The following is a 57,671-nucleotide window of genomic DNA, read 5'->3' as shown; positions in this document are numbered from 1 at the left end:
GATTTCATCTTGAGATAATAAATCACTCACCGTCTTCTACCTTACAAAGCCAATGCATTACTGCATGACAAAACCAGTAAACAATACGCGCTCAACAACATCGCTGCCCGTAATGTCTTTTAATGCTTTTTGTACTTCACTCGCTGCTTGTTCACGAAGCTCAATTTTTCCAGCTTCCGTGACCAAATCGTCAGCGTTTGAATTACTAAAAGCCTGTAGTAGTGTACCTTCAATTAGCGGTATATGCGTCTTAGCCAGCTCTTCGTTGTCAGAGCCACGCACTAGCAATTGCACTTTTATTTGTACTAAACGGTCACGTCCAGCTCCCGGCACATTAAATACAAACGGTCTTGGCATTGCTACATAAAGTGCTGTCCCCATTTCAGCCTTTCCAGCAGAACTCGCTGGCGCAGCAGATGCCGCTGCGGCATCGTTTTCTGCTAACTGTTCAGCAGCAGATTCATCTCCCCCAGCAAAAAGCAAAAAGTAGGCTGCTGCACCGCCCCCAACGAGGACTACGGCGATTATGATGATTAACATCAATTTGCCTTTTTTCTTGCCGCCTTCTTCTACTTGTAATTCTTCATCAGCCATGTGTAACTCATCAGTCGTTCTTGGAAAACCGTATTATCAAGGTTCCATCGAAAATCGCAATGCCATTGTGACAGCCAGTTGCTTATTGATGTACAAATTTCAAGCTGAATGTTCACCAAATTCCAACTGCTCCGAGTCTAAGCATAGAAATCAATACCACCTTTAGCGGCTCGCGTTACTGGCTGCTCTATAACGCGCGTCCCATCCATGTCGTCAAGGCCGTCATTGTTACCACGATTTCCGTCACCTTGCCCTTGACGATTGTTACCTGCAAGTTGCTGGCCATTCTCGCCAGACGAATTATCTTTTCTTACTTGTGCATCACCCAGCTCAATGCCTTGCTCAGAAAGCATGTCTCGTAGTTTGGGCATTGCATCTGCAAGTGCATCTTTTGCTTGCTGAGATTGAACCACAAAACTTACGCTTGCGGCATCACCCGCTACATTTACACGAACCTGCATGCTGCCAAGCTCGGGGGGATCTAGCCGAATTTCGGCCATGGTGTTGCGCGCATTAACCATCCAACGAATTTTTTCATTTAGTTGTTGTTGCCCCTCGGGTTTATGAATATTGACGGCTTTGTCGAACCCTTCAAACTGCTGCTGAGATTTTGACGCCTCAGTGCGAAGTTGATTGTTTTCCTGCATTACTGTTTCGACTTGGTTGCTTAAACTGGCAACTGCGTGTTGAGTACTTGCTTGGGTTTGCGTCATTAAATTCAAGAATTGACTGGCTTGATTGTCCACTCGTGACGTCATTGAGGCTACGACCTCTGAACTTACCGCCGCTTCTTTTGCGGCATCTGCCACAATGGCTGATAAGTCAATGCCTGGCTCTCTGCCTTGCTGAACTTGCTGCTGAAATTCATTGATACCAGCGATAATGTTGGCCTTCACAGTCTGTTGTTGCTGACCACTAGGCATAGCTGAAACCATTCGTTCAGCGAACGCCTCAGTCGCTTTTTGTGCGCTTTGAGGTAATAACTCACTTATCACACTTAGTAAGTCATCTGGTACCTTAGACTGTGCAAACTCGGTTTGAGAAAGTGCGCTCTCTCCTCCCCCAGCAGTAGGCGAAGAAGTGTTAGCTCCGCCGACTGAAGCATTAGTCTCTTTATTGCTTGTTGCTACGCGTGTCACATCACTTGAAATTTCAGACAACGCATCTTGTGCTTGTGCGACTATGTCAGTTAATGACGAAGATTGTGAATTATTCAGCTCATCAGTAATAAGGCTGAGCACAAGTGATTCTTCTGGGGTCATTTCTGTACCTGAATCCACATCGCTGCTCTTTAATGAACCATTGGATTGCTCTGCGTTTTCCTTGCCCTGTGTATTTAGAAGCTGCGCAATCAAGTCTTTCAATGAACTTTCGTTTTGTAGCGCTTCGGTTGCTGAAGCATCGTTACCTGAAAAGCCCCCCGAAAAATCCGCGCTTTTATTCGTCTCGTTATATTCACTTTCTGCGTTTTCGCCAAACAGTAGCGCCGTGAGCGCACTTAGAGTCTGTTGTGCCTCATCTGACAGTGACTCCAGCGATACACTTTCAGCATCGCTTTCGCTATTAAGCTGCGAAAGAAAGTGAGTCAACACAGATGGCGCATCGCTAGCATCGACATGATCAGGTAGTTTCCACAACTTTCCAGCCTCTTTAACTGAAATAACCTCTGCGGCTTCACCGGCAATTATCTCATTAAAACCATTGTTTGATGTTTCGCCTGTATTAGCGTGTCGAGGGCTTGCAACCGTTGAAGCGTCGCTACTTAGGCGGTTTGTAACTGTCTCTACAAACGCAATCCAATCTGGCTCTGAACTATCACCCTTGTCAGGCTTCGCATCAGGGCTTCCCGGCACGGTAATAATATCTGTTTCGGGAGCCTTTTTAGTTCCTTCGCCAACTACGAAGCCTTTTTCCGTCATCCCCCGCTGTTCACTTTTTGCGTGACCTTCATCAACTTCGGCCGCTGCGAGGTCTTCATCGCCGTTTATTTCATGACGTTCATTGTTTTGGGAATTGGCTGTGTTAGACGTGTCGTCAGGGACATCAGACGATTCACCATTGCCAGGAAGATGTGAATGACCGGGTTCAGGGTCCTTTTCTGCGGCGGCGTAATTACTAGAAGACGCAACAGATTTCCCAGATTCTTGATTTTTAGTGGGCGTGTGAGTATCGCGGCTGTCGCTGTCACCTAAGACAAAGTCTGATTTTGAAGACTTCGCTTCTTGATATAGTCGATTAAATGCTTGGTTGTTCTCGCTATTCGCGCTTTGCTGAGCACCAATACCCGTTTCTACTGCCTTAGCAGTGCTAGAAGCAGAAAAAGGTAATGCGGCAATGTCTGTTTTTTGTGCGGCAACTTGTTGCATAAGGTCCTACCGTCCTACATTTAAATCGTCTTCGTTTACGAAGTCGTTAATTCGAAACAAACGCTGCGTAGCTTTAAACATCACTAGCGCCTGAGGCATTTGTTACACCACCAACAATTCAATTCATTACAATAACTTATCATCATGTATCGGCATTTATTGTAATAATATACCTGCTCGTATTTTCCTAAGCGCTCTCTTAACTTTGCGCGTTAATCATCAGTGCTACTCTGATTGCAAGCAACACGTGTCTTTAGGTAAAAAGCAAATGTTGGTACATTATGATTTGAGTTTGCAAAGGTTGGGCCAAACTCTTACTTTAAAGAGCGAAATGGCAAAAATTTTAAAACGGCGAGTTTTTAGCTCTAAAAAAACGTTGTGTTGCAAACTCATCCATCATGGCCTGCTCTGCTTTCGCTTCTTTTTTCTGCTCTGCGGCTTTTTTCTTATCCAGTAACAGATTTACCGCTTTTACCTTTTGCTGTTGCTTCAGCCACATTTGCTTACGTTGGTCAGCCGCCATCTGAGCACGCGCAATAACTTGCATTTGCTGCTCACAGGCTTTATCGAGTTTTCCAACGAATGATAGGTGTTGCTGATAATAGGTAGCGGTCACACCAGCTTGCCCCGATTGCTGAATGCCCTTTATATAATCAATTCGGTATTGCTCAAGGCTTGTTAATTTCTGCTTTTGCTGGGTAACGTTTTGTAGCGCTTGCTTGTAATAGCGGGCTTCTCGCTGCTCTTTTTCCTCTTCAAATTCAGCTAAACGTATAAGCTGCTTAGACATAGCGTTTTACCTCATCACGTGCCGATAAGATGCCAAACCCTACAATGCTGTCGCTCAGTGCCATATCAGCCATACGCTATTGCCCTTGCCCCAAACCTTTCGCCAGCGCGGCCATACCTTCGAGACTCTCGTCGTAAGGCAGAACTTGCTTCATGCCTTGCTGCAAGAATGCATTGATTGCGGGTTCAGCGCGAATAGCTAAATCAATGCGCGGGTCAGAGCCTTTGGCATATGCACCAATTGAAATAAGATCTTGGTTTTGCTTGTAGTTTGAGTAGACCTGTCGAATACGGCGCGCCATGAGCTGATGCTCATCACTGACCACCATTGGCATAACACGGCTAATTGATGCCTCTATATCTATTGCTGGGTAATGACCGCTATCGGCCAAAGCGCGCGATAAAACAACATGCCCATCTAAAATGGCGCGAGCAGCATCTGCGATAGGGTCTTGCAAGTCGTCGCCTTCGGTGAGTACCGTATAAAACGCAGTAATTGACCCCTGCCGTTCGCTACCATTACCGGCACGCTCTACAAGTGCGGGAAGCCTAGCAAATACGGAAGGTGGATAGCCCTTTGTGGCTGGGGGCTCACCTACAGCCAGCGCAATTTCACGCTGCGCCATGGCGTAACGAGTGAGTGAATCGATAAGTAACAGCACTTTCATGCCTTTGTCGCGAAAATACTCGGCGATGGTTACCGCTGTCTCGCACCCTTTAAGTCGCATTAACGGCGAAGTGTCAGCGGGAGCTGCAACCACTACGGCGCGCTGGCGCTCTTCTTCTGTGAGTATTTCGTGAATAAATTCTTTCACTTCTCGGCCACGCTCACCCACAAGACCGACCACCACTACGTCAGCTTCACAGCCTCGTGTCATCATGCCAAGCAACACACTCTTACCCACACCACTGCCTGCAAATAGCCCCATTCGCTGCCCCACGCCTACAGTATTTAACGCGTTGATAGCGCGTACGCCAACATCCATTGGCGTACTGATAGGACGACGAATAAGTGGGTTCATAGGCGGGCGTGTTGTAGGCACTCTGGCTTCAGCGTTAATCTCTCCGAGTCCATCGAGTGGCTGACCGTTACCATCGACAACTCGTCCTAGTAAATCCATGCCCACGGGTAAACCGCTTTGACGATTTAACGGCATAACGCGACTGCCCGGTACAATACCGCGCACAGTCTCGGTTGGCATCAAGTAGGTAATATCGTCACCAAAGCCCACCACTTCCGCTTCAATTTCACCTTCAACTGTTTGCACTAAACACTGACTTCCAACGGGCAATTGACAACCTACAGCCTCAAGGGTTAAGCCGATACCTCTCACTAACTTGCCGGCGGCAACGACAGGCACAGACGTCACTTGCTTGGTCAGCGATTCGAAATGGTTCTGCCATGGACTAGTCATCTGACAGGCCCTGATTCAATAAAAATTTATCGATAACATCGCGACAACGACGATTAACTGACACGTCAACGGCATTTTGAGCTGTTGTGATGTCACATCCACCGCGCTCCATCGCGGGGGCTTCAACAAAATTCCAGCCTTTTTTCTCTATTTCATCACTGCCATAGTGAGTATTAACAACGTCAATGTCGTCAGGATGCATGTGAATTTGGTAGTCAGTTTGATTAATAGGAAGTGCTTTAATACCCTCGCTAAGCGCTTGAAGGATAACTTTCTCATTGGTGCTAACTTCGGTCTTAATGACGGCTTTAGCTAATGCCACAGCAAGTTTGACTAGCTGATCCCGGGTTTCGTCATTCGCTTGAGATAACGGATCGTGGAGCTTATCTGCAAGCATCTGCCAAACTTCGGCCTGTGTTGCCATTTGCTGCCTACCCTCATCTAAGCCTTTCTCTAGACCTTCAGTATGGCCCTGCTGCAGTCCTTCTGCTAGGCCCGTTTCTAGACCTTCGGCCTTCCCTTCTTCGAAGCCTTTTTCTTTGCCTTCTTGATACCCTTCTTCATAGGCAGCTTGACGAATTGCCTCAATTTCTTGAGCTGTAGGAGGTTTAATTTCCTCCTCTACTTCTGGTGGCTCATACTTCCAATCTGAGCGTTTATTCAATGCGTTTGTCGGCTCATCACCCCTAGGTGCAGTAGAGTCGTCGACAAACGGTAAGTCCCACTTCTTAGCTTCATTTACTTCATTTTCACTGAAACTTTTTTTTGCAGTCATATCTTTACCTAGGCCAAATGAGTGACGGTATTAAAGCGCCTACAGGAACTCTTCACCACCGCCACCACCAAGCATAATTTCACCAGAATCAGAAAGTCGACGCGCTACAGAAAGAATTTCTTTCTGCGCCGTTTCTACTTCGCTGATACGAACAGGACCAAGCGCTTCCAAGTCATCGTTAAGCATTTCAGCAGCGCGTTTAGACATGTTGCGCATAATTTTATCTTTAAGCTCTTCGTCAGCGCCTTTAATTGCTTTAAGCAGCGCATCTTGTTGCACTTCGCGTAAAATTGCTTGTATACCCTTGTCATCTACATCGACCAAGTTGTCGAATACAAACATAAGGTCCTGAATCTGCTGACTCATTTCTTCGTCTTGCTCGCGAATAGCGTCCATTAGCTGGCCTTCTATCGCAGTATCCAGGTAGTTCATAATGTTTGCCGCCGACTTCAGGCCGCCCATCTTGGCCGCTTGTGTCCCCGCTTGACCGGCAAACTGTTTCTCCATGATTTCGTTAAGCTCTTGTAGCGCTGCTGGCTGAACTTCTTCAAGGTTTGCAATTCGCATTAACAAATCGAGACGAACCTTCTCTGGGAACTGCGCCAGAATTTCAGCGCTTTGCTCAGGCTCTAGATATGACAATACAATGGTTTGAATCTGAGGGTGTTCATTGCGAATAATGCTAGCAACCTGCTTGGAATCCATCCACTTCAATGAATCAAGACCCTTAGCACCGCTTCCCATAAGGATTTGGTCGATTAAATTAGCCGCCTTGTCTTCACCTAGTGCCGCAGTTAATGCGCGTTTAACGAAGTCTTGGCTTTGGAAACCAATGGTACTGTAGTTCTGAATTTCTTCGATAAAGTGCTTATGGACCGCAGTAATTTTTGTTTGCGTCATATCGTCCACTTTCGCCATTTCAGTACCCAATTTTTGGACTTGTTTTGGCTCCAAGTGTTTCAATATTTGCGCAGCATCTTCTTCCGACAAGCTCAGCAGCAAGATGGCCGCTTTTTCTACGCCTTCTAATTTACTGACGTCATATGACGGCTCGTCAACATTGGCAAGTTCTTCAGCCATAATCTTATCTCACTACTCGTCTTGCATTAGCCAGCCCTTCACTACTTGGGCTGATAATTCAGGTTCATTGGCCACTAGCGCACGAACGGCCTTCAATACATCTTCATCTTTGTGAAGGTCTGGCAACATAAGCGAGCCATCTGGTGCAAAGCCTACCTGACCTTCGTCGAAGTCAGAAGATAACATGCTAATGGTATCATCGCCCAAATCTAAGCCTTCGTCTGCATCAAACTCATCAGCATCGTTCGACTCATCAGGGTTGATAAGGCGGCGTAGCATCGGTCGAATTACAAAGATAATAAGTACTATTATAACCAAGCCACCAACAAGAAGCTTCAGAATTGGTAAAAAGCCTGGTTTCTCCCAAATAGGCGCATCTTCAATTTCACCGGCATCCATGCGCGTAAACGGTACGCTAACGACTTCAAGGGAGTCACCACGAGTTACATCAAAACCAATACCGCCTTGCAGAAGACGACGAATATTTAGAATTTCTTCCTGCTTACGCGGTGTGGGCGTCATGGCGCCATCTTCACCTGCAACCTGAGTATAATCGACGGCGACCGACACGCTCAGCCTACGAATAACACCCGTTTGTTTTTTGGTATGGCTAATAGTGGTATCAAGCTCGTAGTTACGGGTAGACTCTTTTGCTGTTCTTCCAGGCAAGGTTTGTTGACTGCCACCGCCCGCAACTTCAGGAATGTTTGAGTCTAAGGGAGGCTGATTTGATAACGCGCCAGGAATACCACCTACGCCACCACCTACGCTATTCTCTTCCATGATCATTTCACTGCGCACAGCGGGAAGATCGGGGTTGTAGCTACGCTGAGTTTGTTCCATGGCGGTGAAATCCATAGAAACGTCAGCTTGTGCGGTATAGTTACCTATGCCCAAAACGGGGATCAAAATAGCATCGATTTTTTCTAGATACTCTTGCTCACGCTGGCGCTCTATTTCGTACTCTTTTCTAGCACGTGCACTCATAGAGTCTTGAGAACCCGAATTCAGTAATCGACCGTTACTATCGGTAACGGTTACTTTAGACGGTTCCATGTTTTGTACCGCAGACGCAACAATATCAACAACCGCATCAACTTCTTCACCCGCGATAACCGCACCGCGCTTAGCGGTTAACACAACCGTAGCCGACGCTTTCTTCTCTCTTCTTGCGAACACGTTTTCTTTAGGCATCGCAAGTAATACACGTGCTTTTTGAATGCTTGCTATATCTTCAATGGTCGATGCAATTTGCTGCTCGCGAGCATGTTTAAGACGTTCCATTTCAACGCGCTGGCTTACACCAAAGCCCATGTCCTGCATGATGATGTCTGTGCCAGAGTCAGAGGCTTTGGTTAACCCTTGGCGTGTCATACCTAAACGAATATTTTGAAATTCATCACTTCTGACATAAACGGTATTACCTTCAAGCTTGTACTCGATCTGATTCGCATCCATGTAATCTAGCGTTTCGATAAGCTCTTGGGTTTCCATTTTTGCCAGCGGCCTGTAATCAGGCTCCTGCGACCAGATAAGTATAAAGATGGCAATAGCAACACAGATCACTAGCACGACAACAAGTGCCATTTGGCGCATCATATCAGCACTGCCCAAGGTGTCCATGAAGCCTGATTTATTCTCTGGCTCGTTATCTACTGCTTGGTTTTGATCAGGAACCGTTAAGTTTGTACCTGTTGCTTCAGCCATAAGCTACTCCACCTATACCGGCATGTTCATTATTGTTTTATAGGCTTCAAGCACTTTATTTCGTACTTGCACGGTGGCTTCAAATGCAATGCCTGACTTTTCTTTCGTAAGCATGACTTGAGCAAGACTTAAACTGGGATCACCCATTTCAAAACGCTGTTGCGCGTCCTTCGATTCAAGCTGCATGTTATTTACACCATCAACGGCGTGTTTAAGCATGGTCGCAAAGTCACCCGCAGAGCTATTGATCTCACCTAGCGGCTGCTGTTGAGTTTCATTAACTTGAAGACGAGTTTGTCCAATCATGTTTTGCATTTCTTGATACAAACTATTGGCTTTAACGTCCATACCCACTCCCAGTGTTCTTTAAAAACCGCCTAAACGTCGGCGAATAACTAATCTATAGAAGTGAATTAGCAAGGGGCTTGCCAACTTTAAAAGCGCATAAAAATCATGCACATACATTTAATTTAGGGAAGGTAGCCAAATAAATGACGTTAAATTAAGAAGAGACAACAAAAAACCGCCGCCTTTCTAAAAGAGTAGAGGCGACGGGTAAATTGGAAAAAAATGGAAAGAATAAACGCTCGTTATGCTGGCACTTCAATGCCATCTTCGCGCATGCGCGCCAATTTATAGCGTAGTGTTCGAGGACTGATGCCTAGCTTTTCTGCCACATCTTTACGTTTACCATTACACGACACTAACGTGTCTAGAATAATCTGGTGCTCTTGGTAACGCAGTTCAGATCCGAGCTTGTTCTCCTCAACGTGCTCCTGCACCGTGTCAACTGGCACTGACATATCTTCATCAATCATCAAATCGCTGGCGTCTATTTCGTTGTTTTCACACAAAATGAGCGCGCGCTGAACCACGTTCTCCAATTCCCTAACATTGCCAGGCCAGCTATATTGAGACAATTTGTTACGCGCCGCCGCGCTTAATCTAATTGCGCCTAGCCCTTGTGAACTCGCATGGCGTTGCACAAGGTGTTCCGCAAGTGGGACGATATCTCCAGGACGGTCTGATAACGGTCGCCATTCAATAGGAAACACGTTTAAGCGGTAATACAAATCTTCTCTGAACTCGCCCGCATCAACTGCTTTTCTTAAATCTCGGTTACTGGTAGCAATAACACGCACATTCAGCTTGACGGTTTTGCGACCGCCTAGACGCTCTACTTCACGCTCTTGAAGTACACGTAGAAGCTTGGCCTGAAGTGCTAAATCCATCTCAGTAATTTCATCAAGTAAGAGCGTGCCGTCTTGGGCTTGTTCAAATTTTCCTGGGCAGGCTTGAATAGCGCCCGTAAAAGCCCCTTTTTCGTAACCGAACAACGTAGCTTCCAGCATGTTTTCAGGTATAGCTGCACAGTTTATCGCCACAAACGGCGCATCGCTTCGCCCCGACTGGTCGTGAATGTAGCGAGATAACACTTCCTTACCAGAGCCACTTGGCCCCATTACCATAACAGTTGCGTCTGATTTTGCGACTTTGCGCGATAGCTCAAGCAACTTCAAGCTTGAAGGGTCAGCTACAATAGGCGTGCGTGATTCAATTTTTTGAGCGGGTGCGTAGCGCCCTACCAAGTTAAGCAGAACTTCCGGTGCAAACGGTTTGGACAAATAATCGGTCGCGCCATCTCGCATTGCTTGAACTGCATCATCAATAGTGGCATATGCTGTCATTAACAATACCGGCATGTTTGGGTATTTAGCTTTGATACTTTTGAGTAGCGTTAAGCCGCTCATCTCACCCATCTGAATATCACTTACTACCAAATCTACCGCATGTGTTGACAGCATCATAAGCGCTTGCTCTGCGCAATCGGCAGCTACTACATTGTAATCACCTAATAGAAGAGTGTCTTGAAGGGCTTCGCGTAAGCCTGCATCATCTTCGACAATTAAAATAGTAGTTTTAGACATAATCCTCTCCTATAACCTACGCCACATGGGTCAACGTTTGTGAAGACTGTGCATTCACGTTGCATGGCAAAACCATGCTAAAGCAAGCGCCGCCCTCTGGTATATCTGACACGAAAAGCGTGCCGTTATGTGCATTTACAACTGACTTGACGACGGCAAGACCAAGGCCTGTACCATGAGTTTTGGTAGTAAAAAATGGCTCAAATATTTTGCTTTTAAGGGCATCTGGAACCCCGTGCCCCTTATCAATAATTGCAATTCTAAGACGCTGTTTCTCTACCGATGCTTCAACGTGAACCACCTCTCCTTTCCCAGACACTTGACTGGCATTGTGGATAAGATTTAACAATGCCCCTTGCAATGCAGTTAAGTTGCCCGTAATCGACACATCTTGGTCGAAACCCGAAAAGGTCAAGGTTTGTTGTGCTTGTGCTGTTATCGTCTGTGCACTGCCCTCTACTGAGGCCAAAAGTTCATTCAAACTAATCTGGCTAACCACCTGCTCTTCGCCTGACTTTGCAAAAAGCAGCATGTCATTCACCTGACTTTCAAGCTCTTTTAATCTGTCAGATAATTTATTTGCAAATTGACTTTGCGCTTCTTGGGCTAACCCTTTGCGCGTTAAATTTGACGCATACAACATGGCCGCAGAAAGCGGTGTGCGAATTTGGTGAGCAAGTGATGCAACCATTTTTCCAAGTGAAGATAACCGCTGCATATGACTAACACGTGCTTGAAGCTGTCGCGTTTCGGTAAGGTCTGTAATGACAATAAGCTGGCCTGGCTCTTTCTCTAAAGGGGTAATCGAAAGCTTTACTCTTCGGCCATCAACCAAAGAAACTTCATGACCATCATCGGCTCTAGGCTTAAAAGAACGGGTTATAATGCTTCGCCACACCTCTTCTTCTAAAGGCTCTCCTAGCAACGCTTTTGCTTGCTCGTTCGCTTGGCGAACAATACCTTTACCGTCAATAACGATGACACCTGCTGGCATCACCTGAAGTAAATGTTCTAATCGGCTTGCCTGCAATCGCAAAGATGCTACGTCGTCGGTACACGAAGTCGGATAATCACTGCAAGACATAGCATTGTCGATGCTATCTAAAGCATAGCCTGATGCAGAGTACTCAGTAGAATGTGAAGTGCTGTCAAAAGCCATATTACCCTCGTCAAATTGCAGACGCTGTTAAACTATGGCTTAGATAAAGCAGAAGGTGTGCCAATTCATCATTGGCTTATTTTTCAGTGAGATAAAGTAAGAATTAGGTTAAAAACGCAACGTCAATTACCTGACGTTACGCTTCCTCGGTGCGTTGAATATCATACTTTCGCATTTTTTCAACTAGCGTAGTTCTTCGCATTCCTAGTTTGTCAGCGGCACGGGCCACAACCCAATCTTGGTTGTCTAACGCTTGGCGAATCAGGTTTACTTCTAGCTCGGAGAGATACTCTTTTAGATTAACCCCTTCTTCCGGCAGTGAAGAAGAAACCATGCTGTTGAGATCTTCGTTGCTTTGACTACTTGCGTTATCCTCTGGCTCTTGCGCAGCCGCTTCTGCGAATAACGCATTGAAAGCTTCACGTTCAAGCATTTCCTCTGGGTAGTCTGGCTCGTAGGCTTGTACATCGCCATATTGATATTTTTCGGGTAAATCTGATATATCAACAATTTGGCCAGGATAGAGAATCGTTAGTCGTTCAACTAGATTAGACAGCTCACGGACATTGCCCGCCCATTCATGCTCCATCAGTGAGGCAATAGCTTGTTCAGTAAAGCGAACCCCTTCAACGCCGTCGCCCTGAATGCGACTATTTAGTTCCTGAAGCAGTAAAGGAATATCGTCTTTTCGCTGACGTAAAGCAGGGCTGTCAATTGGAAACACGTTGAGTCGGTAGTACAAGTCTTCTCGAAACTTGTCTTCACTGATCATGGTTTCTAAGTTTCGGTGCGTCGCAGCGATAATGCGTACATTACACTGGAGAGGTTTATTTCCCCCTACTCGCTCATAGGTTCGCTCTTGAAGAACACGCAATAACTTCACCTGCATTTGCAGTGGCATATCACCAATTTCATCAAGGAAAAGCGTTCCACCTTCAGCTAGCTCAAAGCGCCCTTTTCGCGCACTGATTGCCCCAGTAAATGCACCTTTTTCGTGGCCAAAAAGTTCACTCTCGAGTAACTCACCTGGAATCGCACCACAGTTTACAGGGATAAAAGGGCCATCTTTGCGATCAGACAGGAAATGAACATTTCGAGCGACCACTTCTTTACCTGTTCCAGATTCGCCTAATATGAGTACAGTGGCATCGGTTGGCGCAACTTGCTCGACTAAACGTCGAACGATTTGAATTTGCTCGCTCTTGCCAATTAGGCTTCTGAACAATCGAGTTTTAGTGCCTGGTGCCCGAGATAAACTGGGTTTGCGTCTTGAGTATTCTTGACAGCGATGAATGGCCTGAGTCAACACTGGATATGTTAAGGGCGTTGCTATAACACTAACTAGGTTGCAGCTAGCTGTTGCCTGGCTATTATTTTCAACCAATGCTACAAAAGGTATGTGAGGAAACTTTTCCACCATACCATTAACTATTGCAGACGATAAATGCTCTATAAGAACAGCGTCAGCTCCACTTTCTTGCAAATACCGTTCGCATTCACTGAAGCCTCGCGATTGACACGACTCTCCCATGAAAGTAACGATAGTTTCCAAGTTTTGAATAAGTTCCTGGTTGTCACTAACCAGCAAAATGTTCTTCATCAATTCCCCGAGAACGCTTTGTTATTATTTACAGTTTAGCGCATTTATGAATTGTAACGACAAAAGATCACAGCGCAACCGCTGATTTTGGAAATGTACCAATAAAAAAAGCAGGTTGCCCTGCTTCTTTTGGTTAATTTTCACAATTTAACGCGATATTCGGTTAACTTAATAAGGTTAACACCTGATTTTGCTGCTGGTTAGCTTGTGCTTGCACAGTGAGCGCTGCTTGCCCCAGAACATCGTTAGAAGCTCTTTGTGACGCGGCTTGGGCAAAATCTAAGTCTTGAATACGGCTTCGTGCTTCTGCAGTATTAACGTTAGCTTGCGTTAACGAGCGTGCCGCACTTTCAAAGCGATTTTGCGTTGCCCCTAAATCTCCGCGAGCACCGCCAACCGTTTCAATCGCAGCATCAGCAGCACTGAGCGCATCTTCAACGCTGGTTCCCGACGTAATATCGATGGCTAGTACGTCATTGAGTTGCGCTGCAACATCTTGCGTATTAATGCTAATCGACTGACCTGGGCTCGAGCCAGCCTGAAATTCCAAAGAGCCATTATCAGACAACAAAGGCTTGCCAGCAAAATTGGTCTGCTCGATGGTTTGGGTAATATTTTCTTGGAGCTGCGTGATCTCTGATTGGATTGCTCGGCGATCGCCGTCGCTCAAAACACCGCTGCCCGATTGCAAAGTCAACTCTCTGATACGATTTACATCATCATTAATGCTGCCTAAGCCGCCTTCTGCTACCTGTGCAACTGAAATACCATCGTACACATTATTGATAGCCTGGCGGCTTCCTTCAACTTCAGAGGTTAAACGATCGATAATCTGTTGTGCCGCTGCACCATCAGTCGCATCGTTAATTTTCTTACCACTGGCAAGTTTCTCCATCAAAGACTCTTGCTTCTCTTGCACTTGGCTAAGAATTGAGGATGTTGAACTATTAACTTGCATGTTGCTTTCCTAAAATAAGTAACTCGGTAAGTTTAGCAGAGAACTGAATAAAATGTAGCCAGCCACTTGTATGAGAATCAATAACTTTAGTCTGACATATATACGTTCATGTATTTAAGTGCCTTGTCGATAAACTTAATGTGTATAATTTTTTAATATCAAAGTATTTCGCATTGAGTTTGGTACTGGCTAAGCAACCATCAATTTCACGAACAATAAATAAGTCACAGTAAGTAGGGCAATGCGAAGCCTAATGCTGCTGAGGTGAAAACATAATTACGTCGTTTCCCACTTTTCGAAGGGATTCAACACGCCCTTGAAACGGTCGGTATTTTATCTGAAATTCTCTTTATGACGACGCAGAGTCCTATACTCAATGAAAAATAGCGACCTATAAATATTGGAACAATAATGAACGTAGCAATAATCCCTGCTCGAGGGGGAAGCAAACGCATTCCCAAAAAGAATATCAAACCATTTTGTGGCAAGCCCATGGTTGCTCACGCAATTGAGAATGCGTTAGCAAGCCCGTACATTGATAGTGTTGTGGTATCCACTGACGATGAAGCTATCGCAGAGGTATCAGTTAAACATGGTGCCGACGTTCCATTCATGAGACCTGCTGAACTTGCAGATGACTTTACAGGCACAAGCCCTGTAGTACGCCATGCATTACAAACCCTTTTAGACAAAGGTTGGAACATTGACTATTGCGCCTGTGTATATGCTACATCTCCCTTACTCTCGACTTCGCTGATTAACTCCTGTTTTGAAACGCTTAAGGAAAGTTCTGAAATCGATTATGTCTTCACTGCAGCAAGGTTCTCTTTCCCTATTCAGCGAGCCATCTTGCAAACAGAGAGTGGTGGTGTAAAGCCATTCGACGAATTTGGCATTACTCAACGTTCGCAAGACTTACCCCCAGCCTTTCATGACGCTGGGCAGTTGTACTGGGGGCATTACAAAACTTGGCTTAACACCAGCAAACGTATTTTTGGCGAAGACTCTAAGATGGTAGTGATGCCAGATCACTTGGTACAAGACATAGATACACCAGAAGACTGGTTGCGCGCTGAGTTACTTTACAAGCTAATTCAAAGCGAGAATTTGAAGTGAAAATAGTTTTTAGGGTAGATGGTTCTGCGCAGATTGGGTTAGGCCACGTTATGCGCTGCTTAACGCTGGCATCACAATTTATGCCCTCAAACACTATAACTTTTGTATCACGCCCACTACCCACAACGTTGCAGAAACACATTGAAAGTGTTGGCATCGAATTAATAACGCTCCCTCCGTCAGACTGTTATGAACACGCAACGTCTGCATCACCTGTGTTAGATAACTCGGCGCAATTCAATCATGCACTCCAATGCATTGAAACGCTGGGTTTAGCGGACAACACATTGATCGACATTTTATTTATCGATCACTACCAGCTATCAGCGCCTTTTAGCGAGATGATGCGACGCTATTGCAAGAATATTGTTGTTATTGATGATTTAGCTAATCGCAGACACAACTGTGATGTACTGTTAGACCAAAATCTTTATGTCGACTTTGAAAGTCGTTATGACCAACTGGTTCCAGAACATTGTCGAAAACTTCTTGGGCCTAAGTTTGCTATTTTACGGGAAGAGTTTTACGAGAATAAATTTCCGCATCGCAGAAAAAATCATATTCTAATTTGTTTTGGAGGTAGCGACCCGTCAAATCTGACTGAGCGCGTTGCTGATGTACTACTTGCGTTAAAGTCTCCGCATATTTCGGCCGATATTGTAGTAGGCGCCGCTTACTCTAATGTAGAGAGGCTAAAAGAAAAAGTTGATGCGTTAGAAAACGTTAAGCTTCATGTCGCTTGTTCCTACATGGCTACGTTAATGAAGACAGCCACCGTTATGATTGGCGCCGGCGGGTCAATGCACTGGGAACGCGCCATTTGTGGCATTGCGGGTATTGTAATTACGCTGGCTGACAATCAAATAGAGACCACGCGCTGTTTGCACGAGAAACATTGTTGTGTATGGCTGGGGAAAGATGGCGAAGTGAGTAACGAAGAACTTCGCGAAGCGATTGAATTTGCGATAGTTTCGCCGCAGAAAATGCGTAAAATTGCAGATAACGCAGCTGCGCTTTTAAGCGGTACCGAAAATCCATCTTTCGTGATGGACACTATATTGAACATTGTTAAGAGGTAGTCATGAAACCAATCACAATCGGTGATATTCAAATCGGGCCTGGGCTCGCCCCCTTTATCATCGCGGAAATGTCTGGAAATCATGGGCAATCTCTAGAGAAAGCATATCGCCTAATTGATGCCGCCGCAGATGCGGGGGCACATGCAATTAAATTGCAAACCTATACCCCAGACACGATCACGCTAGATTGTCACGAGGGTGAGTTTTTTATCGAAGATCCCAATAGCCTTTGGAAAGGTAATTCTTTGTACAACTTGTATAAAGAAGCGATGACGCCTTGGGAATGGCACAAAGAATTATTCGACTATGCTAAGAAAAAGGGCCTTTTGGCTTTCAGTACGCCTTTCGACTTAACAGCCGTCGACTTTTTAGAAACGCTAGATCCTCCTTGCTACAAAGTCGCCTCATTCGAGAATACCGACCACGCTATTTTAGCTGCTGTAGCCAGAACGGGGAAGCCAGTCATTGTATCAACTGGGATGGCAAGCCAATCGGAAATTGCGGAATCTGTTGAAGTACTTCGCGAAAACGGCTGTAGCGACATCATATTACTCAAGTGCACGAGCAACTACCCAGCAAATCCGGTAGACGCTAATCTAAGAACCATTCCTCATTTGAGTGAGCTGTTTGACTGTCATGTGGGACTCTCTGATCACACACCAGGTGTAGGTGTTGCAGTTGCAGCAGTAGCCTTAGGTGCGACAGTTATTGAAAAACATTTTGTGTTAGACCGCACTGGCGGCGAAGTAGACGCCGAGTTTTCTCTAGAGCCTCACGAAATAAAACTGTTAGTTGAGGAGACGGCAAGAGCTGCTGTGGCCATAGGTCGGGTAAGTTACGGCGCTACAGAACGAGAAAAGGCATCGCTTGTGCACAGACGCTCCCTTTATATTGCAAAAGACATGAAGGCTGGTGATACGTTAACTGAAGAGAATTTACGTTCTGTACGCCCTGGTCTTGGTTTGCCACCGAAGTACCTTCCACTTTTACTTGGAAAGCAAGTTAAGTGTGATGCAGCCAAAGGCACGCCGATGAGTTGGGAGCTGCTATAAGATGAAGGCGATTCTGTTCGGTGCCAGCAAAGGGGGCGAAAATTATGTATTGAATCACCCCCAAGTAGACGTTGTGGCGTTTGCAGACAATGATGCATCTAAACATGGCTCGACGTTTTTAGGCCGCCCTGTTATCGCACCAACAGAAATCACCACTCATGATGTTGAACGCATTGTGATAACAAGCCAGTGGGTAGACCAAATTTTTGCACAGCTCACCCAAACAATTGGTATTTCAGAGTCCAAAGTTATAGTGCCAAGCAAGCAGTCGGTAAAAGCGGCGCTTCCTTTTGAAGACTCCACCACTCTCAATTTTGCTCAATCTGTAATAAAAGTACTAAATCAGTTTTGTCAGTCGCATGATATTTCAGTTTGTTTAGATTCAGGAACATTGCTTGGTGCAATCCGGCATAACGGACTCATTCCATGGGACGATGATATAGACTTCGCCACCGATAATGAAAATTACGAAAAATTACAGACAACGCTGCCAGCGCTGAATGCGCTTTTAAGCACCCAATTTAATGTCAATTGGCGCATTGTCATTATCACGGTTAACAACATCGACTCGTGTATTAATTTAGAGTTTACCAACACGCCAGATAGCAATTACATTCCTTTTGATATAAGCATTCAGCGACGTGAATCTATAAACGGACTGTCTGAACTTTTATCATCTGGAGGCCTGTTTTTTGCTCCAGCGAAACATTTCGACAGCTATGAGTCGATGTCCTTTTTAGGTGAAAATTTTTTGGTGCCTTATGATGCAAAAGGTTTCTTAACTTTCATGTATGGCGATTGGGAAACACCAAGAAAAAATACACAGATAACAGAATATGAAAATCGCAGAGCTTCCATGACAACATCTCGAAGCGGTATTACCGTGAAAAAGCGTACCTTTTCGGTTTAAGGTTTGAAGTTATCGTGAACGTTTTACTTTCAAGTGCCAGCAACAAAGTAACGCTACTACGCGCGCTTCAACAGGCTGTTAAACGTCTTGACGAAAAGGGCATTGTTACGGCAGGAGACAGTTGTAGTAACGTGCTCACGCGGCACTTTTGCGATGCCTTTTGGCAAATGCCCCCAACCAACAAGGCCAATGTTGACGAGATAGTGTCCGAACTTAAAAAGCGGAAAATAACGCATATCTTGCCAAGCCGTGATGGCGAGTTGATGTTCTGGTCGAAATTAAAAGATGACCTAAAACAAGCACAAATTCATGTCATCGTTTCTGATGAAAAAGCGATTGAGCTGTGTTTAGATAAACTGGCTTTCGGACAAAGTGATCTTCCACACATTATTCCTGCATTTTGCACTCTAGATGGCGATCGCGCTATATGCCATTCCGCATCCCCAACATTGCGTTATGTAGTTAAAGAACGCTTTGGTGCTGGCAGTCATTCAATTGGTGTGAATCTTGATGAACGCGAAGCAAAAGAGCATGCTAAGAAGCTTTCTGCTCCTATCTTTCAACCTTTCATTGACGGCCAAGAAATAAGCGTAGACGCTTGGTTGACAAAAGAGTGTAAGGTAAAAGCGGCGGTGTGCCGTGTTCGTGACCTCGTTATAAACGGCGAATCGCAAGTCACCTATACCTTACCGAATAGCCCTATTTCGGCGAAAGTTACGGAAACACTTTCTTCTATTGGTCTTTCTGGACCTGTTGTCCTTCAAGGCATTATAAACGATGGGCAATTCCATATAATCGAATGTAACTCGCGATTTGGGGGAGCCTCAACACTAGGCATTAAAGCGGGTGTTGATAGTCTTTATTGGAGCTTGTACGAGGGCATGGGTAAAGATATTGACGCCCTACCCGTGGATTTGACTAAACACAAAATAACGCAAGTTCGAGCTGCAACCGACTATTACCTATGATTTATATTTTTGACTTGGATGACACGCTTTACGACGAACGACAATACGTAGAATCTGGCCTGAGGGCAGTAGCAGCGTATGTAGAAAAAAAATGGGGCGTTGAAAGGCAAAGTGGTTTTAAAGAATTAATCACGCTGTTAGATAAAAATGGCCGAGGTCGTATTTTTAACGATTATTTGGCTAATCATGGCATAGCAGTGAATAAAAATAATGTTCGCGCGTGTGTATCAGCCTATCGCTTACACCAACCCACGTTAACAATGCCAAGCGACCATCTAGCGTTGCTAGAAAATCTGCCAAAACCGCTTTACCTTGTGACCGACGGCAACAAAGTAGTGCAAGGTAAAAAAGTAGACGCACTGAATATTGCACATTACTTTAAGCGCGTGTTTATTACTCACCGGTTTGGTGTTAAACATGCAAAACCGTCAACGTACTGCTTTGAAAAAATCAAACAAGCTGAACAGTGCCAATGGCACGACATGGTGTATATTGGCGATAACCCTGCAAAAGATTTTGTGAATTTAAATAAACTAGGCATGCCTACCGTGCGAGTGTTAACTGGTGTTCATAGTGAAGTAAATGCCAAGCCAAACTTCGATGCCAAGTATACCATTCAAAGTCTTGACCAGCTTCCTGAGCTAGCGCTTTAAGTTGAGTCCTAAAAATACATCTTTAGGATTAATAATACTCACCTAAACGCATTGATTCTAAAGCTTTATGGCAAAAACGCCGACACATGATATATTGTGTTTATAACCATAAAAACAGCGGGCAAGCTATGTTCGATGGAAAATCGATTCTCATAACAGGTGGTACAGGCTCATTTGGTCACAAGTACACAGAAACCCTGTTAGCGAGATACAAACCTAAGCGCTTAATCATTTACTCACGCGACGAGCTCAAACAGTTTGAAATGCAGCAGAAGTTTCATGCACCGTGCATGAGGTACTTTATTGGTGATGTCCGTGATAAAGAGCGTCTTCATCGCGCGATGCAAGGCGTTGACTTTGTTATACATGCAGCGGCCATGAAACAAGTCCCTGCCGCTGAGTATAACCCTACCGAATGTATTCGAACCAATATTGATGGTGCCGAAAACGTTATTAATGCAGCTATTGATAACAATGTAGAAAAAGTGATTGCGCTCTCGACAGACAAAGCCGCGAACCCAGTTAATTTGTACGGTGCAACCAAATTAGCCTCGGATAAATTATTCGTTGCAGCGAACAATATTGTGGGAGCAGGCGCATCTCGATTCTCTGTAGTGCGATACGGCAATGTAGTTGGCTCACGTGGTTCTGTAGTGCCATTTTTCAGTAAATTGATTTCAGAAAATAGCGATCACATCCCCGTAACTCACAAAGACATGACCCGTTTCTGGATCACGCTTCAACAGGGGGTCGACTTTGTACTTAAAAACTTTGAACGGATGTTAGGGGGCGAGATTTTCGTTCCTAAAATTCCATCTATTCGAATTACCGACCTTGCAACTGCAATGGCACCCAAAACGCCGATTAAATATGTAGGCATTCGACCCGGCGAAAAGCTTCATGAGATGATGTGCCCTGGTGACATGGCTTTGCACACATTCGAGTTTGACGATCACTATGTGATTGCCCCTGCTATTAAGTTTTTCCATCGCAGCAATAACTTTACAAGTAACGCGCTCAATGAACACGGTAAACCAGTAGAATCAGGGTTCGAGTACGTATCAGACACTAACGAATATTTTCTTAGCATTGAGGAAATACAGCAGTTTAATGAGGAAGCCCAAAAGTGATCCCGTACGGGCGACAGCACCTTGATGAAAACGACATCAACGCGGTTTTAGATACATTGAAGTCGGATTGGTTAACGCAAGGCCCAGCTATCCCTAATTTCGAAAACGCACTTGCTGACTACTGTAGCGCACGTTATGGGGTTGCGGTTAATAGCGCGACATCCGCACTTCACATTGCATGCCTTGCGCTTGGTGTTGGCGAAGGTGATAGGGTGTGGACATCGCCAAACTCGTTTGTTGCTTCTTCAAATTGCGCGCTGTATTGTGGAGCTAAAGTTGATTTCGTAGATATCGACTTAAATACTGGCAACATGTGCGTTAGCGCATTACAAGACAAACTTGCCCTTGCTGAAGCATCTAATACCCTACCCAAAGTGATTATTCCCGTTCATTTTGCAGGTCAGCCCTGCGATATGGAACAAATACGCGCGCTTTCAAAACAATATGGCTTCTTTGTTATTGAAGATGCATCACACGCCGTAGGCGCAAAGTACCAAAACAAATTTGTGGGCAGCTGCGAATATTCGGACATTTGTGTATTCAGTTTCCACCCTGTAAAAATCATTACCACCATGGAAGGCGGCATGGCGCTTACCAACAACGGTAAGTGGGCTGAGAAGATGCGGATGCTGCGCAGCCACGGTATAACCAATGATCCAGCAAAAATGACTGAAGGCAGTCACGGCCCATGGTACTACCAGCAACTTAGCTTGGGCTTTAACTACCGTATGACTGATGTTGAAGCGGCGCTTGGGCTAAGCCAGCTTAAAAAATTGCCGAGTTTTTTAGAAAAACGAAATGCTTTGGCTGCCCATTATGACGGGCTTCTTAGCAACTATACCAATGTTACTCCATTGAAACAGAATATGGACGTGTACAGCAGTTATCATTTGTATGTTGTTAGAATTGAATCGCTTGGTGACGAAGACCATGCAGCCTTAGTCACGTCGCTAAGAGATGAAGAAATTTTTGCCCATGTGCATTATATCCCAATTCATTTACAGCCTTATTATCGGAACTTAGGTTTCAAGGCTGGCGACTACCCGAACGCCGAACACTATTATAAACAGGCTGTTACGCTCCCCTTGTATCCTGAATTAACGTTTAAAAATGTCGAGAACATCGTTCAGAGCTTGATTAGGCTTGCAGCTAAACTTCGAAGCTAAGCTAAAACCAAAAAGTCACTTCCTTCATTGAGGCCATTTTTTTCCAGTTCTAACGCAATCTCATTTCTTACAGGTTGAGCAGCCAAGATAAGTAGCTTAGGTTCATTCGCGGCAATGTATTGCTCGAGAGAAATCACTTTTTTTTCTTCAGCTTTATCCGAAACAGTTTTTACGTTTGGACTCCGTTCGACAAACGAAGCAACTTTAATTTTTTTCTCTTTAAGACAAAGCAAACAAGTTTGTGCCAAATTTCCAGTACCATAAATATACACCTCCTTATTTCGGTGCTGATATTCAAAATCAGGCCACTTTTCACTAATAATGCCTGACAATCCTTTTTCTAATTGTGATGGGCCAAGAGTCATGGTTGTTGAATTGTCACTTACCCTCATATTAACCAAACATTCATTTACACAGCCTATTTTAAAGCCAGCATTTTTGAGTCTTAGGAAAAGAATGTAGTCTTCAAATATACGTACATGGGGGTAACGAGCATTTTTAATTGCGAAAGTACGCGCGAAATAAGTTGTGTGTAAAACACACATCCATCGACTCAGGTTCTCTGCGATTTGCTCAGGTTCCGTAATTTTATTTAGCAACGGCTGCTTTTCCGATTTAAAATGTTTAAATCGCGCGCTGGCCTTAACGTTCTCGTTGTCCGGAAAGTAAGAGATTAAACACTTAACAACAGCCAAGCTATTTTCTTCTAAAAAAGTAAGTTGTTTTTCAAATCTCTGAGGCTCACTAATATCATCTGCATCGACTTTTGCTATGTAAGGTGTACTAATAAGATCGAGGGCTTCGTCTAAACGCGTTCCTACTCCCTTGTTATCTTTATGCTCAACTAAACGAATACGGCGGTCAGAAAAGCTTTTTATTTGTTCCACTGTATTATCGCTTGATCCATCGTCGATTATCAGAAACTCGAAGTCTGAAATCGTCTGTCTTAAAATTGATGCGATCGTTTCATTCACCCACTTTTCAGCGTTAAACGTTGTCATTAGTGCTGTGATTCGAGGTCCCAAGTGATCACCTATTTCGTTGCTCATACTTATACTAACTCACTGTAGAATTCACATTTACCTTAGTAAGTATTTTTTGTACGTGTACTTACACAAGTACTAACTATTGTTTCTTCATTATAGCGCACGCAAAAAAGCAGTGTTCCCTTATTTTTTAGAGACTTATATAGCCTAAAACATGAATTCTTATTACCCCTAAAGTGCTAATTGTGCTATTTTGATTTTATAGCTGAGCTGTATGAGCTTAGATCCAATAAATTGTTAGCATGATTCCTTTTCGTTATATTTCATCGTGCTCCCTTAGTCTAGATGATATAAACAAAGCTTTAAGAGGTTCGAACTCATCGTGAATGACAGCAATAGGGAAAATCAAAAATCGAAACCAAGGGTGTCAGTATTGATGCCTGCATATAACGCTGACAAATATATAGTTGCAGCAATCTCTTCAATACTTTCCCAAGAATACGCAAATTTTCAGTTAATTATACTAAATGATGGTTCTGTTGATGGCACTGAAGAAATAATTAACAAGTTCAGAGCAATAGATAGTCGTATCAGACTACATAAGAATCAGCAAAAATCTGGAATTTTAGCAGCGAGAGACAAGTTACTATCTTTAGTTGATACAGAGTTCTTTGCTTGGATGGATGCTGACGATATTTCCAGCCCAGATAGATTGCGAAAACAAGTTGGCTTTTTAGATTCTAACCCGAACATTGACGTAGTTGGAGGGGCATGGTCAATACTAGGGACCGACAACGTTACGGTTCCATACAGTGACCCCAAGGAAATCAAAGCAGCAATGCTTGTAAGTAACCCCTTTCACAACCCAGTCATGATGGTTCGAACTTCAGCTGCAAATTCCATCGATTTTAACTATGTTGACAGCGGAGTAAAAAGCGCCTCTGACTATGCCTTTGTGACTCGATTAAACAGATCTGGCACGTTTTCTACAATTCCCGATTTACTGTATTTTTACAGAGTTCACCCAAGCCAAGAAAGCACTGCTAATAGTATTGTTCAGAGAGATTCACTGAAATCTTTAATGTGTCGACAATTTGATTACCACGGGATTTCCATACCTGAATCGATCAAAGATGTAATACGCACATTCCCTGATGAAAAGGCGACTATTAAACAAATCGAGACGGTGGCATCTGTCTATCAAGAGCTTTTAAAAGCAAACAAAGTTAGCAAGTGGTATGACCAACGTCTGTTAACAAAACATTTAGGTATCAGCTTAAAACGAATGTGCGCCCCGCATGGTTTAAAAGGTATCCAATTATTTATTTACCACTTCGGTATACTTGAATTGCTAAAAGGAAAAAAGCTAGGCACGGCCTTTATAAAAGACTGCTTAAGTAAAACCATGATTAAAAGGTGAACTTAAAGCCATCTAGTTTACAATCTTTTGAATATGCGCCGGAATTGTCCTTTTCCAGTGATATGTAGTCAATGCAAACCGCTCACCTACCTCTATAGGCTTCCCCCTATGAATAGCTCGTGTGTTGACAAAAACAAGCGTTCCAGCCTTAGCCATCAATTCGACGAAACGCGTTTTTGGAAGTAAGCACTTAGGGTCGACCGTAATACGATTTGCTGTACTTGATATGCCATAACGCTTCTCACATGCTTGCATACTTCTCGTGCTTGCCGTTCTGAGATAATACTGAAATGGGCCTGCGCTAGAATCTACGTCACTTAAAAAGGTAATCGACTTGAATTGATCATTATTCACTGAATCACGATGCCAACCTTGACCACTACCTAGGTTACCCTCCACGTACTTCAAATGGCCTGACATAGTGAACCCTGCTTGAGGCTGCTCACCGTACAATAAAGAGATAACTTTGTTGATGATTGCATGATCGCGCATTTCTAAATGAGAGGCTAGTTGACCAATTCCCATAACCCTTTTATCCGCGCATAATGGATCTTGCCAAGTCTTCACACTTGTTAAGCGCTCTAACCTCTTTACATCTTCTATTGCTGATTGACAAAACGATTCAGAAAAAAAACTAGGGAGAACACATATTCCGAAATATTGCACATTTTCTACTATGCGGCGGCATAAATCTTCTTGATGATATTCTTCCCAATTATGTAATGTGAAACTGGACGAGTTAGATATCATCTTTATCAAACCTTACAAATACCATTTCTATTGAATAAAAGCTGTTAGCTGAACGCGGCAAACGCCACTCGCTATAACCCAAAGATTTGAAACGAGCTCTTAGACAATCCACCTCATTAAAGAACCTCAATAACTCGGTGACTGACTTAGTTCCTTTTTTTCTCTCAAACTCCACAACCACCTGGGTTGGGTGGATATTATTATCCAATGCATGAGAAAGAATCACACGTTCTGCCCCTTCAACATCTAACTTAAGAATGTCTATCTTTTCATGTGATAGCGACTTCATTACTGTAGGTAACGTCTCGCATTTGGCTACAAATTTTCGCCCAGGATGCTCAAAAACCATTGAAGGCGAACCGCCATAAACGGGTGTTGAAAATGTGAATTCAGTTTCCTCGTTCCAGATACCGATTTGCTGAAACACAAACCTTGGGTTATTCAGCTTTTTAATATGTCTTGTCGCTATTATCGATGGATCGAACAGGTGAACGTTACAACCGTACTTTCTTGAAATCGCCTCATCAAAGCTTGTCTCATTTAACACGCCTAAGGAGTAAATAACGCTTTCCTCATTTATTGGTACTGCCTTACTGATAGCGTAGTTACCTAAAGTGATAAAGGAGTCATCAATAAGCCTAATAGACTCTTCATAACGCTTAGTGATAACTCGGTAAGGATCCAAAAAATAGTGCCAGTTGGCAAACACTAACTTTTTAGTAATATGCTGATAAAACCGTGCTTTGATAAAAAATACGATTCCATGCCACTTATCTTTCCGATAATAGTATTGAAGGCCTTGTACGAAATTCATTGGCTTATTCCGATATTTCTAAAACATGCTAGCAGTAAACGCTTAGAAAATTGTTAATATACGAAGCGTATGGGACAACTCAAAAGGTTCTATCGGCAGATAGCCTGCAGAACTTTAACCAAGTTCAATTTCAAATTGTTAAACCTAAAGAAAAAATATCTTTCACCGATAATATTAGTGCTCTATTTAAAAAGGTAATTAAGATGTCCTGCTCTGCTTGCAATTCAGTCGACTTTGAAAAAAAAATATATGACCATCATCATATACATATTACAACGGAAGAAGAAGGCTTTGAATTTATTAATAAAAATGTACCTCAACAATATATTTTCAAGGGGTTAGTTGAAGTCTGTTCGAAGTGTGGTCATGGTGAGTTAGCTACACGGCTCTCTCCCTCAAAAATAGCAGAATACTATGATAGAGCTTTTTGGGGGAAGAGTAACCTTAATCAACGAGTCAACGACGCTGTACTAGGTAAATTTTCTTCTACTCACACTGCGAGAGCTAAGAGACAAAGAGAGTTTATAAATTCATTCCTTGATATAAGTGCTATTTCTTCAGTACTTGAAATAGGCGCAGGAGATGCCCTGCTGACAAGAGAGCTTCAAAGTCATACACCGTCAAAAGTAAAATTTGACGTTTGCGAGCCAGGAGAACATTGGCTTCCTTATTACAACAAATATAACATTGAAAAGGCTGCTAATTTTTTCCCCTTTGAATCTGAAAAAAAGTATGACTTGATTGTCAACAGTCATTGGTTAGAACACGTTCAAGACGTTAATAAAACTTTTCTTCAGCTATCACAAATATTGAAGCCTAAAGGTCACTTAATGATAGAAGTCCCTAACACCGCTCATAACTACTGGCGTCTTCGAGTAAGGGACACTCCTCACATACACTTCTTTACAGTTCAATCTTTGAACACCTTTGCTACGAAGGCAGGCTTTGAGGTAATAGAGATAGGTGAATTTGGTATCAGTTTTGAGGAGTACTGCGACGGTAAAAAACCTGACTATGATGAATTGGGAAAAAACGAAAAAGGCTACTCTGTCGTTGCACTTTTAAGAAAAGTCTAAGCTTAAATTATTCCCCAGAGGCTTTCATTGTTTTTAGTACCATCTCAAAATCAGCTATTGTATCTATATCAGCTGAAGTTTCTTCAGACATGACAAATGGACGCGTAGAAGCTTGATATTGGCAGGAAAGGAAATCTGCCTGATAGATAAAAATCGCTCCATTTGGCATGAATACACGATGATTACTCTGCCGATTAAACCCTTGGCTATTATTTAGCACTTCATCTACGAACCTTAATTGCCCATCCTCATTTACATTAAGAATCCAACGGTATTTTGAATCTAGTTCGAATACCGATGCCATGGACTTGGGAGATTCATCCCATGAAAGAAACTGATTGAGGGCAGATCTGATATGCTCACTGTTTCTTAACGGAGAAGTAGGTTGAAGGACCATTACGACATCATATACATAACCTAGTTCTGACAGCTTATGTACAGTCGATTGGACAACTCCCATTAGAGATGCATTATCGCTTGATAAACTATCTTCTCTAAGAAAAGGCACCCACGCTCCATGTTGTATTCCAATCTCGGCATACCTTTTACTATCTGTAGATAAAATTACGTCATCCACGCCTTCAACAGCTCGCGCGGCTTCAATTGTCCACGCCATTAAAGGCTTACCACATAGTTCAAGTATATTCTTATCTTGTAAACCTTTAGAACCGGACCTGGCAGGGACAATTGCGACAACGCGCTCTCTTTTTTTCATTTAATTTAGACTACCCTATAAGCGACTTCACGCTTTCCATACTATGGGCTAGTGAGTCGTCATACACTTCTAGAGTTATTGTTTTGTTTTGTAAATCGAATTTTCTAAGCTGTTGATACAGCGGCGACCCAATTTTTATGCCTTGGTTTGTGTCTGCGGTTCCATTGTTATCGCTAAAATGCAAGTAATCAGTTTTGGGCATCAAAGCCGATAACTCTTTTTCAAAGCAAAGCCCAAGAGTGGCACAACTTACTTTGAGGTGAGCAACGTCAAGGAGTAGATGTACATTGCATGCCTGTGCAAGCTTTTCAATCGAGCCTGAGTCAGTTGCCAAAAATGGGTTATTCGCCCCAAAAGAAATTCGGTTTGCTTTCGAGAAAACGTTGTTTTCGACGTAGAGCTTTATTCCTTGATTTTCTGCGTAGCTTTTTAAGACACACCAAGCTGATGCAAATCTTTCAATTGCAGCATCTTCGCTATCAAGCGGCGAAGCTGTGAACTTTTTTCCTAGCTTCTTATGATCGGGTAAAAAGCGAAACCCTGCATGAATACCGTACTCTGTAGCCCCTAAATCGCGCGACAAGTTTATCGCTGCTTCAACATGCTCCATAGAGCGCTTTCTAATATTGTCGTTGCTAGCAGAGAGATTGAGCACGAAATGCTCTGAGGGTGGAGGAAAATAGTTGTGGCACCGATATCTTAAGCCGAATTCACGCATTAATCGAATTAGATCGCTTTTCCAATCGTCATACAAATTAGTGCCCCCAGAAAGTTCGATATTTTTATAGCCAGCTTGCGCCAACTGCAATACGCTATCGCCAATTCTATTATTGTTGACGCAACTACTGGAAACGAAAATATGCTCACTTATCATCAATTTTCCTCGCAGGGGAACCAACGTACACGCCAGGCTCAGTGATATCCTTATTCACAAAACTGTTTGCACCTATGGTGACATTGTCACAGATCTGGATACCTTCTTTGATAACAGCACCGGCTCCAATAAAGCAGTATTGACCAATGCTTGTTCTACCTAGTACTTTTGCACCTACAGCAACGTGAGTGTGACTTCCAATTTTAGCTTCATGCTCTATTACTGCATGCGTATTAACAATAATGTTATCACCTAGTTGCGCTAACGGCCCGATGAATACTCCAGCAAAAATTTGGCAACAAACTCCAACGATAAGTGTTGAATCAATGATTGCGGAAGGATGTGAAAGCATTTCGGTGTAAAGGGCACTAGTCGACTCAATGAGGTGATTCTTTCTAGCTACACTGTCCCCAACGCCAACAATTACGGAGAATTGGACGTCGGCTTGATATTGTTCAATGCTTGACAACACAGGTAAACCCATTATCGATTCATTTAATTGAGCATTAGTATCGATGATTGCCAAAACATTAATTTCATTTAAATGGGCGAGAGAAATCAGCGCTCTCGCATGACCACCCGCTCCTATAATGACAACATTATTTGCATTCATCGATTATTTCACCTGTGCTATAGCTCCTCACTGCCTTTTTGCCCACCAAATCACTAACATATCTTGCTGGAATTCCTTGCCCTCCTGTTCTACGGGCTATTAGGTTAGCAGTGGAAAACAAGCTTCCCTCTTCAATTGAACTGGCAGCTACTAGACATTTCTGCAACGCAAGGCGATTTTCTCTTTCACAAAATTCAACCCGCTTTACTGTACTCCCCAGCATAGCTTCCACTTTTCTGATTTCAACAACGAGTTCAGCTAGTTCTCGGGGGCATAGTGAAGCCTGATGATCAGGTCCAACTAACGCTTTATCTATAGTGAAGTGTTTTTCGATGACACAAGCGCCAGCCGCGACTGCATATGGCGAAGCACCGATACCAGCGGTATGATCGGAGTATCCGACAATAACATCGTACTCATCTGCATATTTTTGCATTACTCTCAAGTTTAACTCCTCTTTTGGAGCCGGATAGCTGGATGTACATTGGAGTAAAATGAGATCGTTAACTCGCCCCTTTAATGCGTTAATTGCCTGATCTACTTCTGATTGCTCACTCATCCCTGTAGACAAAATTATAGGGACACTCGCTTGGGCAGCTTTTTCTATGAACGCCAAATTTGTTAAGTCTGTAGAAGAAATCTTTAATGCAGACAATGGTAAAGTTAAGAGAAAAGATAGGCTCGGCTCATCAAACGGCGTAACGATAAAATCTATATTTTGTTTCAATGCATAGTCAGCTAGTAACGCACAGTCTTCCCTGCTTATTTCAAGCGACTTGAGCATGTCAAACTGCGTTTGGTCATCAACTCCATTTTTTACTTGATAGGTAGCTTTTTTTACATCGTTTTTAATTAGAGATTCTGTATTGAACAACTGGAATTTTACAGCGTCTGCACCAGCTTTAACTGCTATATCGATTAACTCATAAGCAAGCTTTATATCGCCATTATGATTTACACCGGCTTCCGCAATTATGTAAACAGGGCTAGTTTTGCTGACATTGTGGTTCCCGATTTGTATATCTGTAGAAAATGAATTCATTTTTAACCTTTGCAGTCTTTGGACATAAACTCTATTATGAGATCGCAAATTCGATCTATCTGGCGACCGGTTAAACCAATAAACGTCGGAAGTGACAGGCCGTTCTGAGACAGTTTTTTGGTGCCGTTAAGAGGTTCTCGGAAATCTTGATAAGGTGGCTGCTCGTGCAACGGATAAAAGAATGACCGAGAATCAACACCATTCTTAGAAAGCCATGTTTTCAGATTTTCTGCTCTTTCGCCACTATCGCATGAGGTAATGCAAAAAGAGAACAGCCAATTAACCGCAAAAGCATCTGGCAGTTCATTTTTGAAAGCTAAATCAGGCAAATCTCCAAGTCTACGCCGATATTGCAATTCCTGTTCGCCTCTCACTTTAATAAAGTAATCAAGTTGCTTGAGTTGTGAAACCCCAATCGCTGCTTGGATATTTGTCATTCGATAATTGAGCCCGGCGTAATCATGCCAATAGCGCCTCGTCGGCGACATGCCATGGTCACGCAACACCCGCATTTTTGTGGCTAGTGCTTCATCCTTAGTCGTTAACATTCCACCCTCACCCGTAGAAAGCAGCTTGTTAGCAAAAAAACTAAAGCAGCCAATATCACCTAATGCGCCTGTTTGCACCCCGTCAAATCTGGCGCCAAGCGATTCTGCACAATCCTCAATTACAGTGATATTATTATCTTGGGCAATCGCTAAAATAGATTTCATGTCAGCAGGATTGCCGTACAAATGAACTGGAACAATCGCCTTTGTTGACGGTGAGATTAATGCACTGCAATCTTCAACATCAAGTGTCCAAGTGAGCCTATTTACCGCACATAGGACTGGCTTTGCTCCACACAAAAGTACTGCATTGGCCGTCGCAGCAAATGTGAGATCAGGCACAATAACTTCATCTCCCGCTGAAATGCCAATAGCCATTAGAGCTAAATGGAGTGCAGCTGTACCACTAGTAACACTGATCGCAAAATCAACACCAATATATTGCGCGAAGGCCTTTTCAAATTGTGTTACATAGGGCCCCTGAGAGGAAATCCAACCAGTTTCCAAACACTCAGAAACTAGAGTTTTCGCATTTTCATCAATATAGGGTTGTGAAATTGGAATGAACTCATTTTTATCCATGTCTGTGCTCATTCAAAATTGATTCATCTCGGGCGAGAGAAAGATCGTTCAGCATCATTTCACTTACCATTTCCTTCAAACCAATGGAGGGTTTCCAGCCTAATTCTCTTTCAGCTTTACTAGCATCGCCCCATAAGACATCCACCTCATTAGGCCTAAAGTAATAAGGATCTATACGTACAACTATGTTACCGACTTTAAGGTTAGAATTATTTTCTCGAGTCGTTTGGTAGAGCACATCGTTGTTAACCGCGTCAATTATTCCTATTTCATCTATGCCTTTTCCCTGCCACCTAAGCGTTACACCAATGCGTTCAAAACTCATGTTCACAAAGTCTCGAACTGAGTTCTTCTTGCCAGAAGCGATAACGAAATCATCGGGCTTATCATGCTGAAGCATTAACCATTGCGCCTCTACATAGTCTTTTGCATGACCCCAATCACGCTCAGCATCGATGTTCCCAAGGTACAAACAATCTTGTAAACCGAATGCAATTCGGGCTATCGTAGATGTAATTTTTCTAGTTACGAACGTTTTCCCCCTAAATTTAGACTCATGATTGAACAAAATACCATTACACGCGAACATACCGTACGATTCTCTATAGTTCACTACTGACCAGTAAGCGTAAAGCTTTGCTGTCGCATATGGAGAACGAGGATAAAATGGTGTAGATTCGTCTTGCCTTGGAGACTGTATTTTACCGTACAATTCGCTAGTTGAAGCTTGATAGTATCTGACCTTTTCTTCCATCTTCAATGTTCTAATTGCGTCAAGCAGGCGTAATGTTCCAAGGCCGTTCACATCAGCCGTATTTTCAGGCGCGTTGAATGAAACGTGAACATGGCTTTGAGCGGCTAAATTATAAACTTCAGTAGGCTGTACTTCATTTAATAGTCTTACTAAAGATAAAGAATCACTCATATCCCCATAATGCAGGTAAAAATCATTCTTAATTTTCTGAGGCGGATCGACTAAGTCGTGTAGTCTGTCTAAATTTGGTAGCGACGCTCTTCGTCGTATACCATGCACTTGATAACCTTTATCTAACAAAAATCGAGATAAGTAAGCACCATCTTGGCCAGTAACCCCAGTGATCAAAGCAACTTTATTATTCATTTTTTTCCTTACTTAATCTAAAGTTCGCGATTCGATGTTGAACTCATCTAATCGATGATAGATGGCTTCAATGTGCTCTCTCAGCGAAAATTTATCGCTCGCCCCAGATCTTCTCTCAAGATAAGCAAGAGCATCATCATTTATTTTGTAGCAAACTGCTTTGATTTTCCCGCCAAACAATGTCTTCATATTAAATAAGCTCGTAGAATGCATTCCAAAGATCTGAGCTGGAACTCGCCCTTGAATCGCGCATGCAAGTTCATACGGTTCTTCATGAAACTCAACTTGAAAACCTAGCTGCTCTAAAAAGTCTCGTTTGCTATTAATATTCTCTGCCCTGTGGGCAAAATATATCGGAATTTGCCCATCTCCCATATCTCGACGAGCATGTGAGATAAATTCAAAATAAGCGGATTCAGAAACGATTCTCTTTTCAATCACAGGAGACCCAATAAAATGTAATTCCATTTTCTGGGAAGCGTGGTGCTTATTGAACAAGTCCCTCAAGACATTGAGATGATTACGTGACGTGTTTTCATACTGTGGAAATGGAAATATCGAAAATAGATTTATATTTTTGTTTTCCAAAAATAATCCTAGCTTCCTCTTAATTCTTTCCGCCTCTTCTTTTCGACTGGGCATTTGTTGATGTAGTGCTATAGGTAATGCGAAGTTATTAGGTGCTATCAACTTCTCTGTCAAAACATTAGTTGCTGCACCGTCGTCTACAAGTATTATATCGCTACAACTCAAACAACATGCGACATCTTGCATCCAGATCTCTCTGAGATCCCCTACTAAGACCCGTTCAAACTCATATTCTCTTAGACAGTCTACTAGTTTTGCATAGGGTTTTATTCGCTCTTCTAAACTAGTGTTTGTGGGTATTTCTAGTTTAATTTCCTCAACATTAACTAGGTTCGAATGAAGTCGGTCGATTTGCCTTAACGAGTTATCACAAAATGTGGCACCATTAACAACGATGATACGCCTTTCACTTAGCCCGAATTGATGAAGAAACTCTTGCGCGCACAAGTACTGGAAGGGAGATGTAATCAGTAAGAGAATGTTGCTTAACTTTCCACTTTCTACCGACAATTTTGCTCTATTCATATTTTTCTGAAAATTTTTCACTCGACTCATCAGCCCGCTTTTCTTATAGCTAGCTAGTTATAAAATAAATTGGTTGAAAAACTATAGTTCACCATTAAATTCATGGTAGGTCTCATCTACGCGCCTTACTCTACGCACGTGCTCAACATCAGAAATGGTTTCATATCTTAAGTCTTCAACTTTCATTCTAGGTAGGTATACAAGTCTATCACCCGTAGGTAAAACAAGATCTTGTTCTTGAAGGTAGTTATTAGTTAGAACAATATAATCGGGGCCTGAGTAGCACTTAAATGGTTCGCTGTAACGTACGATATCATCAAAAAAATCTTCCATGATCAAAGGGTGATGACTAACTTTTTGCAAAAAGATAGCGTCACTAAAACCACTTAACAAAGCATAAAGAGCGGTGTTGGTGAGTGTTATAGGATTACTCTGATAAGGATTGTGTACATCTTTGTAACTCCCTTTCGAAAGCACAAGTAAGCCTTTTAAAGGCTTAGAAAAATACTTTCTGTTGATTATCGTGTCTATATTACAAGTATTAGATAAAGCTAAAAATTTGTCGCTCTCACCAGCAAGCCAATTTAATGTTACCTGTTTACAGTCTTGGCGCTCATCGCATGACAACAATTCTATAGGTTTTGTTTTGATAGGTTTCGGTACATTTTTATGTTTAACATGAAGTCGAGAAACTTTTGTTTCATCAGCTATAAAATGATTCCTTCTAAGGCCTATAAATGGGGAAATATTGTCTAGCCCGTATTGGTCGTTAGCCATTATAAGAATTATATCGTCAATAAAACGGCGCCAATGAGATAACAGCGAATTACCCAACTCTACAATCACGGCTTCATCAGATATATTCAACAATTTACTAAACATACTGTTCATGTAGTTAAAAGTACCGTTTAGATAATAGAAGGCTAGCGACTTCCTGCGTAGATATGATGAAACTATGAACTCTCTTTGCTCGGATACCAATTTATCTACATCCAAAGATGATTTAAGTCCACTAGCGAGTAAGCCTCTTAGCGCACCGAGCTCTTCTAAGAGACTTTGCGTACTGTAACGGTCACTGTATAAAGACGAAAATTTTTCGTTGTGTTGAGATGTAAAAGCTAAATTCTGAATGCTGTTTTTAGCTTTTTGTTTACTTTCAGATGTGGAACTTATTAAAACAAAGTCCTTGTGAAGAGCCTTGGCCCCTAAAATTTTTGCGCCGTCATTGAGATTATAAATTTCAGCATTTGATTGGGAAAACGTTTGTTCTAAAACGCCCTTTGAGACTTTGAACTCATACTTTGTCTTGACCCAAGGTTTAAAATTTCCAGGGATGACTAGTGACATTGCATGATTTTCAGCATAGTTATATAGCTCTTCGCCACTACCATCGTAATAGCCTGAAGATTTTGAGTGATGATATGTATCACTCACAAATCCCATGTCAGTGCCAAACAAATACACTTGGGTAAATCCCATTTCAGTAACAAGATCAGCGGCAAAATTCGTCACTGTCGGATAAGAGTAGTTCATTAATGCAAATGGATGCGATTTATCGAGTTCGGTTATAGAGACCGTCGAGGACTCTCCTTGCTTGAACGCTAAGAGCGTTTTGCCAAATAAAGCAGCAGAGTCTGGATGGACACCGTTACAGCTTAAAAGCGTGATCTGTTTAAGGTAATTGTCATCATCTATTCTAGAGAGCCAGTCGAACGTGGAGCGGTTAGTTTCTATCTCTGCATGAAAGTCTGGCGTTATTCCACTACGGTGAAGAGATTGCAAGGCAGTGCCGCATGAAATCACGAGGGCTTTATCACGCTCTTCTTTTAAGACCTCTATTAATCCATCCAAAGACGGCCCGTTACCCACTATGAAAACAGGCACATCTAATACTTGATTACAAAGTCTTCGTTTGTTCTTCGATAACAAAAAAGGAATTTTACTATTTAATGCCCACTGAGTATGCGCTATGCCATATTTAGCATTATCAAAATAGTCGCCCATAGCGATAATTACTAAAAGCTGCTCTCGCAAACGCGCAACTGCATCTGTGAGATTATCATTGACATAGCTTTGGTAGAAAAACGTATTGGCAAGCACATAGGGACCTACGGTTTGAAACTGAACAAGCAAATCGTTTGTAAGGTTAGAGCCGTCATCGCCAATGTTAAGGTAAAGCCGCTTCTTGCCGTCATCAAATGATTTTATGATGTATTCCCAATCCACAGCGTAAAGTGATGCGAAAAAGAAGTCCTTATTTGGTTCGCAAATAAATAGCATTTCGATATCGTGCCTATTTACCATTTCTTCGACACCATAACCGTTGCCTAAGCCAAACATAATGAGTGATTTGACTTTGTTTGGTAATTCACTTTGAGCTTCGTTAGAGCCTTTTAAGACCTTTTCACATGCATCTACAAGTTGATAGTGTAAATAGCCCTTCAATTTCTTGCCCGTATAACTCAGCAAAAGACCATCTTTGTTAGGTTTACGAGAAAACGCATCAAAACTAATTTTTGCGTCATTTTTTGACGAAGCGCTAAACAGACAGTCAGTTTTTTCATGATAAGCGTTAACTTCTTCCGCAGAATTAGCGGTAGGAAACCAATATAACGGCTCATAGTTGACAAACTCTCTATACAAATCAGGGAAATACACTTTGAGTACGTCAAGATTTTTGACTTTTAAAGCTTCATTCAAGTTGCTATCGTCGGCGTTTATTCTCGGTTTGAGTTGAGCCCAGAGAGGTAAATAGCTTTCACTAAGGCTTTCAGAAGAGCGTCTTGGCTGCCATTTTTGAATATCATCCCAACAACCAGAATTAGCGAGTTTTTCTTCTATAGCGTTGAATACGGGCATGTTGAGATGCTTAAAGCAAGTCACACTACTCACATTAGTATGAGTTACTAACTCTTGTAAATCCTTGGTGAGGCTAACTCCATCTCCCCCTATTTGCAGATAAAGTGCTACATCTTGCTCTTTAGCTATTTGTAGCAACTCTTTCCAATCAATCGCTGAAAGAGAGCAAATGAAATAGTCAATACAAGGTTCATACACAACAATATGCTTGAAATTACCCGTTCGCACAGCATGTTCTAAGTGATAACCTAAACCCAGACCTAAACAAACCAGAACATTTTCACGTTCTTTGTAAGCTTTTGATATCAGTAGGGGTTTTACACGTGAAATATATTCAGAGTAATGTAACAACACCTCTTCCTTTGGGTGCATTCCATAGAGCACTTGGCCAGTGTTATAGTTGACTATATTTAGCTCAGAGTACTTGTTACACAATAGCGTTGAAACGGATGCTTCTGAAGTTCTTACTAGTTCCGCTAGCGTAGGAATGTAGCGCTCTAGTGCGCCTATGCTCCTGCGATAGTTTTCTCTAATGGTCAAGGCCAAAGATTGTTCAATTAACTGCTGTTGCTCTTCATCTTCATGAACGTGAAATTGTATTTGCTGTAACATGGCTATTTATATTTCTTAACGGCTGCGCGGCCTCGAGAAAATTGAACCGCTTCTTTTTTAGCACTTTCAAGCAAACCCTGCGCCAGCTCTTCAAGCTTTTGATTAATCTCGAATTCTTTCTTAGCAAATTGAGTTTTCTTGTTGCCTTCCATTCGGTTTAGTGCTCGAACAACAACTTTATGACGTATTTGAGAGAGGTGTCTAAAACGCTCAGTAGAAAATTCTTCATTATTTGAAGATAAGCAAGCAGCTAACTCAGCGTTAACTGCTTGAAGAAATAATGGAGTTTCGGTGTGGTTTAAAATCGCGTTTTTCAAATAGCTTGTCGGTTTTGGCGTCGGGCTTCGTAAGCTTCCTGCTTGGCATCTTCAGGAATCTGCACCCACGCATCGCGTATTGGTGTTAATAGGCTAGACACTTCGTCTAACATATTCAAGTCGTTATTGAAATGCGCGTCGTTCAATCGCTCAACCATATAGTTGTACAGCGCAAACATATTTTCGGCAACTTCACCGCCCACTTCAACATCAAGCGTATCGCGCAAGTGCATGATAATCGCGTTCGCCTTCGAAATATAATCAGCCTTTGCAACTAGCTCTTTTCGTTCCATTGCGCCTTTGGCGTACGCTATCCTGTCTAACGCACCTTGCAACAGCATCAGTGTCAATTTATGAGGATCAGCATTTGCAACGTCCTGTTTTAAATTCCCTTTGCGATAGGCATTTATACCTTTAAGTGACATAAAAACTCCAACTCTTCGTTATCTACAACGACGCTAGCAGCGCTGACCCAGTCTGATTCAACTGTGCAACGGTTTGGTCGAGGTTCAAATATTTATCTCTAAGAATTTCTTCGTAACTTAGCATGCGAAGTTCAAGGGTCTCGCGCTGATCGTAAAGATCTTCGCGATCATCTTTTGCTGCACGCTCTCTTAAACTAATTAATCCACTATACGATGTGTATTCTTTGGAAAACTCATACAAACGTGTGGCAATGCCTTCATCTGGGTCCGTAAATAGCTTAGCAATTTCGTCGAAGTTATCTTCAAGCGCGTCTTCGAATCGATCCTCACCTGAGCCCAGCCCAAAATCGTTAGTACCGATTTCTAATTTACCGTCGTCATCGAATTCAATACCAATTTGGAAAAGTCCGCCCAATGCTGAGGAGCTAACATTGTCACCGACAATTGACGCTAAGCCACTTTGAATCCCACGAAGTAGCGAATCTCCTGCCAATGCACCATCGTCTTCCAGTTCAGACTCTCCGTAACGGGTTAGCGTTTTTATTTCATCAATAAGTGCATTATAGTTATCGACAAAATCTCGTACTTTTTTATCTAACCCTTCTTTGTCATACCCAATGCCTAACTTTGTGGCTTGAAAATCACCCGCAGCATCTTTAGGAGAAACTTCATTTACCTCAAATGAAACATTCTGAATGGTATTCTCGAATTCATTTGAGCTGCTTTGTACTTCAATGCCGTCTATGTAAGCTATTGCATTTCGCGCGCTTTCAATGTTGGCAGCGCTAATGTTCGCTGTGCCGCCTGTTGTTGAAAGCCTGTCTAGCTCCGCAGCACCTGTATCGTTAGTTATGACTAAATCGTTGCCATCGCCAGTTTCACTAGACGAAAAAACAAGTCGAGGGCCCGCACCGGTTCCAGTATCGATAATGTTTGCAGTGACTCCAAAATTATCATCTGCACTATTTATCTTTTCGCGCAGTGCAGTTAACGACATACCAGCAGTTACATCAACCGTAAAACTCTTGCTTCCACCAACATCAAATGTAAGGGAGCCAGAACCTGCAGTAAGCACGGGATCGCTACTAGAAGTAAATGCTCCGGCATCTGTAGTGATTCTACTTCCTGCCGAAAGCTGCTCTACGATTATTTCATAGCTACCACGAAGTGCTGAGTTAGACGCCTCGGCAGAAAGGACGTCATTGTCCTCTGAAGGATTAGTAATGGTAGGTTCTCGACCGTTAATGCCATTGTCGCTGCGTAATTCGTCGACGGCATCTTTAAAGTCGGACAATTTCGATTTAATTTGACCAAGGCCAGAAATTTCAGCTTCGATACGCTCTTCTTTTGCATTCAAGCGCGCCTCTTTAGGCTGACGTTCTGCACTCAGAAGCTGTTGTACAAGATCGTCAAGCGCAAGGCCTGACCCCACACCTAAAGACTGAATTGTCATATATTACCTCATTAAACCTGATTGTTGATAAACACTCCTACGCTGTTCCCCACATCCTGCTGTAGCTCTTGGATGCGCTCGGCAAGTTTTAAAACATCTTCCGATGGAATTTGCCTAATCACATCTCCAGATTGAGAATCTTTTACCGTAACCACTGACCGATTTGTTTCATCGTCGATGGAAAACGCCAAATCCCTGTTCTGAACTTTCAGAAATGATTCAACTTTGGCGACAGCCTCATCGAGCTGAGCACCTTTCCTCTCTACATTACTGCTATCGGCCTGTTGAACAAAAGCTTGAGAGATATTTTTCTCACTTGCAGCTAAATCATCAGTTTTTGCTTGCTGATTTGAGTTCGCAAATTGGCCCTGGTCGTCGCTTTCCGTTTTCAGCTCAGACGCTAACGGTGCTTTTTCTCTTACAGGCGCGATTGACGTCGTTGATGCAAAAGCTTGGCCACTTTGGGTGTTTTGAATTTCCACGTAATACCTCCCTACTGAAACGACAAAACGGGCCTTGTATAAAAAATAACAAGCACCCGTTACATCTCAACTAAGGTAACTAATTAAAGTATAGCCTATCCCAGCAAAGACAGCGCTGTTTGTGGACGCTGGTTTGCCTGGCTGAGAACAGAAACAGATGCCTGCTGGATAATCTGGTTTCTGGTTAATTCAGCGGTCTCTGTTGCAAAATCAGTATCGCGTATTTGTGAGCGAGCTGCTGACAAATTTTCACTGATGCTGCTTAGATTACGTATTGTAGACTGAAAACGGTTTTGTAGAGCACCTAAGTCCGCACGAACCGCCCCGATACCAGAGATAGCAGCGTCGACGTCACTAAGTAGAGATGATGCACCAGAAGCAGTAGATACATCGTTTGATGTAATGTTCAGACCTGTAGCACTGAAGCCGTTAATTGAACCTAAGTTACCTGACGATAAATTAACAGAGATAGTTTGCCCTGCGTTTGCACCCACAAGGAATTTCGCTGAGAAATTACCATCTAGGATATTTACATTACCGAATTGTGTATCAGTGGCAATACGTGAAATCTCTGTGCGAAGCGCCGACACTTCTTTTTGAAGAGCTTGACGATCTGCTGAGCTGTTGATGCCGTTTTGCGACTGGACTGCAAGAGTACGGATACGTTGTAAACTCGTTGTTACTTCGCTTAGCGCACCCTCTGCTGTTTGAGACAGAGAAATAGCGTCGTTAGCATTTCGAACTGCCTGATTCAAGCCTTGAACTTGAGATGTAAGACGATCTGAGATTTGCAAACCAGCAGCGTCATCAGCTGCGCTGTTAATACGGAATCCCGACGAAAGCCTTTCAAAAGAAGTGTTTAAGCGATTGCTTACGTCAAAAAGCTGACGCTGCGCGTTAAGCGAAGACACGTTAGTATTTACAAATAAAGACATTAGATTACCTCCTAGGGATTCAATGGCCGCTGTGGTATCATTAAATCCTTCCAATTCAAATTAGGTGGGTCACTACTCCCAGCTAATCCCTCTCATAAAAGTAAAGTAAATTACCCCTCAACAATAGGTATCGGCAAAGTCTTTAGGTTCTTTAGCTTTTTTTGAGTTTTTTTTATCGAAGACGCTCAGAAACACGTTAAGTCATTGATATATATAGCGAATATTTTTTTGTTTTTTTGTGTCTAATAACTAAAAAGAACGTTATGAGAATGAGGTACGTGGATGTTAATGCAACTTCCACAGTAGTGAACAAGAAAAGCTAAACTTTCGCCCGATACAAGATTGAGCGACGAGAATAATAAGGAAAATTCTACCTCGATTCGATTTTCGAAAAAGTGGCACGAAGAGTGCTTTAACAAAATGAACGGAATATTTTGCTCAGTATTTTGTTTGAAATTGGCGGGATGTTTCGGTAATACTAAAAAAAAGGCCGAGACAATTTAATCTCGGCCAATTTGCTCACGTTAGGAGATTGAGCAAATTCAGTTTCTGTCGGCTGGCAGGTATTTAGTAGGATAAACTGGCCTCTCAACCAACACTTCTACACTCTCAGTCCTGTTAGTCGACGCTTTCTCTAAGAAGCGGCCTGTTGGCCGCTTTCTTTTTTTTGGGATGGCCTCTCAACTCCTCCCGTTAAAGCGTCAACCTTCTCAAGGGTGTGATTAACCTAGTAGAGACAATGCAGCTTGCGGACGCTGATTCGCCTGTGAAAGAACAGTTGTGCTCGCCTGCTGAAGAATCTGGTTGCGGCTTAGCTCTGCCGTTTCAGTGGCAAAATCAGTGTCTTTAATACGAGATCTTGCCGCAGAAACATTCTCAGAAATATTACTCAAGTTACGGATAGTTGACTGGAAGCGGTTTTGTAACGCACCCAAATCTGCTCGTAAACCACCAATTGCCGAGATAGCTGTGTCTACGGCAGTTAGTAGACGAGAAGCGCCCTGTTCAGTGAGAACATTATCGTCCAAAATTCCTAGACCTGTTGCACTAAACCCGTTAACTCCTGCACGTGTTAGTGCTTGCGACGACAAGTTAACTGAAATAGTTTGACCTGCATTAGCACCTACCAAGAATTTTGCAGAGAAGTCTCCTGAAAGAACGTTCACACCAGCAAACTGCGTAGTTGTTGAAATTCTTGAGATCTCAGTGCGAAGTGCAGAGACTTCTTTTTGTAGCGCAACGCGGTCAGATGAGCTGTTAATGCCATTTTGTGACTGAATCGCTAGTGTACGAATACGTTGCAGCGCGGTTGTAGTTTCCTGCATTGCACCTTCAGCAGTTTGTGCCAAAGAAATACCGTCATTTGCATTACGGACCGCTTGGTTTAGCCCCTGAACCTGAGATGTCATACGGTCTGTAATTTGAAGACCTGCAGCATCGTCGGCGGCACTGTTGATTCTGAAACCTGATGATAGGCGTTCAAAAGCAGTATCAAGGTTGTTACCAGTAGAAAATAATTGGCGTTGTGCATTCAGTGATGACACGTTGGTATTAACAAATAGACTCATGGGTCTCTCCTAACAGTTTTGAGTATTGCGCTATTGCTTTTATTATTTGCGCTATTTTTCGATATTTGGCATAGCCTGTGCTTTATATTCGGTGTCAGATTTAATCTGACGTTTCGTTGGCACACTACCAATGAAACTTGCAATATAGAGAATTTTATTCTCTTTGCTGGCCGGTGGGTTTGTTGTTCCAGACCTCAAACCTCTCACTACCTCCTGGCTTCATTCTCGCCGGTTAGCAGCTCCAACACTTCTTGCAAACCTACCTTTTTATCGTCTAAAGCAAAAAATCCTTTAATATTTTATATAAAAAATTTTTTTAACTTTATGACTTTGATTTTCCTAACTTAAATAAAAATACCTACACATAAAAATTCTAAAAAAAATTCAAATATCTAGGGCTTTACTATCATTTTTAGCTTTAAGGAAGACTAATTTATCTTTATCTCCCCTTTGTAATAGTTATCGTCCAAATGGGAATTTTCCTTTAGTAATTTTTTGCACTTTTTATTGAATAGGACAAAAAATTTAAGAAGTCATTGAAAATTATGAAGTTATAGCGGGTTTCAAGCTCGATAGTGGAAAGGACAAATGACGTGATTATAATGAGACATATAAGAAAGCTGGCCACTGAAGGGCCAGCTTTTAACTAGTGAAGACTAGAGCACTACCTCCTGACTCCAATACACTAATTTAAAACCGATTATCCAAGTAGAGACAATGCAGCCTGTGGACGCTGGTTAGCCTGAGAAAGTACAGTAGTACTTGCCTGCTGGATAATCTGGTTACGCGTTAGGTTCGCTGTTTCAGTTGCAAAGTCAGTATCTTTAATTTGTGAACGTGCTGCAGAAACGTTTTCTGAGATGTTGCTCAAGTTTCGAATAGTAGACTGGAAGCGGTTTTGAAGCGCACCTAAGTCTGCACGTAAGCCACCAATGGCAGAGATAGCGGTGTCAATAGACGCCATCATGGCAGACGCATTTCCACTTGATAATACATCATTACTAGTAATGCCAAGACCCGTAGCACTGAAACCATTCACTCCTGCACGAGTTAGTGCTTGGCTTGAAAGGTTAACAGAGATAGTCTGACCAGCATTAGCGCCAACAAGGAACTTCGCAGAGAAGTCACCAGATAAGATGTTCACACCGGCGAATTGTGTTGTAGTTGAGATACGTGAAATCTCAGTACGCAATGCAGACACTTCTTTTTGAAGAGCTACACGGTCAGCTGAGCTGTTGATACCGTTTTGCGATTGTACCGCAAGAGTACGAATACGCTGTAAAGCGGTGGTGGTTTCAGATAATGCACCTTCAGCAGTTTGCGACAGTGAAATAGCATCGTTAGCGTTACGTACAGCCTGGTTAAGTCCTTGGACTTGTGAAGTCATTCGGTCGGTAATCTGTAGGCCAGCAGCATCATCAGCGGCGCTGTTGATGCGAAAGCCTGAAGAAAGGCGCTCAAAAGACGTGCTCAAAGAATTACTAACATCAAATAACTGACGCTGGGCATTCAATGAGGATACATTGGTATTAACGAACATAGACATAAAGTCTCTCCTACACTCTCAGTCCAGCGATAGCTGGCGGTCGGATGTACCGACATTTTGTTTTAGTAGTCATCAAGACCTGAGGGGTAATTGATGAACTGGCTCTCTCAGAAACTGTATCGACAAGAATTAGATTCCCTTTAGAAAAAATTACGATTTTTGCCGATTAGCGGTAATATATTGCCGCTGAATTGGTGAAAAGAAGTCACAAACATCGGATTTTTAAAGAGATTTCACATGTCAAAAAAATTGAAATTGCTGGACATAAAACGTGTATCTAAGCCTGCAGCGCACAGCGCATTTACAGATTTAATTGAAAACCCCTTCGACAACAGTCGCGATACATTGATATGCAGTTATCGCCAAGCAACGAATCATGTCAGTGCTGATGGCATACTCGTTGTGCTAACAATCGACAAAAATACTTTTCAAGTTAAGTACAGATCGACAATCAGAGAAGGCAATGCAGATCTGAGAGATCCTAAGTTTTCATATCATGGCAAACGTCTCATGCTTACCACCTATGCAAAAAGCTATAGTGATGATGGGAAAATGACTTCAAGAATGTTGACCTATTTTTCAACAGATGGACTTTCGTGGTCAGGCAAAAATAGCTACGGCAAAAGCGGGTGGTGGTTGTGGAATCATTCTTGGTTTAATTCGCAAGCCTATGGTTTTGCTTACAACCGCCCTTCAAACGCAATATCTCTGTTTAAAGGCGACCCAATTCGTACAATGCAATTGCACGTTGAAAATGTATTTAGTCTTAGTAAACAGGGTAAAGGGTACCCGAACGAGAGTACGATTTTATTTGATGAATTGGGGAATGCATCAGTATTTCTGAGACGTGATGCCGATACGTTTAGTGCACAGTTTGGTACATCTAAGCCCCCGTTCACCAAATGGACATGGCATGATCTGGGGATATACATCGGCGGCCCCGCTGCGGTTTGGTTAGGCTCAGACTATTTTATTGTTGCAGGACGTTATGTCGACTGGGCAACACGCACTTTCTCTACAAAGCTATGGCTGTTTAATGCAAACTCAAAAAAGCTAGAAGAACTGTACACAATGCCAAGCAGCGGTGATACGAGTTACCCGGGTTTGGTCATACAGGATGACATTCTCTACATCTCTTACTACTCTTGCCACATCGACAATCAAGCTAGAGTTTATATGGCTCGCTTGTCAGGCGTGAAAGCACTGACTAATAGACCAGTTTAAATGAAATTAAATAGAGACAAATTAGTAACTTGAGGAAATGTTTGCAGAGCAGCACTCAGTGCTGTTTCCTGTTTAGCAAACTCAGTAGATGCCTCAGCATAATCCACATCTTGAATAGAGGAGCGCTGCGCTTTTGCCGCAATTTCCATATCTAAATTACTTTCATACGTACTTTCTGCAATATTGAGCCTGCTACCAATCGACGCTCTTTCTAACGAGAGTTTTTCTAAACCATTGTCTAGCCCTACAAGGGCATCAGCTATAGACTCTTGCAAAGCTGAGCTATCTATTGTCGAATCCATAAGGATTTCTTGAATTTCATGAATAGACTGCGCCATACTTTTTTTCTCTGGAGCATTAAATGACAAATCTATGCTATCTCCAGGCGCAGCATTCGCATTAAATTCCATTCCTTTGATTGTAAAAGGCTGTCCAGAGGTGTATGCAACAGTGTCTATTACCGTTCCAGTACCTTGATTAACTAATTGTGCTTGCCCCGTCCCCAAAAAGTTAATGCGAAAGTCATTGTTGGCTGCGTTGACTGGGTCATAATTTTGGTCAAAAAACGTATCGAATGTACCTTGTTGCTTTACAGAAGCACTATTTACATTGGCACCTGTAGCACCATCTACAGAAAACTTAAAACGCGATAGCACGTTTTCAAAAACTTCGTATCCGTTACTGGTAGACTGAACTTTTGCACTGTTTGATATTTGAACAAAGTTTACACCTGGGTCGCCGGCAAAAGTTATAGCATTTCCCGTGGCTGCAGGGTTGTATTCAAATGCTTGATTACCTGACTGGAAACCTGCATACAGATAATTACCATCTGCATCTTGTGTATTCATTAAATCGAATACTTCAAGTTTTATCTGCTCTAGTTCTGCGCCTATGGCCCGCTTGTCAGGGTCAGATAAAATTCCGTTTCCAGATTGTACAATTAGCGTTCTAGCTCGGTTTATTGAGTCCGTGATATTGGTCAGCACAGCTTCTTGCTGTTCAAGTGAGCCTGTAACTAGATCATTGTTGCGCTGGAATTGAGTAAGTTCATCAAGTTCTTCGGTTAATCGAAGTACTTTTGCTGCGCCAACGGGGTCATCGCTAGGTGTAATGATGCGCTTACCTGTAGCCAATTGCTCTTGCGTTTTTGCCAAATCACCCTGACTTTGCATGATTGAGCGCAAGTTTTGATCATAGATTTGATTTGTTGATATACGCATTTTTCACCTACCTTGCCGACTGCAAAATGGTATTAAATAACTCTTGAGCTGTCGTTAAAATTCGCGCTGCTGCGGCGTAACTTTGTTGATATTTTATCAGGTTAGCAGCCTCTTCATCTAGGCTTACCCCTGACACAGACTCAAACCAGTTTTGCGACTGAGCTTTCATTGCTTCTGCCGAGGCCAACGACACACTAGCCATAGACGCATCTTCACCAATTTTACCAACCATTGAGGCGTAAGCGTCATGAAATGTGCGAGGGTTATTTGTCGCTTCACTGCTTACTTGCACGCGATTTTCATTTTGTAGAGCCGCTAAATTAAGCGCATTGCTGTTGTCGTTAAATCCATCTGTATTATAGCCGATAGAAAAGCTATCACCCGGTTTTGGAATGCCATCTAGACTAAAATCAAAACCAGGGTAGTCGCTTAATGCAGACAACGCGGCCGGCCATGTTCCGCTATTTTTTGCCTGTTCGATAAGGTTGTTTAAATCTGTAGCGCCGGTTACGGTAGCGATTGTAGCGCCTGTTCCGTCTATGACGTCATATGAATTAGCGTTAGTGAAAACAATTTGGGCAGGTGCTGTATTATCGATACCACCCGCGCCATCAAAAGATGAACGGTCAACTCCCGCCCCTACAGTTGTGTTAGTCACAGCAACATCTATGACATTTGCACTACCCAAGTTAGAGCTATCTGCTCCAGCTCTAACCGGGCTTGCAAACGCTAAGTCCTCTGGGCGATTTGTTTCCAGCGTTATATTTGATGCCATATTTTTAGTAGGTTGAATGAGAAACTCGTTACCTACGGTGTATGGGTCGCCGCCTGCAAAGTCAACTTCTATGCCGCCAGGTAATTCGTTAAATCCAGCCGTAACGGTAAAGTTGGAAAAGATGATTTCATTTCCCGCACCGTCCTTTTTAGGTGTGCCGTCTGAATTAAGCAGTGTTATTTCAACCTCAGTAGGCACACCAGCTGCCACGGCCGTAACTTCTATTTTATAGTCTGCATCGGTTAATTCTGCGCCTTTACCTTCCGTCAGCTGTGCGGTCACAATATAGTCACCGTTGGTATCTTCAAAGGCTAGACCACGAAATGTTGGAATATCAAAAATGTTACTTCCCAATTGCCCATCTAAATCCATACCAAGCTTATTTTGGACATTCATTGCATCAGCGAATGCAACAGACAGCTGACCAACGTCACGCATAGTTGGACCTAACACTTCATTTCTGTACCTAAACAATCCGCCAAGAGCTCCCCCTAAATCCTCTTCTATTACACGAATGGAAGCGTCGCCTTTGGTTTGTGAGCCAAAGTTGGTTTCTAATTTAAGTTCTTTAAACGCCAAATCGGCATTGGTATTTAGTTCAAATAAGTTGAAGGCACCGTTTTCTAACACCAGCGATTCGCCAGAGGTTAGGTTTACCGTTACCGCACCGTTTTGTGAAGTGCTTTCTTTTACTGTAATTCCCATGATTGAAGCCAGTTCATCAAGGGCCTGATCCCTTTCATTGAGAAGCGCACTTGGCTGATCACTCGTATTATTTCCGTTTGCAATAATGATGTTTCGATTAAGGTCGCCTATGTTGCCGATAAGGGTATTGGCTCGGTTCATCATTGAAGTGAACTCTAAGTTAATTTCTTCTTCTTTTTCTGACATGTAGTCAGACAAGGTCTTCATTCTCTCGAATAATGACTCAGATTTACCCAGCACTTGATCGCGCGACGCAAGATTAGTTGGATCATCTGCCGCCGTTTGTAAGGCGGAGAAATACTCACTCAGCCCCCGAGATATAGAATTTGCCTCACTGGCTAGGAGATTATCGATTGTTGCCGTTTTATTTGAAAATGCTTCAAGCTCACCGACCGATGTGATATCCCTACGTAGTTGATTTTGAGCAAATGCGTTGATAACACGCTCGGTATTGCCTATCTCTACTCCAAAAACTTGACTGTTTTGAAGTTCGGTACGCTCTCGAACGTACCCCGGTGTATTCACGTTTGCTATGTTGTTACTTGTGGTTTGTAACAACTTGCCGCTGGCGTTCACGCCACTGGTAGCTAATGAAAATAAATCAACAGAACTCACGATAAAATCTCCAAGGCTATGGCATTAACGCGTTAAAACGGTCACTGTTATACACCGCCATTATTTTGTTAGCGTATTCAGGGTCTGTTGCGTAACCAGCTTCCTGAAGAGCGCTGGTGTATCGCGCAGCATCAGAAGCATTCTCAACAGCATGACTGTAGCGAGGCTGAGAGGTAATAAAGCGGCCATAATCTTCCATCGCGTCTTCTACCGAGGCGTAAGATCTAAACGCTGCTTTTTGTTTTTGCGGCAATCCATTGTTAAATTCGAGTGTATCTACCACGGCCTGATCACCCTGCCACCCTTTATTGGCCTTTATACCGAACAAGTTGTGCGAACTACTTCCATCTGCTTTATGAATAACGAACTTGCCCCACCCTGTTTCAACTGCCGCTTGGGAGACAATAGCTTTAGGATCCATGCCATATTTGGCCGCCACTTTTTCAGCAACGGGCATTAAGCTTTCAATGAACTGTTCTGGAGAAGCAAACATGGCGTCTTTTTGCGCAGACTGGCTTTTGATTGACTCTGAAACCAGCGCCACTTCTTGGGCTTGCTTAACTGTGTCTACTCGGCTTCTGTTAAGTGAAGATAAGTCGCCATCGCTTCTAATGACGCTTGCAGGGGTGTAACTGTTTTCAGATTGGCCTAATTGTTTAACGATAACATCAGCCAGCCCTAAACCACCTCCAGACGTTAAGTCAGTAGCAAGCTGTTGGTCGTGCATATCTCGATAAAATTTGACTTGTTCTGAATTAAAAGGGCTGTTTTCATCTGCCAGTGCGTCTTGGGCTTTACGCATGGATTTCAGCATCATTTGCACAAATATCGCTTCGAACTGCTGCGCAGCTTCTTGCAAAACTTCGTCATCGCCTGTTGCAATGGCTTCGCGCATTTTATTAATGCTGCCCATGTCATGGACATTTCGTGCCATATCAAGCTGATTTTTTGTGCTGAAAGATTCCATGCTCACTGTACCGTTAGATAAATGTACCGTTAAATAATGACGAGCTCACCACGTAAAGCGCCTGCTTGACGTAATGCTTCTAAAATTGCCATTAAATCGCCTGGAGCGGCGCCAACTTCATTCACTGCGCGCACCAATTGATCAAGAGTTACCCCTGGCTCAAACTTAAACATGCGGCTGTCGGCTAAATCCACATCTACAATAGACTGTGTTGTGACCACCGTTTGTCCATCTCCAAATGCATTTGGCTGAGAAACTTGTTGGTTTTCAGCAATAGTTACGGTTAGGCCCCCATGGGTGATAGCCGCTGGAAGCAATCGAACATCGCTACCAATAACAATAGTGCCCGTACGACTGTTTATTACTACCCGCGCTGGCGCATCGGCAGGTGTGAAATCGAAATTCTCCAACGTTGCTAAAAATCCTACGCGTTGACCAACATCACGAGGGGCAGTAACACGTACAGACGCAGCATCAATAGGTTTGGCGATAAGGTACCCATTCTCAGGTTGCGCCCCTAAACGTTTGTTGATGGTATCTGCTAAGGCTTTGGCAGTTGAAAAGTCCGGATAATGTAAGTTAAGTGTTAGTGTATCGCCGTGAGCAAAGCCGCTAGGTACTGATTGTTCAACCATTGCACCATTTGGAATTCTGCCAACAGTGGGAGTATTAACGACAATGCGAGAGCCATCGCCACCTTCTGCGCCAAAACCGCTAACAACCAAGCTGCCCTGAGCTACCGCATAGACTTTTCCATCAACACCGCGAAGAAAAGTTTGCAGCAATGAACCACCTTGTAAACTTTTTGCTTCACCCACAGAGGAAACCGTCACGTCAATTGTCTGACCTGGTTTACTAAACGCAGGTAAGTTAGCGTGAACAGCTACGGCTGCTACATTTCGTGTATTTGGACGAATATTGGGGTCCATTCGAATGCCAAAATTCGCCAGCATGGTTCTGAAGCTCTGTTCTGTGAACGGGTTTTGCTCTCCCGTTCCAGGAAGACCTACCACTAAGCCATAACCAATTAGCTGATTCGAACGCACTCCTTGAATGGAAGCTACGTCTTTTATTCTTTGAGCATTTGTTGATTCAATGCTGGCAACAAATAGGCACATGCCCCAAAATAATAGTGAAAGAATACGCATCATCACACTCCCCGCCTAAAGCGGCCACCAAGAAGACGAAAAGAATTTGGTAAGCCAACCTTTTTCCTGCGCTCTAGCAAATGTGCCAGTACCACTATATTGAATGCGAGCGTTGGCAATTTTGGTCGACTCTATTTGATTGTCAGGGTTTATATCTAACGGCCTGATTATGCCGGTAAGACGGATGTATTCGTCGCCGTGGTTAAGTGTCATCCACTTTTCCCCACGAACAATCAGGTTCTTGTTGGGCAAAACGTCTACCACTGTCACCGATATTGCACCTTGTAAGCTGTTCGTTTGGTTAGCAGCAGCATCACCAGCAAAATCGTTCGACGCACTCAAGCCAAACTGAATTGACTCACCACCAATGTTGATCGGATTACCCGCCAGACCAGTAATAGGCTGAAGATCGGCGTTAGTATCTCTTGATGTGCTGGTATTCGCCGATTTAGTCGCCGCCGTATTCTCGCTAAGCACAACAGTTATAATGTCGCCTACCTGACGTGCAGTGACATCGGAATACAAGCTATTAGCCAAGTGTGCGCGAAAAAGTGAACCGTCTTCAACGAGTGATTCCTGAGGATAATTCGGGACAACTGGCGCATAAAAAGGGTCGTTCGCTTGCACTCGACTGTCAGTGGTACTTTGGCAAGCGAAAAGCAAACCACATAATAAAACAGTAATTGCGCAACGCATTATCATTTCCCCTACAGCTGCTGTATGACTTGACCAAGCATTTGGTCAACTGAAGAGATTACCTTAGAGTTCATTTCGTAAAGTCGCTGACTCTCAATAAGGTTTACTAGCTCTTCTGTCACGTTAACGTTTGAGGTTTCAAGGGTGCCTTGAGAAATCATTCCCAATCCTTGAAGACCTGGAATACCTTGAATTGGTGCGCCACTTGATGCCGTTTCAACAAACAGGTTTTGACCAATAGGCTGCAGACCCGTAGGGTTTACAAAATCAGTAACATTCAATTGACCCAACAGCTGAGGTTCAGCTTGTCCGCGAATACTCACGCTGATTTGGCCATCTTGAGAAATAGTGATTTGCTGTGCATCGGGTGGCACTGTGACCTGTGGCTGCAGTAAATAGCCTGCACCTGAGGTTACGATTTGGCCTTGGTCATTCATACTGAACTGGCCATTTCTGCTATACGCTAACGTGCCGTCAGGCTGCAAAATCTCGAAGTACCCTCTACCTTGAATCGACAAATCAAGCGCGTTTTCAGTAGTAAGTAGGTTGCCTTGAGTATGCGCCTTTTGTGTAGACACCACTTTAGAACCCGACCCTAGCATTAACCCAGAAGGTAATTCGGTATCCGCAGATGAACGGCCGCCTGGTTGATTAATGTTTTGATAAAGCAAATCTTCAAATACCGCACGGTCTTTTTTAAACCCGACAGTTGATGCGTTTGCAAGGTTGTTAGATACCACCGCCACATCGGTTTGTGCGGCATCTAGTCCGGTTTTACTTATCCACAATGCTGGATGCATGTTAACCTCCGACGTTGCTCGTGTGGCAACGATGATAAAAATTCAATTACAGGATGCGTAGCAGCATATTGCCGCGAGTATCAAGCTCTTCAGCTTGTTTCATAACCTTCACTTGAAGCTCGTAGTGTCGTTGAAGACTGATCATGTCTACCATCTCTTCAACGGCATTAACGTTTGAACCTTCGAGCATGCCAGACATCACTTTGACGTTAGCATTGGCGGGTGCAACCGAGCCGTCTTCCATACGAAACAAGCCATCATTGCCTCGCTCCATATCAGCGTAATTAGGACTAACTAATTTAAGACGACCAACTTCTTCGATAACGCTTGCAGGTGCTCCTAGTTGCCTCATCGACAACGTACCGTCAGCTGCTATGTTCAAGTTATCTAAGGGAACTGGAAGAAAAATTGGACCATTGTCGCCTAACACCATGCGATCATGAATGTCTGTCAAAATTCCGTCAGCACCAAGCTTGAAGTTTCCGTCTCTCGAATACGCTTCTTGGCCGTTTTCGTCTTGAACCGCGAACCAACCATCACCTTGAATCGCTACGTCTAAATCGCGACCTGTTTTAATCATCGGGCCCGACTCATAGTTGTTAGACGGGCTTTCAGTCATAGAAAAAACACGAGTAGGCAAACCTTCGCCGTACGCCGGCATTGACCTTGCCTGCTCGAGCTGAGCTCTGAAACCCGTAGTTTGTGCATTAGCCAAGTTATTGGCTCTAATCCCAGTTCCCAAAAGGTCTTGAGATGCGCCACTTGCTGCAATGTAGAGGAGTTTGTCCATGACTGACTTTTGACTCTGATTAAACCTTAAACAAGATTTTGCAAAGGCAGTGCCAATCTGTGGGAATTTAGGCCAATTAGAAAATTAGAAAGGTATTAACTTGAATTATATGGAAAAATAAAAAGGCCGCTATGTTGCGACCTCTTCATTTTGGGGCTATTTAGCGCGCTTTTTCGCGCCTAAAAATTGCCGCTTTGGGTTTCACTTAACGTGATTTAACGCTATCTATCGAATGTTAAGGATAGTTTGGTTTAGTGAGTTATTAACTTCAAGCGCTCTCGAGTTAGCCTGGAAGTTACGCTGAGCAATGATCATATCAATGAGCTCAGTGGTCAGGTTAACGTTCGCCTGCTCAAGTGCAGAAGAGTTAATCTCACCAAATGTACCTGTGGTTGCTTCACCTGCTAGTGCTTCACCTGACAGTATACTCTCTTTCCACTGAGTACTGCTCTCTTGTGTTAAACCTTGCTCGTTAGAAAAACGAACTAAAGCAACACGAACAATAGGCTCAGATGTACCATTTGAGAAAGTGGCACGTACCAAACCATCAGGACCGATATCGATACCCGTTAGTCGACCTACTGGCAAGCCGTCTTGTTCTAATGACGTTACTTCGAAGGCTGACGCAAACTGTGTGGGTTCATTTGGGGTTGCGCTGCCTGGCTCTAGGTTAAAATCAATGCTGATTTGCTGAGTCGGATCAGAACCATTGGCAAGAATCCCTGCCCCTAACGCTTCAGTTTGCATCTTAAAATCTAGTGTCGGTAACCCGTCAGGTGTTTCCATCCCTGAGAAGTCACCGCCTTGAGAGAAAATAAGTTTTGACGCTGTTACTGCATTACCCGTGTTGCCTCCCACAGAGTTTACTGCTGTCGCAGGATCTGTATCGGCGCCAGTCGAGTCTGTCATATCAACCAATGTGTCATCAATTGCAGTTGCAACGTACCACTCATTATCAACACCCGCCGCGTTATCTTTAATGAAGTAATAAGTCATGACATGGCTATCACCCAATGAATCATAAACAGTTACCGATGTTGCAGCGTTGTACGTTAGCGGATCTTCAGGGTCGAAATCTTGAGGATCTAGCGCTGCATCACCTGCGGGTAAGTTCATACGAATATCAACTTCAGTAGTTTGCGCAGGTGAACCAGAAGAGTCTGGGATACGCACTGGCTCAGTCGTACTCAATGCTACCGATGCACTTGTGCCGTCGGAGTTTACTGGAAAACCTAATAGGTTGTCGCCGTTACTGTTAACAACAAAGTTATCGCTGTCCAGCTTGAATTGACCCGCGCGGGTAAACGAGAAATCGCGTGACGTAATTTCAGGTACCGTCGCAAAAAAGCCATTCCCTGTAATCGCTAAATCAAGCGAAGTATTAGTAAACTGAAGACTACCTTGAGAGAATTGCTGGGCAACTTCTTGCGTTAGAACACCGTCGCCTACTTTCGTTTTACCACCTGAAAGAAGTGATGCCGCATAAACGTCACCAAACTCAGCACGTGATTCTTTAAAGCCAACAGTATTTACGTTTGCGATGTTGTTGGCGGTTACATCCAAATCTTTTTGTGCGGCTGAAACGCCACTCAGTGCAATATTAAAAGACATTATTGATTCTCCTACTAACTGCCGATTTGAATGACGTCATCAAGATTGATACTGACATCACCATCCAAATTCAAAATTACGCCTTGACCACTTCCGGCCAAACTCACACTTCCAACGTGGCGATTAACGGCAGTATTCAATTGAACACCTTCACCATTTAGCTCGCCGTTGGCACTAATTACATATTCGCCTGGCGCCATCAGGTTGCCATGCTTATCTTTGCCGTCCCATTCAAACTCAATGTTACCGGCGCCTTGCGTACCAGCATCAATGGTTTTTATTACTTCACCGAATTGGTTCTCAATAGAGATAGTCATATTTTGAACGGTTTTCTCGTTCACAATAACACCAGAGATACCGTCACCTTCGTTCGCCATGTAGCCAACGTTGCCTTGTACCAGAACATTCTGACCAATTAAGCTAGAGGCTTGCAGAGCCTGATTCGATGTCATTGAAGCCGCAAATGCGCCAAACTGTTCATTAAGCTGAGAAATACCATCAGCCATGGTAAATGACGTCATCTGCGCAACCATTTGGTCATTGTCGACTGGCTTGGTCGGATCCTGATTAGCAAGTTGCTCTGTCAGCATTGCAAAGAAGTCTTCTTGCGATAACTGTTGTTCTGTTCCATCGGCAACTTTGACAGTTTCTTCCTGCCAATACAGTTCATTATTTAAGCCAGTGTTGTTTACTGTATTCACTGATTAATCCTCACATTATTCAAGCGACACATTACTGCCCTTGACCTAACTGCAATACACGGCGGAAGATGCGTTTGGTTGTGTCTGCTACTTGCACGTTTGTCTCGTACGCTTTAGACGCTGACATCATGTTAGCCATCTCTTCTACGATGTTAACGTTAGGCTTATAGATGTAGCCATTTTCGTCTGCCATCGGATTGTTTGGTGAGTACTCCACTTGCAAAGGGGCATCGCTTTCGACTATCCCTCTAACTTGAACACCTGCACCTTTAGACTGGTCACGCATGGCGTCCTGTAGTGCTGTAGCAAAAACGGGATGACGTGCTCGGTATGTCTCGTCATAGCTGCTGCTTACCGAGTTTGCGTTAGCAATGTTACTGGCCGTAGTATTCAAACGTACGTTTTCTGCCTCCATTCCCGTACTCGAAATTTGCATTACGTTAAATAAACTCATGACTACTGACCTCCTGAGCTAAGCGCTTTTTTCATGCCTTTAATTTTTCCGTTCAGAAACTCAAGGCTAGCTTGGTAGCGCAATCCGTTGTCTAAAAATCGATTTCTTTCCGCTTGCACTTCAACAGAGTTACCGTCGCCAGTATCTGGTTGAGTAGGTATGCGGTATTGCATGTCAAAGTTTGCCGCCACTGACGTAGGATTGCCGCTTAAGTGGCGATCATTGGTTCTAACCATTCCTGAAGAGGAGTGACTAGCAACACCACCTGAAGCCTCTCGCATTGCCGAATGCATGGCTTTATTGAAATCAATGTCTCGCGCTTTATAACCAGGCGTGTTTGCATTGGCTAGATTCCCGGAAATCACTTCCATACGCTCGGTGCGTATATTTAGTGCTGACTCGTGAAAGCCCACCAGCTTATCTAGATTAATAGCCATAACATGACCTCTGACATACTTAAAAACTGTTTCATAGTGACGGGTTAACGAAATGGGGTATTACCAATGTTTTCGTTTTTCCGTCGTTTGTAGAAATAGTTAGCAAGGCAAATGCCACAATGAGTTTTTGACGGGAAGAATTGAGAGAGAGATTCGGCCTGATTTCAAAAAAACATATATTTATCAGGCCAATAGGTTAGATCATTTTTTTTGGTAGTAGAGACCAGGGTGGCACTTAACCATACTATAAATTTCACTTGCAGCGCTAATTGATTCAGAGGCGCCAAGGAATAGAACACCTTGAGGCTGCAATTGCCCGGCAATTTGTTGCAGGATCCGTTGCTTAACTTCAGCCGAGAAGTAAATCAACACGTTGCGGCAAAATACGATGTCAAATCGGCCAAGTGCTGCATAGCTAGAAAGCAAGTTCAAGCTTCTGAAACTCACCATACGACGAACTTCAGGTTTAACCTGCATCAATCCATTTTGCCCTTGTTGGAAAAAGGCTTGTCTGCGCTGAGGTGATAACCCCCTTGCTAGGGAAAGCTCATCGTAAATTCCTAGCTCGCTCTTTTTTAGCATCTCGGAAGACAAATCTGTTGCAACAATTTCAACACCGCCGCGCAAAGCGCCGGGACGCTGACGCTGAAACTCTAACACCGACATTGCAATGGAGTATGGCTCTTGGCCTGACGAACATGCAGCACTCCAAATTCGTACTTTTTGATTTTTCGCAGCAAACGCGGGTAATAAATCTTTAACCAATAAGTCAAAGGGATAGTTGTCACGAAACCACAAAGTCTCGTTGGTTGTCATTGCATCAATGACGTCCTGTAATAAATTCCTATCAAAACCGCGCACAACTACATCAATCAGTTCGTCAGCCGATTCGTATTTATGCTTAAAAAGTAATGACGCCAAGCGGCTACGCACCAGGTATTGCTTATTATCACCTAACACGATGCCGCATTGCTTTTCCAAAAACTCTCTGAACTTTTGGTAACTCGCTGAAGAAACGTCTTTGTTAGCCAATCCCATGTTGCTCCGTTATTCGCACTCTGTCATCAGCCACTTTTGCACAGCGGTAGCAAGTTCATCGGGGTGGAACTTCGCGATAAAATCGTCCGCGCCAACCTTTTGCACCATAGCCTGGTTAAATACACCACTAAGCGACGTATGAAGAACGACATGAAGCTTTTGTAGTTCTGGCGTATTCTTGATTTCCGCTGTCAA

The 57,671-nt window shown here is 43.2% G+C and carries 55 protein-coding genes (2 of these 55 cut by a window edge); 11 read left to right on the top strand and 44 right to left on the bottom strand.

What is annotated here, in order from left to right; all coding sequences use genetic code 11:
* The 13 genes from fliM to ACHUFN_RS08670 all read right to left on the bottom strand — a co-directional run.
* A protein-coding gene (gene fliM / locus ACHUFN_RS08730) for a flagellar motor switch protein FliM (protein WP_394221959.1) crosses the window boundary here: on the bottom strand, nucleotides 1–30 show its start. Its footprint begins 1,029 nt before the window's first position; the window shows 30 of its 1,059 coding nt (coding positions 1–30); the start codon lies at nucleotides 28–30; the stop codon falls past the left edge of the window.
* Nucleotides 31–57: 27 nt separating this feature from the next.
* Nucleotides 58–594, bottom strand: coding sequence for a flagellar basal body-associated protein FliL (gene fliL, locus ACHUFN_RS08725; protein WP_394221958.1), 537 nt, complete (start codon nucleotides 592–594; stop codon nucleotides 58–60).
* A 137-nt stretch (nucleotides 595–731) separates the two neighbouring features.
* Entirely contained in the window at nucleotides 732–2,960 is a 2,229-nt protein-coding gene (locus ACHUFN_RS08720; protein ID WP_394221956.1) for a flagellar hook-length control protein FliK, read from the bottom strand.
* A 343-nt stretch (nucleotides 2,961–3,303) separates the two neighbouring features.
* Nucleotides 3,304–3,750 carry a flagellar export protein FliJ gene (fliJ, locus tag ACHUFN_RS08715; protein WP_394221955.1) on the bottom strand — a complete coding sequence of 149 codons (447 nt, stop codon included), beginning with the start codon at nucleotides 3,748–3,750 and terminating at the stop codon, nucleotides 3,304–3,306.
* Nucleotides 3,751–3,826: 76 nt separating this feature from the next.
* Complete coding sequence (fliI, locus tag ACHUFN_RS08710) at nucleotides 3,827–5,164, bottom strand: flagellar protein export ATPase FliI (RefSeq protein WP_394221954.1); 1,338 nt, start codon at nucleotides 5,162–5,164, stop codon at nucleotides 3,827–3,829.
* Nucleotides 5,157–5,939, bottom strand: coding sequence for a flagellar assembly protein FliH (fliH, locus tag ACHUFN_RS08705; RefSeq protein ID WP_394221953.1), 783 nt, complete (start codon nucleotides 5,937–5,939; stop codon nucleotides 5,157–5,159). The genes fliI and fliH overlap by 8 nt, the downstream gene beginning before the upstream one ends.
* A gap of 39 nt (nucleotides 5,940–5,978) precedes the next feature.
* Entirely contained in the window at nucleotides 5,979–7,019 is a 1,041-nt protein-coding gene (gene fliG / locus ACHUFN_RS08700) for a flagellar motor switch protein FliG (RefSeq protein WP_014975903.1), read from the bottom strand.
* Nucleotides 7,020–7,031: 12 nt separating this feature from the next.
* On the bottom strand, nucleotides 7,032–8,726 hold the full coding sequence (gene fliF / locus ACHUFN_RS08695) for a flagellar basal-body MS-ring/collar protein FliF (protein ID WP_394221952.1): 1,695 nt from the start codon (nucleotides 8,724–8,726) through the stop codon (nucleotides 7,032–7,034).
* A gap of 12 nt (nucleotides 8,727–8,738) precedes the next feature.
* Nucleotides 8,739–9,074 carry a flagellar hook-basal body complex protein FliE gene (fliE, locus tag ACHUFN_RS08690; RefSeq protein ID WP_394221951.1) on the bottom strand — a complete coding sequence of 112 codons (336 nt, stop codon included), beginning with the start codon at nucleotides 9,072–9,074 and terminating at the stop codon, nucleotides 8,739–8,741.
* A gap of 242 nt (nucleotides 9,075–9,316) precedes the next feature.
* The gene (locus ACHUFN_RS08685) at nucleotides 9,317–10,654 is read right to left on the bottom strand and encodes a sigma-54-dependent transcriptional regulator (protein WP_394221950.1); all 1,338 of its coding nucleotides are present in this window, start codon (nucleotides 10,652–10,654) and stop codon (nucleotides 9,317–9,319) included.
* Nucleotides 10,655–10,670: 16 nt separating this feature from the next.
* On the bottom strand, nucleotides 10,671–11,813 hold the full coding sequence (locus ACHUFN_RS08680; RefSeq protein ID WP_394221949.1) for a sensor histidine kinase: 1,143 nt from the start codon (nucleotides 11,811–11,813) through the stop codon (nucleotides 10,671–10,673).
* 136 nt (nucleotides 11,814–11,949) lie between these two features.
* On the bottom strand, nucleotides 11,950–13,413 hold the full coding sequence (locus tag ACHUFN_RS08675; RefSeq protein WP_394221948.1) for a sigma-54 dependent transcriptional regulator: 1,464 nt from the start codon (nucleotides 13,411–13,413) through the stop codon (nucleotides 11,950–11,952).
* 163 nt (nucleotides 13,414–13,576) lie between these two features.
* A complete protein-coding gene (locus ACHUFN_RS08670) occupies nucleotides 13,577–14,371 on the bottom strand; it encodes a flagellin (RefSeq protein WP_394221947.1) in 795 nt (264 codons plus the stop codon).
* Nucleotides 14,372–14,782: 411 nt separating this feature from the next.
* Here ACHUFN_RS08670 and pseF point away from each other — a divergent pair, with 411 nt between their 5' ends.
* From pseF to pseC, 8 genes are all read left to right on the top strand, one after another.
* Nucleotides 14,783–15,487 carry a pseudaminic acid cytidylyltransferase gene (pseF, locus tag ACHUFN_RS08665; protein WP_394221946.1) on the top strand — a complete coding sequence of 235 codons (705 nt, stop codon included), beginning with the start codon at nucleotides 14,783–14,785 and terminating at the stop codon, nucleotides 15,485–15,487.
* Nucleotides 15,484–16,566, top strand: coding sequence for a UDP-2,4-diacetamido-2,4,6-trideoxy-beta-L-altropyranose hydrolase (gene pseG / locus ACHUFN_RS08660; RefSeq protein ID WP_394221945.1), 1,083 nt, complete (start codon nucleotides 15,484–15,486; stop codon nucleotides 16,564–16,566). Before pseF ends, pseG begins: the two co-directional genes overlap by 4 nt.
* A gap of 2 nt (nucleotides 16,567–16,568) precedes the next feature.
* Nucleotides 16,569–17,618: a pseudaminic acid synthase gene (gene pseI, locus ACHUFN_RS08655; RefSeq protein ID WP_394221944.1), complete on the top strand. Its 1,050-nt coding sequence runs from the start codon at nucleotides 16,569–16,571 to the stop codon at nucleotides 17,616–17,618.
* A 1-nt stretch (nucleotide 17,619) separates the two neighbouring features.
* Entirely contained in the window at nucleotides 17,620–18,528 is a 909-nt protein-coding gene (locus ACHUFN_RS08650) for a LicD family protein (RefSeq protein WP_394221943.1), read from the top strand.
* 14 nt (nucleotides 18,529–18,542) lie between these two features.
* Nucleotides 18,543–19,496 carry an ATP-grasp domain-containing protein gene (locus tag ACHUFN_RS08645; protein WP_394221942.1) on the top strand — a complete coding sequence of 318 codons (954 nt, stop codon included), beginning with the start codon at nucleotides 18,543–18,545 and terminating at the stop codon, nucleotides 19,494–19,496.
* Complete coding sequence (locus ACHUFN_RS08640) at nucleotides 19,493–20,149, top strand: HAD family hydrolase (protein WP_394221941.1); 657 nt, start codon at nucleotides 19,493–19,495, stop codon at nucleotides 20,147–20,149. Before ACHUFN_RS08645 ends, ACHUFN_RS08640 begins: the two co-directional genes overlap by 4 nt.
* 128 nt (nucleotides 20,150–20,277) lie before the next feature.
* Complete coding sequence (gene pseB, locus ACHUFN_RS08635; RefSeq protein WP_394221940.1) at nucleotides 20,278–21,279, top strand: UDP-N-acetylglucosamine 4,6-dehydratase (inverting); 1,002 nt, start codon at nucleotides 20,278–20,280, stop codon at nucleotides 21,277–21,279.
* Nucleotides 21,276–22,445, top strand: a complete 1,170-nt coding sequence (pseC, locus tag ACHUFN_RS08630; protein WP_394221939.1) for a UDP-4-amino-4,6-dideoxy-N-acetyl-beta-L-altrosamine transaminase — start codon at nucleotides 21,276–21,278, stop codon at nucleotides 22,443–22,445. Before pseB ends, pseC begins: the two co-directional genes overlap by 4 nt.
* On the opposite strand, the gene ACHUFN_RS08625 is transcribed toward pseC, so the two are convergent.
* Entirely contained in the window at nucleotides 22,442–23,494 is a 1,053-nt protein-coding gene (locus ACHUFN_RS08625; protein WP_394221938.1) for a glycosyltransferase family 2 protein, read from the bottom strand. The genes pseC and ACHUFN_RS08625 overlap by 4 nt on opposite strands.
* A gap of 319 nt (nucleotides 23,495–23,813) precedes the next feature.
* Between ACHUFN_RS08625 and ACHUFN_RS08620 the strand changes: the two genes are divergently transcribed.
* On the top strand, nucleotides 23,814–24,851 hold the full coding sequence (locus tag ACHUFN_RS08620) for a glycosyltransferase family 2 protein (protein ID WP_394221937.1): 1,038 nt from the start codon (nucleotides 23,814–23,816) through the stop codon (nucleotides 24,849–24,851).
* Between the two features lie 12 nt (nucleotides 24,852–24,863).
* Here the strand turns inward: ACHUFN_RS08620 and ACHUFN_RS08615 are convergent, their stop codons facing one another.
* Nucleotides 24,864–25,376, bottom strand: a complete 513-nt coding sequence (locus ACHUFN_RS08615; protein WP_394221936.1) for a hypothetical protein — start codon at nucleotides 25,374–25,376, stop codon at nucleotides 24,864–24,866.
* Between the two features lie 214 nt (nucleotides 25,377–25,590).
* On the bottom strand, nucleotides 25,591–26,415 hold the full coding sequence (locus ACHUFN_RS08610) for an FkbM family methyltransferase (protein ID WP_394221935.1): 825 nt from the start codon (nucleotides 26,413–26,415) through the stop codon (nucleotides 25,591–25,593).
* A 50-nt stretch (nucleotides 26,416–26,465) separates the two neighbouring features.
* Between ACHUFN_RS08610 and ACHUFN_RS08605 the strand changes: the two genes are divergently transcribed.
* Nucleotides 26,466–27,491, top strand: a complete 1,026-nt coding sequence (locus ACHUFN_RS08605; RefSeq protein WP_394221934.1) for a methyltransferase domain-containing protein — start codon at nucleotides 26,466–26,468, stop codon at nucleotides 27,489–27,491.
* Nucleotides 27,492–27,498: 7 nt separating this feature from the next.
* On the opposite strand, the gene ACHUFN_RS08600 is transcribed toward ACHUFN_RS08605, so the two are convergent.
* From ACHUFN_RS08600 to ACHUFN_RS08530, 15 genes are all read right to left on the bottom strand, one after another.
* Nucleotides 27,499–28,206: an acylneuraminate cytidylyltransferase family protein gene (locus tag ACHUFN_RS08600; RefSeq protein ID WP_394221933.1), complete on the bottom strand. Its 708-nt coding sequence runs from the start codon at nucleotides 28,204–28,206 to the stop codon at nucleotides 27,499–27,501.
* Between the two features lie 10 nt (nucleotides 28,207–28,216).
* Complete coding sequence (locus ACHUFN_RS08595) at nucleotides 28,217–29,080, bottom strand: sugar phosphate isomerase/epimerase family protein (protein WP_394221932.1); 864 nt, start codon at nucleotides 29,078–29,080, stop codon at nucleotides 28,217–28,219.
* Complete coding sequence (locus ACHUFN_RS08590; protein ID WP_394221931.1) at nucleotides 29,070–29,693, bottom strand: NeuD/PglB/VioB family sugar acetyltransferase; 624 nt, start codon at nucleotides 29,691–29,693, stop codon at nucleotides 29,070–29,072. Before ACHUFN_RS08590 ends, ACHUFN_RS08595 begins: the two co-directional genes overlap by 11 nt.
* Nucleotides 29,680–30,735 carry an N-acetylneuraminate synthase family protein gene (locus ACHUFN_RS08585; protein WP_394221929.1) on the bottom strand — a complete coding sequence of 352 codons (1,056 nt, stop codon included), beginning with the start codon at nucleotides 30,733–30,735 and terminating at the stop codon, nucleotides 29,680–29,682. The genes ACHUFN_RS08590 and ACHUFN_RS08585 overlap by 14 nt, the downstream gene beginning before the upstream one ends.
* A gap of 2 nt (nucleotides 30,736–30,737) precedes the next feature.
* Entirely contained in the window at nucleotides 30,738–31,865 is a 1,128-nt protein-coding gene (locus ACHUFN_RS08580; protein ID WP_394221928.1) for a DegT/DnrJ/EryC1/StrS family aminotransferase, read from the bottom strand.
* On the bottom strand, nucleotides 31,858–32,985 hold the full coding sequence (gene gmd / locus ACHUFN_RS08575) for a GDP-mannose 4,6-dehydratase (RefSeq protein WP_394221927.1): 1,128 nt from the start codon (nucleotides 32,983–32,985) through the stop codon (nucleotides 31,858–31,860). Before gmd ends, ACHUFN_RS08580 begins: the two co-directional genes overlap by 8 nt.
* 12 nt (nucleotides 32,986–32,997) lie before the next feature.
* On the bottom strand, nucleotides 32,998–34,128 hold the full coding sequence (locus tag ACHUFN_RS08570; protein ID WP_394221926.1) for a hypothetical protein: 1,131 nt from the start codon (nucleotides 34,126–34,128) through the stop codon (nucleotides 32,998–33,000).
* 51 nt (nucleotides 34,129–34,179) lie between these two features.
* A complete protein-coding gene (locus ACHUFN_RS08565; protein WP_394221925.1) occupies nucleotides 34,180–37,569 on the bottom strand; it encodes a motility associated factor glycosyltransferase family protein in 3,390 nt (1,129 codons plus the stop codon).
* Between the two features lie 2 nt (nucleotides 37,570–37,571).
* Nucleotides 37,572–37,886, bottom strand: coding sequence for a hypothetical protein (locus tag ACHUFN_RS08560; RefSeq protein WP_394221924.1), 315 nt, complete (start codon nucleotides 37,884–37,886; stop codon nucleotides 37,572–37,574).
* Nucleotides 37,883–38,311 carry a flagellar export chaperone FliS gene (gene fliS / locus ACHUFN_RS08555; RefSeq protein WP_394221923.1) on the bottom strand — a complete coding sequence of 143 codons (429 nt, stop codon included), beginning with the start codon at nucleotides 38,309–38,311 and terminating at the stop codon, nucleotides 37,883–37,885. Before fliS ends, ACHUFN_RS08560 begins: the two co-directional genes overlap by 4 nt.
* 22 nt (nucleotides 38,312–38,333) lie before the next feature.
* Nucleotides 38,334–39,764 carry a flagellar filament capping protein FliD gene (fliD, locus tag ACHUFN_RS08550; RefSeq protein ID WP_394221922.1) on the bottom strand — a complete coding sequence of 477 codons (1,431 nt, stop codon included), beginning with the start codon at nucleotides 39,762–39,764 and terminating at the stop codon, nucleotides 38,334–38,336.
* A gap of 11 nt (nucleotides 39,765–39,775) precedes the next feature.
* Nucleotides 39,776–40,246, bottom strand: coding sequence for a flagellar protein FlaG (locus ACHUFN_RS08545; RefSeq protein ID WP_394221921.1), 471 nt, complete (start codon nucleotides 40,244–40,246; stop codon nucleotides 39,776–39,778).
* A gap of 95 nt (nucleotides 40,247–40,341) precedes the next feature.
* Nucleotides 40,342–41,181: a flagellin N-terminal helical domain-containing protein gene (locus tag ACHUFN_RS08540; protein WP_394221920.1), complete on the bottom strand. Its 840-nt coding sequence runs from the start codon at nucleotides 41,179–41,181 to the stop codon at nucleotides 40,342–40,344.
* A gap of 722 nt (nucleotides 41,182–41,903) precedes the next feature.
* Complete coding sequence (locus ACHUFN_RS08535) at nucleotides 41,904–42,749, bottom strand: flagellin N-terminal helical domain-containing protein (RefSeq protein WP_394221919.1); 846 nt, start codon at nucleotides 42,747–42,749, stop codon at nucleotides 41,904–41,906.
* 700 nt (nucleotides 42,750–43,449) lie between these two features.
* On the bottom strand, nucleotides 43,450–44,295 hold the full coding sequence (locus ACHUFN_RS08530; RefSeq protein ID WP_394221917.1) for a flagellin N-terminal helical domain-containing protein: 846 nt from the start codon (nucleotides 44,293–44,295) through the stop codon (nucleotides 43,450–43,452).
* A 237-nt stretch (nucleotides 44,296–44,532) separates the two neighbouring features.
* Between ACHUFN_RS08530 and ACHUFN_RS08525 the strand changes: the two genes are divergently transcribed.
* The gene (locus ACHUFN_RS08525; protein WP_394221916.1) at nucleotides 44,533–45,519 is read left to right on the top strand and encodes a hypothetical protein; all 987 of its coding nucleotides are present in this window, start codon (nucleotides 44,533–44,535) and stop codon (nucleotides 45,517–45,519) included.
* On the opposite strand, the gene flgL is transcribed toward ACHUFN_RS08525, so the two are convergent.
* The 13 genes from flgL to ACHUFN_RS08460 all read right to left on the bottom strand — a co-directional run.
* Nucleotides 45,516–46,739: a flagellar hook-associated protein FlgL gene (gene flgL, locus ACHUFN_RS08520; RefSeq protein ID WP_394221915.1), complete on the bottom strand. Its 1,224-nt coding sequence runs from the start codon at nucleotides 46,737–46,739 to the stop codon at nucleotides 45,516–45,518. The genes ACHUFN_RS08525 and flgL overlap by 4 nt on opposite strands.
* A gap of 7 nt (nucleotides 46,740–46,746) precedes the next feature.
* Nucleotides 46,747–48,834: a flagellar hook-associated protein FlgK gene (gene flgK, locus ACHUFN_RS08515; protein WP_394221914.1), complete on the bottom strand. Its 2,088-nt coding sequence runs from the start codon at nucleotides 48,832–48,834 to the stop codon at nucleotides 46,747–46,749.
* A gap of 16 nt (nucleotides 48,835–48,850) precedes the next feature.
* A complete protein-coding gene (flgJ, locus tag ACHUFN_RS08510) occupies nucleotides 48,851–49,801 on the bottom strand; it encodes a flagellar assembly peptidoglycan hydrolase FlgJ (protein WP_394221913.1) in 951 nt (316 codons plus the stop codon).
* A 29-nt stretch (nucleotides 49,802–49,830) separates the two neighbouring features.
* Nucleotides 49,831–50,949 (bottom strand): flagellar basal body P-ring protein FlgI, encoded by a 1,119-nt coding sequence (locus tag ACHUFN_RS08505; RefSeq protein ID WP_394222103.1) that lies wholly within the window; start codon nucleotides 50,947–50,949, stop codon nucleotides 49,831–49,833.
* A gap of 15 nt (nucleotides 50,950–50,964) precedes the next feature.
* Complete coding sequence (flgH, locus tag ACHUFN_RS08500) at nucleotides 50,965–51,645, bottom strand: flagellar basal body L-ring protein FlgH (RefSeq protein ID WP_394221912.1); 681 nt, start codon at nucleotides 51,643–51,645, stop codon at nucleotides 50,965–50,967.
* A gap of 11 nt (nucleotides 51,646–51,656) precedes the next feature.
* Complete coding sequence (gene flgG, locus ACHUFN_RS08495) at nucleotides 51,657–52,445, bottom strand: flagellar basal-body rod protein FlgG (protein WP_394221910.1); 789 nt, start codon at nucleotides 52,443–52,445, stop codon at nucleotides 51,657–51,659.
* A gap of 46 nt (nucleotides 52,446–52,491) precedes the next feature.
* Entirely contained in the window at nucleotides 52,492–53,235 is a 744-nt protein-coding gene (locus tag ACHUFN_RS08490) for a flagellar basal body rod protein FlgF (protein ID WP_394221909.1), read from the bottom strand.
* A 225-nt stretch (nucleotides 53,236–53,460) separates the two neighbouring features.
* Nucleotides 53,461–54,846 (bottom strand): flagellar hook protein FlgE, encoded by a 1,386-nt coding sequence (gene flgE, locus ACHUFN_RS08485; protein WP_394221908.1) that lies wholly within the window; start codon nucleotides 54,844–54,846, stop codon nucleotides 53,461–53,463.
* Between the two features lie 14 nt (nucleotides 54,847–54,860).
* Complete coding sequence (locus tag ACHUFN_RS08480) at nucleotides 54,861–55,547, bottom strand: flagellar hook assembly protein FlgD (protein WP_394221907.1); 687 nt, start codon at nucleotides 55,545–55,547, stop codon at nucleotides 54,861–54,863.
* 31 nt (nucleotides 55,548–55,578) lie between these two features.
* On the bottom strand, nucleotides 55,579–56,001 hold the full coding sequence (flgC, locus tag ACHUFN_RS08475) for a flagellar basal body rod protein FlgC (RefSeq protein WP_394221906.1): 423 nt from the start codon (nucleotides 55,999–56,001) through the stop codon (nucleotides 55,579–55,581).
* Between the two features lie 2 nt (nucleotides 56,002–56,003).
* A complete protein-coding gene (flgB, locus tag ACHUFN_RS08470) occupies nucleotides 56,004–56,438 on the bottom strand; it encodes a flagellar basal body rod protein FlgB (protein WP_394221905.1) in 435 nt (144 codons plus the stop codon).
* Between the two features lie 201 nt (nucleotides 56,439–56,639).
* Nucleotides 56,640–57,470 carry a CheR family methyltransferase gene (locus ACHUFN_RS08465; RefSeq protein WP_394222102.1) on the bottom strand — a complete coding sequence of 277 codons (831 nt, stop codon included), beginning with the start codon at nucleotides 57,468–57,470 and terminating at the stop codon, nucleotides 56,640–56,642.
* Between the two features lie 15 nt (nucleotides 57,471–57,485).
* Nucleotides 57,486–57,671: the final stretch of a chemotaxis protein CheV gene (locus ACHUFN_RS08460; RefSeq protein WP_394221904.1), read on the bottom strand. Its footprint extends 744 nt past the window's final position; 186 of the gene's 930 nt are visible here — the last part of the coding sequence; its start codon lies off the right edge, out of view; its stop codon occupies nucleotides 57,486–57,488.

Source organism: Alteromonas gracilis, assembly GCF_043642145.1.
Classification (GTDB): domain Bacteria; phylum Pseudomonadota; class Gammaproteobacteria; order Enterobacterales; family Alteromonadaceae; genus Alteromonas; species Alteromonas gracilis_B.
Note: the sequence above shows the minus strand (reverse complement) of the source record. Positions and strands in the feature narration are given on the sequence as shown.

Bases quoted from the DNA above. Each gene is read 5' to 3' on its own strand.
- fliL (WP_394221958.1), bottom strand. From the start codon at position 594: ATGGCTGATGAAGAATTACAAGTAGAAGAAGGCGGCAAGAAAAAAGGC.
- ACHUFN_RS08720 (WP_394221956.1), bottom strand. From the start codon at position 2,960: ATGCAACAAGTTGCCGCACAAAAAACAGACATTGCCGCATTACCTTTT.
- fliJ (WP_394221955.1), bottom strand. From the start codon at position 3,750: ATGTCTAAGCAGCTTATACGTTTAGCTGAATTTGAAGAGGAAAAAGAG.
- fliI (WP_394221954.1), bottom strand. From the start codon at position 5,164: ATGACTAGTCCATGGCAGAACCATTTCGAATCGCTGACCAAGCAAGTG.
- fliH (WP_394221953.1), bottom strand. From the start codon at position 5,939: ATGACTGCAAAAAAAAGTTTCAGTGAAAATGAAGTAAATGAAGCTAAG.
- fliG (WP_014975903.1), bottom strand. From the start codon at position 7,019: ATGGCTGAAGAACTTGCCAATGTTGACGAGCCGTCATATGACGTCAGT.
- fliF (WP_394221952.1), bottom strand. From the start codon at position 8,726: ATGGCTGAAGCAACAGGTACAAACTTAACGGTTCCTGATCAAAACCAA.
- fliE (WP_394221951.1), bottom strand. From the start codon at position 9,074: ATGGACGTTAAAGCCAATAGTTTGTATCAAGAAATGCAAAACATGATT.
- ACHUFN_RS08685 (WP_394221950.1), bottom strand. From the start codon at position 10,654: ATGTCTAAAACTACTATTTTAATTGTCGAAGATGATGCAGGCTTACGC.
- ACHUFN_RS08680 (WP_394221949.1), bottom strand. From the start codon at position 11,813: ATGGCTTTTGACAGCACTTCACATTCTACTGAGTACTCTGCATCAGGC.
- ACHUFN_RS08675 (WP_394221948.1), bottom strand. From the start codon at position 13,413: ATGAAGAACATTTTGCTGGTTAGTGACAACCAGGAACTTATTCAAAAC.
- ACHUFN_RS08670 (WP_394221947.1), bottom strand. From the start codon at position 14,371: ATGCAAGTTAATAGTTCAACATCCTCAATTCTTAGCCAAGTGCAAGAG.
- pseF (WP_394221946.1), top strand. From the start codon at position 14,783: ATGAACGTAGCAATAATCCCTGCTCGAGGGGGAAGCAAACGCATTCCC.
- pseI (WP_394221944.1), top strand. From the start codon at position 16,569: ATGAAACCAATCACAATCGGTGATATTCAAATCGGGCCTGGGCTCGCC.
- ACHUFN_RS08650 (WP_394221943.1), top strand. From the start codon at position 17,620: ATGAAGGCGATTCTGTTCGGTGCCAGCAAAGGGGGCGAAAATTATGTA.
- ACHUFN_RS08640 (WP_394221941.1), top strand. From the start codon at position 19,493: ATGATTTATATTTTTGACTTGGATGACACGCTTTACGACGAACGACAA.
- pseB (WP_394221940.1), top strand. From the start codon at position 20,278: ATGTTCGATGGAAAATCGATTCTCATAACAGGTGGTACAGGCTCATTT.
- ACHUFN_RS08625 (WP_394221938.1), bottom strand. From the start codon at position 23,494: ATGAGCAACGAAATAGGTGATCACTTGGGACCTCGAATCACAGCACTA.
- ACHUFN_RS08615 (WP_394221936.1), bottom strand. From the start codon at position 25,376: ATGGGAATTGGTCAACTAGCCTCTCATTTAGAAATGCGCGATCATGCA.
- ACHUFN_RS08610 (WP_394221935.1), bottom strand. From the start codon at position 26,415: ATGAATTTCGTACAAGGCCTTCAATACTATTATCGGAAAGATAAGTGG.
- ACHUFN_RS08600 (WP_394221933.1), bottom strand. From the start codon at position 28,206: ATGAAAAAAAGAGAGCGCGTTGTCGCAATTGTCCCTGCCAGGTCCGGT.
- ACHUFN_RS08595 (WP_394221932.1), bottom strand. From the start codon at position 29,080: ATGATAAGTGAGCATATTTTCGTTTCCAGTAGTTGCGTCAACAATAAT.
- ACHUFN_RS08590 (WP_394221931.1), bottom strand. From the start codon at position 29,693: ATGAATGCAAATAATGTTGTCATTATAGGAGCGGGTGGTCATGCGAGA.
- ACHUFN_RS08585 (WP_394221929.1), bottom strand. From the start codon at position 30,735: ATGAATTCATTTTCTACAGATATACAAATCGGGAACCACAATGTCAGC.
- ACHUFN_RS08580 (WP_394221928.1), bottom strand. From the start codon at position 31,865: ATGGATAAAAATGAGTTCATTCCAATTTCACAACCCTATATTGATGAA.
- gmd (WP_394221927.1), bottom strand. From the start codon at position 32,985: ATGAATAATAAAGTTGCTTTGATCACTGGGGTTACTGGCCAAGATGGT.
- ACHUFN_RS08570 (WP_394221926.1), bottom strand. From the start codon at position 34,128: ATGAGTCGAGTGAAAAATTTTCAGAAAAATATGAATAGAGCAAAATTG.
- ACHUFN_RS08565 (WP_394221925.1), bottom strand. From the start codon at position 37,569: ATGTTACAGCAAATACAATTTCACGTTCATGAAGATGAAGAGCAACAG.
- fliS (WP_394221923.1), bottom strand. From the start codon at position 38,311: ATGTCACTTAAAGGTATAAATGCCTATCGCAAAGGGAATTTAAAACAG.
- fliD (WP_394221922.1), bottom strand. From the start codon at position 39,764: ATGACAATTCAGTCTTTAGGTGTGGGGTCAGGCCTTGCGCTTGACGAT.
- ACHUFN_RS08540 (WP_394221920.1), bottom strand. From the start codon at position 41,181: ATGTCTTTATTTGTAAATACTAACGTGTCTTCGCTTAACGCGCAGCGT.
- ACHUFN_RS08535 (WP_394221919.1), bottom strand. From the start codon at position 42,749: ATGAGTCTATTTGTTAATACCAACGTGTCATCACTGAATGCACAACGC.
- ACHUFN_RS08530 (WP_394221917.1), bottom strand. From the start codon at position 44,295: ATGTCTATGTTCGTTAATACCAATGTATCCTCATTGAATGCCCAGCGT.
- ACHUFN_RS08525 (WP_394221916.1), top strand. From the start codon at position 44,533: ATGTCAAAAAAATTGAAATTGCTGGACATAAAACGTGTATCTAAGCCT.
- flgL (WP_394221915.1), bottom strand. From the start codon at position 46,739: ATGCGTATATCAACAAATCAAATCTATGATCAAAACTTGCGCTCAATC.
- flgJ (WP_394221913.1), bottom strand. From the start codon at position 49,801: ATGGAATCTTTCAGCACAAAAAATCAGCTTGATATGGCACGAAATGTC.
- ACHUFN_RS08505 (WP_394222103.1), bottom strand. From the start codon at position 50,949: ATGCGTATTCTTTCACTATTATTTTGGGGCATGTGCCTATTTGTTGCC.
- flgH (WP_394221912.1), bottom strand. From the start codon at position 51,645: ATGCGTTGCGCAATTACTGTTTTATTATGTGGTTTGCTTTTCGCTTGC.
- flgG (WP_394221910.1), bottom strand. From the start codon at position 52,445: ATGCATCCAGCATTGTGGATAAGTAAAACCGGACTAGATGCCGCACAA.
- ACHUFN_RS08490 (WP_394221909.1), bottom strand. From the start codon at position 53,235: ATGGACAAACTCCTCTACATTGCAGCAAGTGGCGCATCTCAAGACCTT.
- flgE (WP_394221908.1), bottom strand. From the start codon at position 54,846: ATGTCTTTTAATATTGCACTGAGTGGCGTTTCAGCCGCACAAAAAGAT.
- flgC (WP_394221906.1), bottom strand. From the start codon at position 56,001: ATGAGTTTATTTAACGTAATGCAAATTTCGAGTACGGGAATGGAGGCA.
- flgB (WP_394221905.1), bottom strand. From the start codon at position 56,438: ATGGCTATTAATCTAGATAAGCTGGTGGGCTTTCACGAGTCAGCACTA.